A 54,770-nucleotide genomic window follows, 5' to 3' on the forward strand; every position below is an offset into this window, starting at 1 on the left:
CTCGGCCTTGGCATTGCCGCCGGCGAGATTGCCACCGGTGTCGACTTCATCGGTGCCGGCTCCGGCATGGTCACGCCGCTCATGCCGGCCGGGCTGCCGGGCAAGGAAGTCTTCTACTACGTCTTCTTCATGCTGCTCGCGCTGTTCGCCCTGTGGCTGCTGTCACGGTTGTATGCCGGCCGCTTCGGCCTCGCCCTCAACGCCATCCGCGACAATGAGGACAAGGCCGAGGCCATGGGCCTGCCCACCGTCGCCTACAAGACCACTGCCTGGGCCGTGTCCGCCGCGCTGCTCGCGCTGGCCGGCGGCGGCGTCGGCAACCTGATCGGCTTCATCGACCCCATCGACGTCGCCTTCGCCGGCGCCAGCTTCGGCGTGTGGATGATTCTCATGGCCATCCTCGGCGGCAAGGGCACGCTGTGGGGGCCGCTGATCGGCGCCTTCCTGTTCTACGCCGCCAAGGAAATCACCTGGACCTACTTCCTCGGCTGGCAGCGCGTCATGCTCGGCGCGCTCATTGTGGTCATCGTGGTGTTCTTTCCCGAAGGCATCATGGGTTGGCTGCGCGAGCGCTTCCCCGCGCGCTTCGGCGATACGTCCGAAACCACGACCTCGGAGGACCGTCCATGAGCCGTGTGCTGCTTGACGTCAGCGGTGTCAGCAAGACCTTTGGCGGCGTCGTCGCCAACGACCGCGTCAGCCTGAGCGTGCCCGAGGGTGCGATCTACGGCCTCATCGGCCCCAACGGCTCCGGTAAGACCACCCTGTTCAACGCCATTGTCGGCTACCACCCCCTCGACGCCGGCAGCGTGCGCTTCGACGGTGCCGAGCTATCGCGGCTGCGCGTCGGCGATATCGCCCGGCGCGGCTTGCTGCGCACCTTCCAGCAGACCCGCGTGTACGTCGGCATGGACTGCATGGCCAACATGCGCATCTCCGCGCCCGGCGCCCGCGCCGGCCTGCGCGGCCTGTTCCGTGGTTTCGACCCCGAGACCGACGATCAGGCCGGTGAGCTGCTCGAATTCGTCGGCCTGCAGGACAAGCGCCACGTGCGCGCCGGCGAACTCTCTTTTGGCCAGCAGAAGCTGCTCGAATTTGCCATGGCGCTGATGAACCGCCCACGCATGCTATTGCTAGACGAGCCCACCGCCGGCATCAATCCCACCCTGATCAACGGCCTCATCGACCGCCTGCGCCGTGCCAACGAAACCTTCGGCATCACCCTGCTGGTCATCGAGCACAACATGCGCGTGATCATGAACCTCGCCGACCACATCTATTGCCTCGCCCACGGCCGCATGCTCGCCGATGGCCCGCCAGAGGCCATCCGCGGCGATCAGCGCGTGATCGACGCCTACCTGGGCGCTGCCTGATGCAGCCGCGCTGGAACCCACCCAAGCCGCCCCGCGTCTCCGGCCACGGCGGGGGCGATGTCGACCTCGTCATGTCCGTCGAGTCGGTCGCGCGCGAGGCCGCCGCGCTCGCCGAGCAACGCCCGGACGACGCCGCCCTGCGGCGTCTGGCGCACGATGCCCCGCTGCTCAGCCTGCGGGGTCTCGAAGCCGGCTATGGACGCATGCAGATCCTGCACGGCCTCGACCTGCACGTTGCCACCGGCCAGTCGCTGTGCCTGATCGGGCCCAACGGCGCTGGCAAATCCACCGTGTTGCACTCGATCTACGGCTTCACCCGCATCACTGGCGGCGCCGTCGAGCTGGAGGGTCGCGCCATCGGCGGCCTCACCCCCGAGCAGAAGCTACGCGACGCCGGCATCGCCTACGTCATGCAGGACAACTCCGTGTTCCCGCGCATGACGGTCGAGGAAAATCTGCTCATGGGTGGCTACCTCATGCCGCGCCGTGAAGCCGCCCGCGCCGCTGCGGCCGATGTTCTCGCCCGTTACCCGCGTCTCGCCCAGCGCCGCCAGGCCGCCGCCGGCACACTCTCCGGCGGCGAACGCCGCCTGCTCGAAATCGCCCGCGCCCTCATCATGCAGCCCCGCGTGCTGCTCGTGGATGAGCCCTCCATCGGCTTGGAGCCGCGCTACATCGATGCCGTCTTCGAAATCCTGCGCGAATTGCAGCACGAACAAGGCAAGACCATCGTTCTCGTCGAACAAAACGCCAAAAAAGGCCTCGAATTCGCCGATCTCGGCTACGTCCTCGTCTCCGGCCAGCTCGCGATGGCCGGCTCCGGCGACGAACTCCTCGAAAACCCCGACGTCGGCCGCTTGTTCCTCGGCGGCTGAGCCATCGCCCGCCAGCAAAACCGCCTGTTGGTCGCGTCGGAACCCCGCGCCGCCACGTCGTCCGCCCCGCAATCCCCGGCTATTGTGGTAATTTCCCAGCATTCCCAAGCCCATCAGGCCGCGCGTGACGCCTCAACCCGAACAACAAGCCAGGGAAGCGATCGACGAGCTGCTCATGGCGGCGGGTTGGGCAGTTCAGGATGCCGTTGCCGCGAACACTCATGCCGCGCAAGGCGGCGTCTAACCCCAGACGCAAACCCTCGGAAATCCCATGAAACAAGAAGAACAGCAATTCCTCAGCGACCTCGACAAGCGCCTGTGGACTATGGCCAACAAGCTGTTGCCCATGCTCGACGCCGCCGTTTACAAACACGTCGTGCTCGGCCTCATTTTCCTCAAATATGTGTCGGATTCTTTCAAGGAGCGCCGCGAAGCGCTAAATGCCGCCTTCCGCGACCCGGAGAACGACTACTACCTCGGCGATGACGGCGAAGAGCTGATCGAACAGGAGCTCGAAGCCCGCGATTATTTCACCGAGAAGAACGTCTTCTGGGTGCCGGCGCTGGCGCGTTGGGATTTTCTGCAAGCTAATGCCAAGGTCGCGCTCGGTACCGTGCTGGAAGTGAAGAACGGCAAAATCTACGAATACAAATTCAACGGCATCGGCCGCCTGCTCGACGACGCGCTCGAAGCCGTCGAGAAGGAAAACCCCAAACTCAAAGGCGTGCTGGAAAAAGACTACGCCCGCAAGCAGATCGACGCCGCGCTGCCGGGCCTCATCGACCTTATCGCCGAAATCCCTTTCAAGCACGGCACGCTTCACGCCAAGGACATCCTCGGCCACGTCTACGAATACTTCCTCGGCGAGTTCGCCATGGCCGAGGGCAAGAAGGGCGGGCAGTACTACACGCCCAAGAGCATCGTTACCACCATCGTCGAAATGCTGGAGCCTTACCAGGGCCGCGTGTACGACCCCTGCTGCGGTTCCGGCGGCTTTTTCGTGCAGTCGGAAAAGTTTGTCGAAGAACACGGCGGCCGCATTGGTCAGCTCTCCGTCTACGGGCAGGAATCCAACCCCACCACCTGGCGGCTGGCGTGCATGAATCTCGCCATTCGCGGTATGGACTTCGACCTCGGCAAGGAGCCCGCCAGCACCTACACCCGCGACCAACACCCCGACCTGCGCGCCGACTTCATCATGGCCAACCCACCCTTCAATATGAAGGAATGGAACGCCGGCGTGAAAGACGACGACCCGCGCTGGCAATACGGCATTCCGCCTGCGAACAACGCCAACTTCGCCTGGATGCAGCACATGATCCACCATCTGGCGCCGCATGGCAGCATGGCCCTGCTGCTCGCCAACGGCTCCATGAGCAGCAACACCAACAACGAAGGCGAAATCCGCAAAGCGCTAATCGAAGCCGACCTCGTCGAATGCATGGTCGCGCTGCCCGGCCAGCTCTTCACCAACACCCAGATTCCCGCCTGCATCTGGTTCCTTACCAAAACCAAACAGGGTAGCCGCCATTCCGCGCCTTCTTCTCGTCATTCCCGCGAAGGCGGGAATCCAGAATTTAGAAACCGCAAGGGCGAAACCCTCTTCATCGACGCGCGCAACCTCGGCTACATGAAAGACCGCGTGCTGCGCGACTTCGCCCCCGAAGACATTCGCAAAATCGCCGACACCTTCCATGCCTGGAAGTCCGATAGCCGTCATTCCCGCGAAAACGGGAATCCAGTGGCTTATGAAGACATCCCCGGCTTCTGCAAATCGGCAACGCTCGAATACATCCAAAAGCACGAGTACGTGCTCACCCCCGGACGCTACGTCGGCGCGGCGGAGCAGGAAGCCGACAGCGAACCGTTCGAGGACAAGATGGCGCGGCTCACGGCCCAGTTGAGCGAACAGTTCGGCGAAAGCGCGCGGTTGGAAGCGGTGATACGCGAGAATCTGGCGAGGTTGGGTTATGGCGGGTGAGAGAAACAAAATGACAATTGGCGAGATTGCGGCAAAGACACGCAACGCACTTGTCGGAGGCCCATTTGGTTCAAACCTTGTATCGGCTGATTACACAGCAAATGGTGTTCCTGTCATTCGAGGCCAGAACATGGGATCTCGTTGGGTGTCAGGTGAGTTCGCATATGTGTCGCCAGAAAAGGCTCAATCACTACAGTCAAATCTCGCTAGACCTGGTGACATCGTATTTACTCAACGCGGAACATTGGGGCAGGTTGCGTTAGTTCCAGAAGGTGTTTTCGATTCATATGTTGTTTCACAAAGTCAGATGAAACTGACGGTCGATCAAACAAAGGCCAATTCGCATTTTCTTTATTATCTTTTTAGTTCGCCCGCACAACAAGAATACATCAGGCAAAATGCGATTCAGGTTGGTGTTCCCCACACCAATCTCGGGATTCTCCGCGATACGCCGGTAAGTTTGCCATCAATCGACGAACAACGCGCCATCGCTCACATCCTCGGCACCCTCGACGACAAGATCGAACTCAACCGCTGCATGAACGAAACGCTGGAGGCCATCGCGCGGGCGATCTTCAAGTCCTGGTTTGTCGACTTCGACCCCGTCCGCGCCAAAGCCAGCGGCGAAGCGCCTGAATCCATCTGCCGTCGCCTCGGCCTCACCCCCGACCTCCTCTCCCTCTTCCCCAACCGCTTCGTCGATTCCGAACTCGGCGAGATTCCGGAGAGGTGGGAGGTGCGAGCCGTGGGTGATGTTATAGAACGGTTGTCGGTCGGTAAGAAATACGAGCAAAAGACAGTAAAGACCGTGGGCAAGGTTCCAGTGTTGGATCAAGGCAAGTCCGGAATAATCGGATTCCACGATGACGAACCTGGTGTGACCGCATCGACAGACAGCCCTGTTGCAGTCTTCGCAAACCACACCTGCTATATGCGCCTAATTTATTTTCCGTTCTCAGCTATCCAAAACGTACTTCCATTTGTTGGCAAAGGTGTAGATACGATTTGGGCGTTTCAAGCGACATTTGGAAAGCAGGCTTTCATCGAATACAAAGGCCACTGGCCTGACTTTGTGATTCACAAGGTTGTCGTTCCGGATCTGGATTTGGCTACCGAGTACTCAAAAGTAGTCCATTCGATGTTAACAGGCTGTTGAAAAACTCCCCAGATTGTCGAAGATGGGGTCTCGGATAAATAAGGACGATAGCGAAGATGCGAGGAGCTGATATTCAGCAGGACGGGCTGTTCAGCACGGTGAGTCCGGAGCAACGAGTGCCGAAGGATCACCCACTTCGGCCGATCCGGCAGATGGCCGATGAGGCGCTTGCGGCATTGGATGGCGACTTCGATGCGCTTTACGCAGGACTGGGGCGCGACTCGATCCCACCGGAGAAGCTGCTGCGGGCCCAGCTGCTGATGGTGCTGTACTCGATTCGAAGCGAACGCCAGCTGATGGAGCAGCTCGACTACAACCTGCTATTTCGCTGGTTCGTGGGCTTTTCGATGGATGACAAGGTCTGGCACCACTCGACGTTCACCAAGAACCGCGATCGGTTGCTTGAGGGCGAAGTGGCGCACCGCTTTTTTGCCCAGGTGCTCAAGCAGGCCCGGGGTGCGGATCTGCTGTCCAGGGAGCATTTCAGCGTCGACGGCACCCTGATCGAGGCCCTGGCTTCGCTCAAGAGCTATCGGCCGAAGGATGAAGACGAACCGCCGACGCAGGGCGGCGGCCGCAACCCCTCGGTGGACTTCCGCGGTGAGCGCCGCACGCGCGACACCCATGCCTCGAAGACCGACCCGCAGGCCTTTCTCTTTCGCAAGAGCCAAGGCACGACCGCCAAGCTCAGCTACATGGGCCATCTGCTGATGGAGAACCGCCACGGCCTGGTGGTCGATGCGCGGGTCAGTCAGGCGACGGGCCGGGCCGAACGGGAGGTGGGTGCCGAGATGGTCGAAGCGCTCACAGGCACGCATCGGGTGACCGTGGGCGCGGACAAGAACTACGACACACGGGGCTTCGTGCGGCGGCTTCGCGAGGCGAACGCCACGCCACACGTTGCGCAGAACGACACCCGGCGTACGTCGGCGATCGATGGACGTACCACGGCACATCCTGGCTACCGCAGCAGCCAGACGATCCGCAAGCGGATCGAGGAATGCTTTGGGTGGGCGAAGACGATCGGTGGGCTGCGCAAGAGCCGGTTTGTAGGTCCCGAGAAGCTCGACTTTCAGTTCGTGCTGACGATGGCCGCCTACAACCTGGTTCGGATGCGCAATCTGGGGGTGGCGGCATGTTGAGGGCTGTCATTCGAGGGATTACTGCGTCCGAAACACCGATTTCCAGAACCATTGACCCAACAATTGGCGTAATTCATCCGTATCGGCATTTGCAGACGATCTTTCGCGCCCAAAATGCCGAGAAATCGCGGCCAATTTCAACAGCCTGTTAAAGAAAATTTGGGCACAAGAGGATGAATCCAACACTCTCTCCACCTTGCGGGACACGCTCCTCCCCAAACTCCTCTCCGGCGAACTGCGCGTGCCGGAAGCCGAAACCATTTTGGTTGAGCTGGCATGAGCGCCGGCGGCGGCGAATTGGTAATTTTTGAGGCGGCGGGGCAGCCGGTTGAGGTGCGCCTGGATGCCCAGGGGGATACGGTCTGGTTGACGCAGCGGCAGATGGGCGCGCTGTTCGACACCACGCCGGAAAACGTCTTGATGCACCTGAAGAACATATTCCGTGAGGCGGAACTGGACGAGACGGCAACGACTAAGGATTTCTTAGCAGTTCGAACCGAGGGCAAGCGTAATGTCCGGCGCAACCTGAGGCATTACAACCTCGACGCCATTATTTCGGTCGGCTACCGCGTCAGCTCAAGGCGCGCCGTGCTGTTCCGCCAATGGGCAACGGGTGTGCTGCGCGAACATCTGACCCGTGGCTACACCCTCAACCACCAGCGCTTCGAGCAGAATGCCCGCGAGCTGGATGCGGCGCTGGCGCTGGTGCGCAAGGCGGCGCAAAGCCCGGAATTACGGGGTGACGAGGGGCGCGGCCTGGTGGATGTGGTGACGCGCTATGCGCAGACCTTCCTGCTGCTGCAACGCTACGACGAGGGTCTGCTGGCCGAGCCGCAGGTGGTGGCTGGCGGCCGGTTGCCCACGCTGGCCGAGGCGCACGCGGCATTGGCCGGGTTGAAGGCTGAGCTGATCGCGCGCGGTGAGGCAACGCCGTTGTTCGCGCAGGAGCGGGGCGATGCCTTTGCCGCCTTGCTCGGCAATCTTGAGCAGACAGTGTTCGGCGAACCCGCTTACCCGAGCGTGGAGGCGAAGGCGGCGCACCTGTTGTATTTCGTCATCAAGAACCATCCATTTTCGGACGGCAACAAGCGCAGCGCCGCCTTTTTGTTCGTGGACTTTCTGAATCGAAACGCCCGCCTGTTGGACGTGGCCGGGCACCCCGTAATTAACGACATCGGCCTGGCTGCCCTGGCTTTGCTGGTGGCCGAGTCCGACCCGGCGCAGAAGGAAACGATGATCCGGTTGATCATGAACATGTTGGTGGGGGCGGTGCATGATCACTGAAGACCAGCTCGAACAGCTTGCCCTGACCTGGTTTCAGGACGCCGGCTGGGACTACCGTCACGGCCCGGATATTGCCCCGGACGGTGATGCCCCGAGCGTGCCGACTACCGGCAGGTGTTGCTGCAAGGGCGCTTGCACGAGGCGGCGATGCTGGATCAGCTGCTGCTGGGTGCGATCAAGGCTGAAGACGAGGATAGGGAATGAACGACGGATTGGGCGAGATTGTCCTGTATGAATCGCCCGATGGCGAGATTCATTTGGAGGTGCGGCTTGAACGGGATACGGTGTGGCTGTCGCAAGAGCAGATGGCGGCCTTGTTCGACGTGCAAAAAGCGGCGATTTCCAAGCATCTGAAGAATATTTTTGCGAGTAGCGAATTGGAGCGTGCGGCAACTGTTTCCAAAATGGAAACGGTTCAACAAGAGGGGGCGCGCCGTGTTTCCCGGCAGATCGAGCATTTCAACCTGGACGCGGTGATTTCGGTCGGATACCGGGTCAATTCCGCACGTGCAACCCGCTTTCGCCAGTGGGCCACCCGAGTGCTGCGCGAGCACTTGACCCAAGGATACACGCTGAACCGCCAGCGCTTCGAGCAGAATGCCCGCGAGCTGGAAGCGGCGCTGGCGCTGGTGCGCAAGGCGACGCAAAGCCCGGAATTGCGGGGTGACGAGGGGCGCGGCCTGGTGGATGTGGCCGTCCATTCCTGTGCCGTAACTCCCGGTTGGATGGCACCTCGAAAACCACTGGATTCGTCGCTCCTTGAAAAATCGGGGGTCAGTCAAGACAGGCAACTGGATTCCCGCCTGCGCGGGAATGACGCGCTTTTCGAACTGCGAGCTTTTCTTGGGGCTGTCCGATGGTCTTTGGCGAGGGGCTCGGGCGAGCGGGGCGGGTTGGTTGATGTAACCGTCCATTCCTGTGCCGTCATTCCCGCGCAGGCGGGAATCCAGATGTGAAGTGACGCCATGGGAGACAAGCAGTTTTATGTGTACATCCTTGCGAGCAAAAAAAAAAGGCACGCTATACACGGGTGTTACCTCGAATCTCCCTGGAAGGGTTTGGCAGCACAAGGAAAAGGTCGTAGCAGGTTTCACGAAGAAATACGACGTCAGCCTGCTTGTGTATTTCGAGATGCATCCGGTAGCGGAGTCCGCAATCCTGCGGGAAAAGCAAATCAAGAAATGGAATCGAGCGTGGAAAATTTCACTGATTGAAGAAAATAACCCGGCATGGCGCGATTTATATGATGAGATTGTTTGAAAACAGGGATTCCTGCTCCGCGTCTTCGCAGGGACGGGCTCCTACAATCGGGAATGACGGTTGGATGGAATCCCGAAAAACACCGGATTCGTCGCGCCCTGAAAAGTCGGGGCAGTAAAACCATGCAAATGGATACCCGCCTTCGCGGGTATGACGGGGTTTTCGCAGACGCCCGCTCCACGCGGATGACGGAGTAACGATGGCAGCAGATAAGCATGATTACTGAAGGCGAGCTCGAACAACTTGCGCTGACCTGGTTTCAGGACACGGGCTGGGACTACCGTCACGGCCCGGATATTGCCCCGGACGGTGATGCCCCGAGCGCGCCGATTACCGACAGGTGTTGTTGACGGGGCACTTGCACGATGCGTTGCGCCGGCTGAATCCCGATGTGCCCGAAACGGTGCTGGACGAGGTGATGCATCGGGTCGCCAAACTGCATGAGCCCTCACTGATCCAGAGCAACCGTGGATTTCACGAGGCGCTGCTGGACGGGCTGGCGGTAATTGTCGAGAAGAACGGAGAGAAGCGCGGCGACCGCGTGCGCCTGATCGACTTCGAGCTGCCGGAACAAAACCGCTTTCTGGTGGTGAACCAATTCACGGTGCAAGGCACCAAGCAGCCGCGCCGGCCAGATTTGGTGTGTTTCATCAACGGCATTCCCATCGCGGTGATCGAACTCAAGAACCCGGTCGCCGAGCAGGCGGATATCTGGTCGGCGTTCAATCAGATCGAAACCTACAAAGCCGAAATTTCTGATCTCTTTGTGTTCAACGAGGCGTTGGTGATTTCCGATGGCTTGCACGCGCGCGTGGGGTCGCTCACCGCCGACCGGGAGCGCTTCATGCCGTGGCGCACCCTGCGCAACGAGAACGACCGGCCATTGCTGGAGTTTGAACTGGAGAAGGTGGTGCGCGGCTTCTTCGCACCCGAGCTGCTGTTGGATTATCTGCGCTACTTCGTGTTGTTCGAGCAGGGCGACGACGGCATCATCAAGAAAATAGCCGGCTATCACCAGTTCCACGCCGTGCGCGAAGCGGTGCGCGCTACCGTGATTGCGGCCACGGTGGTTGCGCCTGACAGGGTGGCAGAGGCGCGCGCCGATTACGGCAAGCATGTCGTGCCCGGCTCGCGCAAGGGCGGCATCGTCTGGCATACCCAGGGCTCGGGTAAGAGCATTTCCATGGTCTGCTTCGTCGGCAAGTTGATGCAGCAGCCGGAAATGCGTAACCCGACGATTGTCGTGGTCACCGACCGCAACGATTTGGACGGACAACTGTTCCAGACGTTTGCGGGTGCGCGAACGCTATTGAAGGAAACACCACAGCAAGCAGAAGACCGAGAGCGGTTGCGCACCCTGCTGAACGGGCGGCCATCCGGCGGCATTATTTTCACGACGGTGCAAAAGTTCTCGCCCGACAAGGACGAGGAGCAGTTCCCGCGTTTGACGGAACGCACCAACGTCGTCGTCATCGCCGACGAGGCGCACCGCTCGCAGTATGGTTTTAAGGCGGTGCTGGACAAGAAGACGGGCCAATACAAATACGGCTTTGCCAAGCATCTGCGCGATGCCTTACCCAACGCGACCTTTGTGGGCTTTACCGGCACGCCGGTGGAGACCAACGATAAGGATACGCGCTCGGTGTTTGGCGACTATGTCAGCGTCTACGACATCCAGGATGCAGTGGACGACGGCGCCACGGTGCCGATTTACTACGAAAGCCGCTTGGCAAAGCTGGATATTAATAAGCTGGAGATCGAACAACTCAGCGATCAGGTTGAGGAAATCTTCGAGGACGAAGAAAGCCTCGCGATCCGTGAGGCGGGTAAGAGCAAGTGGGCCGCGCTGGAGAAGCTGGTTGGCGCTGAGCCGCGCATCCAGCAAGTGGCCGCCGACATCGTGCAGCACTTTGAGGCGCGCAATGCGTCAGTCGAAGGCAAGGGCATGATTGTGGGCATGAGCCGCGAAATTTGCGCCCACCTCTACAACGCCATCGTGGCGCTGCGGCCGCAATGGCACAGCACCGACCCGGCACAGGGCGCGATCAAGGTCATCATGACGGGTTCAGCGGCGGACAAAGAACTGTTGCAGCCCCATATCTACAACGCGACTACCAAGAAGCAACTGGAAAAACGCTTCAAGAACCCGAAGGACTCGCTGAAGCTGGTGATCGTGCGCGACATGTGGCTCACCGGCTTCGACGTGCCGTGTCTGCACACGATGTACGTGGACAAGCCGATGCGCGACCACAACCTGATGCAGGCCATCGCCCGCGTGAACCGCGTGTTCCGCGACAAGGAAGGCGGGCTGGTGGTGGACTACATCGGCATCGCCGCCGAGTTGCGCCGAGCGTTGAAGATTTACACGGAAAGCCGCGGCAAGGGCCAACCGACACTCGACACGGCGGAAGCGCTGGCCAAGCTCAAGGAATTGATGGGCGTGGCGCGCGGGCTGTTGCACGGCTTCGACTACGCGGCCTATCGCACCCAGGCCACCGGCTTGCTACTGCCGGCTGCCAACTTTGTATTGGGGTTGGACGACGGCAAGAAACGCTGGTTCGACGTGGTACTGGCGATCACCAAGGCCTTTTCACTCTGCGGCACGCTGGATGAAGCGATTGAACTGCGCGAGGAAATCGCCTTCTTCCAGGCGATTAAGAGCGTGATCGCCAAGGCGACGGAGACCGACAAAAAACTCTCCGAGGACAAAAAGAACGCCGTCCTCAAGCAGATTCTCGACAACGCGGTCGTGGCCGAGGGCGTGGAGGACATCTTCAAGCTGGCGGGGTTGGATCGGCCGGACATTGGCATTTTGTCCGATGGATTCCTGGAAGAGGTGCGCAACCTGCCGCAGCGCAATTTTGCTGTCGAGCTGCTGCAAAAACTGCTCAATGACGAAATCAAATCGCGCAGCCGCACCAACGTGATTCTGGAGAAGAAATTCAGCGACCGCCTGATGGCGGCGCTGAATCGATACCGCAGTCGCGCCATCGAAAGCGCGCAGGTCATCGAAGAGCTGATCCAGATGGCCAAGGATTTCCGCGAGGCCGCCAAGCGGGGCGAGAACCTGGGCCTCAACGAGTCCGAGCTGGCTTTCTATGACGCGCTGGCCGACAACGAAAGCGCCGTGCGTGAGTTGGGTGATGACATCCTGAAAACGATCGCCCACGAACTCACCAACAAGTTGCGCAACAGCACCACGGTGGACTGGCAAAAACGCGAGAGCGTGCGTGCTCGGCTGCGCAATCTGGTGCGCATTACCTTGCGGCGCTACAAATATCCGCCGGACAAGCAAGAAGAGGCGATCAGGTTGGTGCTGGAGCAGGCGGAGCGATTGTCGGACGAATGGTCGCATGGGTAAGAGGGAGCAGTTCTGCATAGTAGTCCCGCATGAGGACAGGGTTGCAACCTCCGCTTCCACCGAAAAGTTTTTTTAATTCGCGGTCAGTAGTACTGGCTGCCATGGAGGTGCTCTGTGCATAAGATTGCCCGAATAGCGTACAACTCGAATGAATGGCAAAAGCCTTCGGGAAGCGCCAGAAAGCTTGAAGCGAAGAATACTTACTATAGCCAGTACGGCTTTGGGCATGAAGAATGGCTATTCCGGTCGGAGTGGCTGATAGATGGCTGGCGTTACACTTTTGTACAGGGCGTGAATAAAAGCCGGCGCAAATTAATTGAAGAAGGGAAACCTTTCGATTTGACGCTTTTTACTATCCAACCGGATAAAAAAAGACGCTATGTCGCCAGTATTCGCGACGTTGAGTGCGTTGAAGTCCAGCAAGCGGCTGAGGTTGTCGCCAGGTTTAAAAAGCTGGGGTGGTATCAATCAATGCTTGATGAAATTGAAGCGGTGAATGGCAACTTTTCCGGGTTGGGTGATGGCGAATATGCAGATAGTATCGTTAATGTTCGATTTCGTCAGGAGAATGTTCGCCGGTTCGGACCAAAGGCCTATGCAAAATCTGGTGATCCAATACTCGAGTTAAACCGATATCAGCTTTTTGACATTGACAAAATTGAAAAAGGTGTCGAGAAGTCTGGGCAAAAAGTGGCAAGAAAAGGCTCGACTGAGCCGCCAACGACAAGGTCGTTCATTCGGCGCGCTACTTCCGCAGTGGAGTGCACGCCTGAACATGCGCTCATACAGAAGCGACTTATGAGTGAATTGAAGCTGGAATATCCCGAAGCTTTGGTCGAGAGTGAACGCGATTTTATCGATGTTAGCGTTACAACAAAGAAGGAGTTGATCCTTTTTGAAATAAAATCGGATCTCGAGCCAAGAACCGTAATTCGACAGGCATTGGGGCAGATTCTTGAATACGCCTACCATCCAAACAGAAAACATTTATTGCCACTGCGGCTCGTTATTGTGGGTCGTCGTCCCCTGACATCGCTAGATAAAACCTACCTAGATCATCTGACAACGACTTTTTCCCTTCCGCTTACCTACCGGGTCGTCCAAGTCTAAAGGGAATAACTCAATGCCCATTCAACACGCCATTTGGAAAGTCGGGGACAAACCCGAGCCACTTTCGGCAAGTAAGCTCGCCAGCGAGCAGAAATTGGAAGCTATGATTGTGCGCGAACCGCACATCCTTTCCAGCGAATGGATGCTGATCGGGCAGCAGGAGAGTACCAACTATGGGGGGCGCATTGATCTCCTAGCCATTGCCCCTGACGGTTCGCTGGTTTTGATCGAACTCAAGCGCGATAAAACGCCGCGTGAGATTGTTGCGCAGGCCCTCGACTATGCCTCGTGGGTGGAGCAGTTGACTTCCGATAAGATCGCTCAGATTTATCAGCGTTTCACCAACGGTGGCAAGCTGAACGAGGCGTTTAAGCAGCACTTCGGTACTGAGCTGGATGAGGGTACGCTGAACCAGAGCCACCAGATCATCATTGTCGCATCGGCGCTAGATGCGACTACCGAGCGAATCATCGGTTATCTCAATGCCCGCGACATCGCCATTAATGCCGTGTTTTTCCAGGTGTTCCAGCATGGTGATGAGCAACTGCTGAGTCGCGTATGGCTCATCGATCCCGGTGAGACGCAGGCGAATGTGGCGATTACGACGACAAGCAAGGGCGAAAAAGAACCCTGGAATGGGGAATATTACGTGTCTTTTGGCGATGCAAGCTCGCGGAGTTGGGAAGACGCACGCCAGTATGGCTTCATCAGCGCGGGAGGAGGCAGTTGGTATAGTCAGACGCTTAAACTCCTCTCACCAGGTGACAGGGTGTGGGTGAAGATTCCAAAGACGGGGTATGTCGGTGTCGGCCGAGTTACAGAGACGGTGCGCCCCATCAAAGAATTTACTGTTCAGACACTGACCGGTGAGCGCCCAGCATTGGAGGTATTGAAGCACGCCGATTCTTACAAGCAGTACGCCGATGATCCTGAGAAGGCGGAGTACTTTGTGCGGGTAGATTGGATTGATTCGGTGCCCGAAGAAAAAGCCATCAATGAGGTCGGTTTGTTCGGCAATCAGAATACCGTTTGCCAGCCAACCACACCCAAGTGGCGGCATACGGTGGAGCAGCTCAAGACGTACTTTCAGCACTGGGACAGAAAGCTAGACTGAATGACGCAGCAGAATGCAGTTGGGTTGGTTGGGGCAAGCTCGATTAACACCTTGGTGTTGGGTGAGACAGCCGATTCATAGACACAGTCCGGGACGAAAATAATGGCGCGACGTAAACAGAGTGGCTTTGAAGATCTGATCGAAGTGGCGTCCAGGCTGCCCTGGTGGGCCGGAGTGGTGTTGGCGGCGATTGCCTATCTTGTGCTGCATCCGGTTGCGATTCGGGAGATTGCGGTGTCAGGTAATCTCAAAACGCTTGGCCCCTCTATGGTGGCGCAATTGTTCAAGACACTCGCCACATTTGGCCAATATCTATTGCCAGTCGCATTTTTGATTGGTTCGGTGATTTCTGTTTTCAAGCGACGCAAACGCAACCAGCTGGTCGAGCAGACCCAGGCTCGGGGTAAGCAAAGCGCCTTACTTGATATGAGCTGGCGCGAGTTTGAAATGTTGGTGGGCGAGGCATTCAGGCGTCGGGGTTTCACGGTTGAGGAAACGGGGGGTAATGGCCCGGACGGTGGGATCGACCTGGTGTTGAGAAAGGGGCGTGAGATTCACCTTGTGCAATGCAAGCAGTGGAAAGCGCTCAAGGTGGGTGTGGATGTGGTGCGGCAGCTTTATGGTGTGATGGCGGCAAAGGGTGCAACCGGTGGTTTTGTCGTTACATCGGGGCAGTTTTCAGCAGATGCTAAGGTCTTTGCGGAAGGACAAAACATCGAATTGATCGAAGGTAAGCAGCTGCTTGCCATGATCCAGACGGCGAAAGCTTCGGGTGTGGCCGCGACCGCCACTATGGTTCAGCCAATGGTGAAAAAGGATATAGAGAAGGTGGATTCTGCGCCTGCCTGCCCCCGTTGCGGCGGATCAATGGTTCGCCGTGTTGCCAGACAGGGAAGTAATGCGGGCAATGCATTCTGGGGGTGTTCTACCTACCCAAAATGTCGGGGCGTCACGGCAATTGATCAATAACCAAAGGATGGGTCCAGGATGCCGAGACCATTCGAGTTCAATGCGAGGGATTGTGGGCCTAAGGCGTCAGATCTGATCGCTGGTGTTTTGGCGCTGATGAACGGGTTCTACCACAGGCAATGCGTGGACTTCTTTCTCAAAACTCCACGAATGATTCCCCCGCAGTGCCACGCGAATCCCTGCGCTGACATTCCCGCCACCGAGGTGGGCGGCAATCCGTAACGATTCGGCATCGAGCATGACGTTGACGCGTTTAAGCGCGATCTCGGAGAGGTCGCCATCTGATCCGGACGCGGCCAGAGCGGCAATGATTTTGTTTTGATCAAGGCTGTGGATTTCTCCCGAATTCACCTGAACATAGGTGCCCGTGGCGTTGATCAGTACAAGTGCGCCGGTATTGCAGTCGTCTTCGCCCCGGCTGACGGTGCCGATCGGTGTGGATTCGGCCGGAATGGTTGTTGTACAGAGCCGCCATTCTCCGTGTTGATCTGCGGTAAGGCACTCATGATTGCTGTGCGTCATTGCTCGTTCCTGGTTAGCGCGTCGGCCAAGGGTTGCCCCTGCGAAGCGCTTCGGGCGCGTTCAGGACGGGATGGGGCGTGATGCGAATCATTATACCCATAATGAATTATGGTGAATTATCTCATTCGTGAATATTGGCCCGTTGCTCTTGACCGCCCCGTTGGTGCACCCTGCCGCTGATTTATTTGGCGTGTAGGGCGCTGTTGATCCCACCGTTCTGGATTCTAGAATTTAGAATAGGGCGGGGTCGTGTGTAGGTTGGGGTAAGCTTGCGCACCCCAACATGGATGGGATTTCTGGGTTGTTGGGGTGCCTTCGTTACCCCAACCTACGGGACCGCGCGGGAGCAATTTCGCGATATCGCCTTGGATATCATATCGTTCTGAATCTTGAAACTTCGGAGGAGAATCTAGCATGAAAGCCACTGCTGAACTGCAAGTCATTCCCATCGGTAACGGTTTGCTGCTCGCTCGTATGCTGTATGCATATAGCATACGAATTTTCCTCGGCAGCTAACGCGCCTTGCTGTATGCTGTATGCATACAGCATACGGAAAGAGTCATGCCATCTGAATCAGCTGCGATGAAACGGGCGAGCGGTCGCCAGTGGGTACTCAAACCGCAGGATTTGGCGGTCGCCTTGAAGTTGGTGGTCTTGAAAGACCAGTGGCTGCCCTATGCCGCCTTGGGCGAGGCGATGTGTATGTCTCGCTTCGAGGCGCATGCAGCTGTCCAGCGTTTGACGGCGGCGCGGCTGGTAGCGGTGATCGACGGCCAGCCCAGGCCGGTGCTGGCGGCGCTGCGTGGGTTCGTGATTTATGGGGCATCGTATGCCTATCCTGCCGTGCGGGGCGAAATCACGATCGGGTTCCCAACGGCCTACGGCGTTTCACCGCTGAAAGAGATCATGGTGGCCTCGAACGAGCCGCCGCCGGTATGGCCGCACCCCAAGGGTATTGCGCGGGGCCCGGGTTTGCTACCTTTGTACGAAAACCTGCCACTGGCGGCGCAGCAAGACCCTGTGCTCTATGAGTTACTGGCCTTGTTTGACGCGTTGCGCGCCGGGCAGGCAAGGGAACGCGAATTGGCCCGGAAACACCTAGAGAAACGTCTGAAGTGAGCGAAAACGTTTTCAGGCGGGATGATCCTAACCTGCCGATTTTGATGCTGATCGCGAAATCGCTCGGAACCTTATGTGACTCGCTGGTTTTTGTGGGCGGATGTGCGACAGGTCTGCTTCTGACTACGCCACGCGCCCAGGCGATCCGGGCTACGCAGGATGTGGATGTGGTGGTGCATGCCGTTTCCACTGCCGATTATCACGCGATGGAAAAGGCGGTCGAATCGCGTGGGTTCAAGCATGATCTTTCGCCCGAGGCGCCGATCTGCCGCTGGGTGTTGCAGGGCGTGGCGCTCGACTTGATGCCGAGCCAGCCCGGTATACTGGGGTTTCATAACCGCTGGTATCCCCTGGCCATTGAAACCGCTGTGCAGATCAATCTGCCGAATGGCATGGATATCCGGCTGATTACAGCACCGGTTTTTGTGGCAACCAAGTTCGATGCTTTTCATGGCCGGGGTAACAACGACTATCTCGCCAGCCATGACCTCGAAGACATTATTACGGTGGTCGATGGACGCCCTGAGTTGCAGCAGGAGATTGATCAAGCGGATGGTGAGCTGCGGCGCTATATCGCCGCCGAGTTCAATGTCTTGCTCGAAGACCGCGACTTTCTGATGGCGCTAGCCGGACATCTTCCCGGCGATGCTGCCAGCCAGGCGCGTCTGCCTGAACTGATCCGGCGCCTGCGCGCAATCGGCAAGATGAGGCAAGAATAAGGAACCACACAGTGAACACCGCCAGCATCGTTCAAAAACTCTGGAACTACTGCAACGTCCTGCGTGACGACGGCATGAGCTACGGCGACTACGTGGAGCAGCTCACCTATCTGCTGTTCCTGAAAATGGCCGACGAGCGTAGCCGCTCGCCCTACAACCAGCCCAGCCCGGTGCTCGCCGGCTATGACTGGCCCAGCCTGGTGAAGAAGGACGGCGACGAGCTGTTCGAGCACTACCGCCACACGCTGGAGGAGCTGGGCAGGCAGAAAGGCTTACTCGGCCTGATCTTCACCAAGTCGCAGAACAAGTTTGATTCGCGCCGCTTTATGGCGGCGCTCACCCTGCGGGCGCCTATGGGCGTCCAATCTCCAGTGGAGATTGTCAGGACCCGGCTAAGCTGCGGCGGCTGATCGTGGACCTGATCGACAAGGAAACCTGGGTGTCGATGAGCGCCGACGTGAAGGGCGACGCCTACGAGGGTCTGCTGGAGAAGAACGCGCAGGACACCAAGTCCGGCGCGGGCCAGTACTTCACGCCGCGCCCGCTGATCCAGGCGATTGTTGATGCCATGGCACCCACGCCCAAGGAAACCGTCTCCGATCCGGCCTGTGGCACCGGCGGCTTTTTGCTGGCGGCGCACGACTATGTGGTGAAGCACTATCCCAACATGACGTCGGCGGAAAAGAAGAAGCTGCGTGGACAGAACTTCAAAGGCTGGGAGTTGGTGCAGGCCACCGCCCGGCTGTGCGCGATGAACATGCTGCTGCACGGTATCGGCACGCAGGAACACGAGCCGATCGAGGTGGGTGATTCGCTGGCCGCCGACCCCGGCGAGCGCTTCGATGTGGTACTGACCAATCCGCCCTTCGGCAAGAAGAGCAGCACGACCATCGTGGGCGAGGGAGGACAGGTCAGCAAGGAACGCGACAGCGTCGAGCGCGACGACTTCTGGGCCACCACTTCGAATAAGCAACTCAACTTCGTCCAGCACGTGAAGACGCTGTTGAAGCAGAGCGGCCGTGCCGCCCTGGTGCTGCCCGACAACGTACTGTTCGAAGGTGGGGCGGGCGAGACCATCCGTCGCAAACTGCTACACGACTGCGACGTCCACACCCTGCTGCGCCTGCCCACCGGCCTGTTCTATGCCCAGGGCGTGAAGGCGAACGTGTTGTTCTTCGACAAGAAGCCCGCCAGTGAGACTCCATGGACTCGCAAGCTGTGGATCTACGACCTGCGCACCAACATGCACTTCACGCTCAAGACAAACACTTTGAAACGGGAAGACCTGGACGAATTCGTGCAGTGCTACCACCCGGAAAACCGGCATGACCGCAAGGCCACCTGGACCGAAAAGCGCAGCCCGAATGGGCGTTGGCGTGCCTTTGACTACAAGGATCTGATCAACCGAGACAAGGCCAGCCTCGACATCTTCTGGCTCAAGGACGAATCTCTGTCTGACTCTGACAACCTGCCCGCACCGGAGGTGATTGCGGCGGAGATTGTGGGGGATTTGGAGGCGGCGTTGGAGCAGTTCCGCGAAATACTGGCGGACTTGGGCGAGGCTGGCAGCGTGGCGTGAAGGCGCGTTCGGCAGCAGGTGCAGCGCGTGGCTTCGCGTGGGCGGCTGTTCTCTATTCCGGAAATAAGAATAAGGCGATGAACACTATGTTGATGGTGGGTGATGAGCGATCAGTCAAAACTTGGGATTGAATGGGTGCTGATATGAGTGATCTCGTCATCTTCGAATCCAATGCGCAGCAGGTCGAAGTGCGGCTGGAAGGGGCGACTGTTTGGCTGAGACAGCGGCAGATGGGCGAGCTTTTCGGGGCCATGCCGGAAAACGTCCTGATGCACCTGAAAAACATTTTTCAGATTTTTGCTGTATTTGCGCTAGGCGGGCATGCGCCTGACGCTGGACGAGAACGGCCTGACGGCACTGGCATTGCTGATTGCCGAGCGCGATTCGAAGCGCAAGGATCTGATGGTGCGACGGGTGATGCATCTGCTGGCGCAAGGTGGGGTGGGATGATGCGCGGGGGTCGGTAAAACCCTATCTGCCAGTTTTGATGCCGTGATCATTCACTGTTCGCAAAAGCTCGCTGGGAGGCTGGGTGACGTGTCTGCCGAAGCGCTGCAGGAAACCAGCCCGCTCGGCAGTTGGCACGGTCATCTGTTCACGCTGGACCGCCGCCAGTGCGTGATGTTTTGTCACGATACGTCGCGCTATGTGCTGTTCATGGCCGGGCTACGCAAGGCGCATTTCGCCGAACTGGGCAGCCCCTGGTTCCGTCGGCTATACACCGCCACGCTGGCGATGTCCGGTTGTTCCGATGCGCAGATTCGCAGGGCGGAGCTGGCGCTTGGGCCGGCGCGTTTCGACACCGCCATCGACCGGTCCGTGCAGGGTTCGCTGCGCATCGCAAGGCAGGATTTGGAAGCCTGGGTTTATGGCGTGCCGAACGTGATGGATCTGGACCCGGTGGCCCTGTCCTGCCGGCTCAATGAGCGTCCCACAACCATACGCGGTCAGTGGCTGTGGCCACGCAAGGTCATGCTGGAGGCGGTGACGGCGCTTTAGGGAGCGGCGATCGTACGGCCTCGACGATGATGCCAACCGACTCGCCGCTCGGTGCCCCGGATCGGCATATCTCCGATCATCGAAAAAGGTTATCCGATAACGCGCTATACAATGCGTAAGAAGGCGGAGCAGGGCTATGCATCCGCCAAGGGCGATTGGGGGTAACGACGATGGCCGTATATCGGCAGGGGGGCGTTGCGCGCGACTCGGGTTGCGGGCGATGGCTAGGGTATCGGGTGCGCAGGTCGAATTCGCGGCCACGGGCGGCGTGGGGGTGGCGATGCTGATCCACTGCACCCAGAGATTGGCGACAATGCTGCCGGCGGTCAGCCACGAGCCGCAGGCGGAGACGAGTCCGCTAGGCAGCTGGCATGCCCATCTGTATCGCATCGATCGCCGCCATGTGGTGATGTTCTGTCACGACGAGACGCGTTATACGCTGTATCTGCCCGGCGTCAGAAAGCTGGAATTCTGCGACTTGGGGCATTGGTTCAAGGATACCTTCCTCTCGTCTCTGGCCTACATGGGCATGCCGGACAACCAAGTGCTGCGCGCCGAGCTGGCGCTGGGGCCGGCGACCTTTGATACCTGTACGAACCGCTCGGTGCTGGCCAGCCTGAATCGGATGCGCTACCGGCTGGACACGCACGTCCTGGAGGTTGCCGATGTGATGTTGCTCAATCCGATGTCGGTAAACCGAGGGCTGTGCCGCTATGCGACAAGCCGGGGCAAAACGCTACGGATGATGGACGAGGTGATGATGGAACGTGTCGCCGGTCTGCCGGGCAGCGTAGCGGTGCGAATGCCGTTGCGATGAGGTCGCCTGCCGGGTGCGACCGGCGGCGGTCTATTCCAGCGGCCGAGTACGCGCGATGAGGGCGTTCCAGGCGGCGACGGCCTCGGCGATAACTTCGGCCTCGTCGCGGTCGCCGAGGGGGACGGCGGGGCCGGTCTGGCCGCAGACGGGGCAGGCGACGCGGTAGATGACCTCGTCTTGCCCGTCGGCACCGCGGCGGGTTTCGCGGCGCGTGGCGGCCTGTGCGCCGCAGGTGCACAGGCGTAGCTCGGGCGTTGGCGGGATGGCGTTCATGCGCGCCAGTGTACTGCGCCCGGAGGCTGGCGTCAGGCGGGATGCGGCGACGGAGGGTGCGCGTGAGCGGTGTGTTGCATGCCGCGTATCGGGCAGGGATGATTTGCCGGGCGCGCCGTGCGTGGCGCGCATTCGATCCCAAGACGCCGGAGGTACGATGGATAGCTCAAACCCGCCCGATCCGAGCCACATTCTGCACACAGCCAATGCCTTCTGGGCATCGAAGACGCTGCTGACGGCGGTGGAGTTCGACTTGTTCTCGTGTCTGGGCGACGCGGCGATGAGCGGCGAGGCGTTGGCCGAGGTGCTGGGCCTGCACCCTCGGGGCAGGGATGATTTTCTCGATGCGCTGGTGGCGCTGGGTTTTCTGGCGCGCGACGGCGACGGTGCGGCTGGGCGCTATCGCAACACGCCGGATACGGCGGCGTTTCTCGACCGTCGGAGTCCTCGGTATCTGGGCGGGCTGCTGGGGATGTTGAACGCGCGTACCTTCGGTTTCTGGAACGATCTTGGCGCGGCGCTCAGGACCGGGCAGCCGCAGAGCGAGATCAAGTCTTCCGGGCGTTCCTACTTCGAGGATCTGCACGGTGACGCGCCGCGGCTGGCGCAATTCCTTGAGGCGATGTCGGGCGTGCAGATGGAAAATTTCCATCGGCTCGCCGAGCGCTTCGATTTCACGCCCTACGCCCGCATGAGTGACCTCGGCGGGGCGCTGGCCTTGTTGTCGAGGGTGCTCGCGGGGCGTTACCCGCACCTGAGTTGCACGAGCTTCGATCTGCCGGCGGTGGCGCCCCACGCGCGCCGCGCGGTGGAGGCGGCGGGCCTGGGCGACCGTATCCGCATCGCCTCCGGCGATTTCTTCACTGATCCGCTGCCGGTCGCCGAAGTGATCACCATGGGCAATGTCCTGCATGACTGGGATCTCGCGCGCAAACAGGCGTTGATCGGCCGGGTCTATGAGGCCCTGCCACCCGGCGGGGTGTTCATCGTCATCGAGAATCTGATCGACGACGCGCGTCGCGAAAACGTCTTCGGCCTGCTGATGTCGCTGAACATGCTGTTGGAGCTGGGCGACGCCTTCGACTATACCGGCGCGGATCTGCGCGGTTGGTGCGAGGCGGCGGGCTTCCGCGCGTTCGAAGTCGTGCCGTTGACCGAGGCTGCATCGGCGGGCATCGCCTACAAATAGGCCCCCGGGCGGCGCTATCCGCGAGGCAGTGCTGCACGCGCGGGAGGACAAGCTCTTATACTGGTCGGCCTTTCGTTCCAGAGCGCTGAACGCTATGTCTTATCTGCCCGTCGTCGCCGGTGTCGCCGTGGTCAACATGTTGGCCATCGCGAGTCCGGGGCCGGCCTTCTTCCTGGTCAGCCGGGCCGCTGCCGGCCGCTCGCGCAGTCAGGGATTGGCGACGGGGCTCGGGGTCACGCTCGCGGCCTCGCTGTGGGCGCTCGCGGCGATCTTCGGGGTAGGCATGCTGATGACGCGCTTCACGACGCTGTACGGCATCGTGCAGCTCGCCGGTGGGGCGTATCTGATCTGGCTGGGGCTTTCCGCGTGGAGTGCGTCGCATCAGGCCGACGCGCCGGCGCAGGTCGCGCCCGTGGCGGCTGCCTCGCCCTGGCGCGCGCTGCTGACCGGGGTGTCGCTGACGCTGACCAACCCGAAGGTGGTGATCTACTTCACCAGCATCTTCGTGGCGTTGTTCCCCGGCGATACACCGCTGTGGGTACGGCTTGTCGTGCTCGCGATCGTGCTGGTCGAGGAGTTTGTGTGGTGGGGGCTGGTCGCCTACGTGTTTTCGTACGCGCGCGTGCAGGCCGCCTACCAGCGCTTTCGCGGCGTGCTTGACCGCGTGCTGGGCGTGGCCTTTATCGCCTTTGGCGCCCGTATCGTCGCCCTCGCGCGGCTCTGAGCGGGCGTCAGTTCGGCAGTATTTCCAGGGTGTCGCCCACCGATAGCCAGCCGCCTTCGATCACGTCCAGGCACACGCCGCTGTCGCGCCCGAGACCCCGGCACATCCCCGATCCTTCGATCTGGTCGAGATAGCCGCAGGGCGGCCGCGGTCGGCGGCAGGCGAATATGGCGCCGCCGATGCGGATGCGCGTGCCCACCAGGTCGTTCGCGCGCACATGATCGACAACGAGGTTACGGCGATGACCACCGGCGTCGAGTTTTGTCCTTAGCGCAGGTGGGATGCGACGACGGGCGCGGCCAAGGTCGCGCGTGCCGATCAGCGTAAGCTGGCAGGCGTCGGTGGCCTGCCAGAATCCTGCCCGCGCGGCGTAGCGATCGCCATCCAGGCCCTGTCCTGCAAGTGCCTCGGCGCGCTCGACTCGGTGCATGGGTGCGCCCGCCGCGGGTGCGAGATAGATCGCACCGAGCGCGGCCGGCACATCGCGCGCACCGAAGGGCCAGGGCCACTTCATGCCCGCGCGGTCACAGCCGTTTGCCGGCCAACGTTGGGACCTTATCGCTGCGCGTCTCCAGCTTGAGATAGCTCACCAGCCGCACCGCGCCTTCGGCGTGCAGCGTGGCGTGGACAGTCTCGACCGCGTCAAGAATTTCGTGCAATTCGCCTTCGATATTCGTGCCGGAGGCATGGGTTTCGATCAGCAGCGGGTGGCGGCCGAGCAGCGCGACGACGCGCTCGATTTCGCGGCGTACGGAAACGCCTGCGCCGAGCGGGATGACCTGGAGTTCTGCGGTGGCTTGCATGGAGATCTCCTGTTGCGGGACGGGTGGGCAGTGGCGCTGATCGTCTGCGAGCCGAATGCCCTTCAATCTGATGCGCGTGTGCGTGTCAGGTGCGCGTAGGCGGGCAGGGTTTGCAGGCGCGCATCGACATGCGCACCGCCGATGGTGAAGTGATACAGACTCTGCAGCGCGGTGCCTTCGATGCCGATCAACTCGTGTACGGGATCGTCGAAGAAACAGCCGATGCCGGTGCCACGCAGACCGGCAGCCTCGGCTTCCAGATAGAGCGTTTGTCCGAGCATGCCCGCCTCCCAGAACAGCTGTCGGTAGCACCAGGGTGCCTGCGTCAGATCGCGTTCGAACTCGCTCAGCATGGCCAGGCTGAAGGCGCCGTCGGCGGCGATGTCCTGGTGGCAGGACAGCGTGCGCGCGGCGGCGCGTGCGTCGCCTTCCTGCATGCGGTAGAGAGCAAGGTGGGCGGGAGCGTCATTCACGCGTTCCCAGGCGAATTCGGCGGACAAGGATGCACGCATGAGGGCTTCCGCGCCGTCGCGGCGGAGGAGCAGATACAACCCCGGCGCGAGATTTTCCACGCGGTGCACGAACAGCAGCAGGTGCAGTCTTGGTTCCCAGGTGACCGCATCCCAGGGCGGTATGCCGGGGCGCGGCAAGGTCGCGTCCAGCAGGCGGTAGAAGGCTTCGGTGTCGATGCCACTGACGCCGTCGAAGGCTTGGGCACTGCGCCGTTGGCGAATCAGTTCGGCCGCACCGAGCGTGCAGGTGCCGGGGGTAGCTCTGGCAACGGCGGTGGTTGCCAGGGCTGATGCGCGGTTCGTGGCTTGGCGCAGGCGGCGGCCACTTGGTCGATCATCGGCCAGTCGATGCCGTGTGTCTCGGATAGGCGGTTGGCGCGGCCTTGCCAGTGGCCGGTCTGCGCGGCGGCGAGCGACGTCTCGGGGGCGACGTGCAGCGATTCCGTGAGGCTGACGCTGAGCAACAGGTCGGGGTGCTCGCGCTCGGCGGTGCCGAAATCCGCGTCGCGGTCGATACCCAGCAGTGCGGCGATGTCGGCGTCGCTCCAGCCGGCGAGCAGATGGACATGCCAACCCAGGGTCGCGGCGGCATAGCGTGCGGCGGCCAACGCGTGACCGATGTCGTGCTGGCAGTAGCGGTAGGCGCGTTCACCGTACTTCCAGGCCTCGCGCCAGTGGATTGAGCTGAGGCCGAGCAGGAACGTACCTGGTGGCAGTGGCTGAATGCCATCGGCGAAGATGCAACGCTGTTCCAACAGATGGTCGCGGCTGAGGTAGTGATGCACGCCGTCGGCCAAGCCAGGCCAGCCGCTCGTCACTACATAGGCCTCGGTCGGATGCAGGTTGCCACTGGAGGGATTGCAGCGCAGGGCCCAGCGTGTGTCGCCGTAGCGTTTCCAGGCGGAAAGGCCGAAGGCGAGTTCCAGCAGTGCGGCAAGTGCGGGTATGCCAGGGGTGCGAGCCGAGAGGGCGCCGGGGCGGTAGAGGTCGGTGTAGGTTGGCAGCGGGGCGTCGCCGAGCAAGGGCAGCTCGCGGAGCGGTGCGCCGGCAAAGCTGCGGAAGGGATCGGGCTGGGTATCCCAGTCGAGTCCCGCTGGACCGGGCGCGTAGCGCTGGAAGTGGTGTTTGGTGCGCTGGTGATAGGCCAGTACCCTGTCTGACGATGCGGTCATCTGGCTCGCCGATGGATTTTGCGGAAAGATCGGGATTGGTCGAGCGTAACATGTCTGCTGGAGCAACAGATCGGTAGCGGCCGGTTCAACCGTAGCGATATAGGAGGCACATATGGGTAAGGGGAGCGCGAGCAACCAAGCCGTGGCGGATACATGCCCTTGCGGTGTCGGCCGGACCTTTGCGGTCTGCTGTGGCCGCTATCTGGATGATGGCGCACTGCCGGAGACGGCCGAGGCACTGATGCGTTCGCGTTACACGGCCTACGTGCTCGGTCGCGAGGATTACCTGTTCGCCAGTTGGCATGTCTCGACGCGGCCTGCGTCGCTGGGGCTCGATGCGGCACGGCGCTGGCTGGGTTTGCGCGTCACGCATATCGAGGCGGGTGGCCCGATGGATGTCGAGGGATGGGTCAGTTTCGTCGCCCGTTCCAAGCGCGGTGGCCGGGCGGACCGACTGGAGGAGCGGAGTCACTTCGTGCGCGAGGACGGTCGCTGGTATTACGTCGACGGCGAGATCGGTTCGGTGCCGGATCGGTATTGATACACGGCCCGCAGAGGCCGAGGCAGGAGGCACGAACAGCATGGTTACCGATGAGGCACGGACGTACGACTACATCATTGTGGGCGCGGGTTCGGCCGGCTGCGTGCTCGCCAATCGGCTATCCGCCGATCCGGCGGTGCGCGTGCTGCTGCTGGAGGCGGGCGGGCGCGACGATTACTTCTGGATCCACATCCCGGTGGGTTATCTCTACACCATCAACAATCCGCGTACCGACTGGTGTTACAAAACAACATCGGAAGCCGGATTGAACGGCCGTGCGCTCAACTATGCGCGCGGCCGGGTGCTCGGCGGCTGTTCGTCGATCAACGCGATGATCTATATGCGCGGCCAGCGCGAGGATTACGACGGCTGGGCCGCCGCCGGTAACACGGGCTGGAACTGGGAATCGGTGCTGCCGTATTTCAAGCGCATGGAGGATTCTGCCGGCGGTGCGGACGCGTTTCACGGCACTGGCGGCGAGCTGCGCGTGGAGCCGCCGCGCGTGCATTGGGACATCCTCGATGCCTGGCGCGCGGCGGCGGCCGAGGTCGGGTTGCCGCCGATGGAGGACTTCAATCGCGGGGAAACCCTTGGCTGTGGTTATTTCCGCATGACGCAGCGCCGCGGTGTACGCTGGAGCGCGAGCACAGCCTTTCTCAAGCCAGTGCGCGCGCGGCCAAATCTGCGTGTGCTCACCGGTGCCCAGGTTTCGCGATTGCTGTTCGAGGCACAGGCCGATGGCCTGCCGCGTGCGGTCGGGGTTGAGGCGCATATCCAGGGCGAGGGCATGCAGCACCTCGCCGTGCGCCGCGAGGTGCTGCTCGCAACGGGCTCGATCGGCTCGCCACAGATACTCCAGCTTTCGGGCATCGGCCCGGAGGCACTGTTGCGCGAACACGAGATCGCACCGTGCACGGTACTGCCCGGCGTCGGCGGCAACCTGCAGGATCACCTGCAGATCCGCAGCGTGTACCGCGTACATGGTGCACGCACACTTAACCAACTCGCCAACAGTGTCTGGGGCCGGATCGGCATGGGTCTGCAGTATGCCTTTACCCGTCGCGGGCCGCTGACCATGCCGCCGAGCCAGCTCGGCGCCTTTGCGCGCAGCGATCCCGATCAGGCGACGCCGAACCTGGAATGGCACGTGCAGCCGCTGAGCCTGGACAAATTCGGCGACCCGCTGCACGACTTCCCGGCGATCACGCCCTCGGTGGCCAATCTGCGCCCGACCAGCCGGGGGCATGTACGCATCTGTAGCGCCGATTACGGGATACATCCCGAGATTCGTCTCAATTATTTGTCGACTGAGGCAGATCGTCGCGTGGCAGTGGCCGGGCTGCGATTCACGCGTCGCATCATGGCGGCACAGGCGCTTGCCCGTTACGCCCCCGTGGAATGGAAGCCGGGGTCTGATATCTCGTCAGACGAGGATTTGATCCAGGCCGCCGGCGACCTCGGCACGACTATTTTTCACCCGGTCGGTACTTGTCGTATGGGCGATGACGCCGATGCCGTGGTGGATGCTCGGCTGCGCGTGCATGGGGTGGCGGGTCTGCGGGTGATCGATGCTTCGATCATGCCGACGATCACCTCGGGGAATACCCATGCGCCGAGCATGATGATCGCAGAGAAGGGTGCTGCGATGGCCATCGAGGACTGGCGCTAGGTCGCGGCCGTTTGTAAAGGACCGGCGCCCCGCGTGGGCGAGGCGCCGGCGTGTCGACGGAGACTAGTCGATCCAGCTCTCAACCTGCTTGGGATGGGCTTTGATCCAACCCGCGATCACGGTTTTCACCGGCTTGCCGTTCTTGGCCTCAAGCATCATCTGCTGCAGCTGGGCGCTGGTCAGCGAGAAGCGGTGCAGGAACTTGAATACGGCCGGGTCCTTGCTGGCGAGGTGCGGGTTGGCGATGGTGTTGATGTGGCCGCCGACGCCGTAGACGTGCTTGGGGTCCTTGAGGTACTTGATGTCGAATTTGGCCCACAACCACATTGGCGTCCAGGCGGTGACCACGATCCACTGCTTGCGGGCGATGGCGCGCTGTAGCTGCGCGGTCATCGCGGCGGTGGAGCTGGTCTGCAGGTGGAAGCCCTTGAGGCCGTAGGTCTTGATCGCGGTCTCGGTGTTCATGTTGATACCGGCGCCGGCGCCGACACCGACGATGCGGCCCTTGAATTTATCGGCGTATTTCTCCAGTCCGGCGATGGTGTTCACCGGCACGTATTTGGGCACGGCGAGGCCGAGCTGGGTGCCGGTCACGTTCGGGCCGAGGTTAACCACGCGGGTCCACAGCTTTTCGTAGTAGGTCTTGTGGGTGGTCGGCAACCAGGCGGTGAGCATGGCGTCGGTATGGTCGCTGGCGACGGCTTCCCACATCGGGCCTGCACTGGAGGCGACGAGTTCGACCGGGGTGTGCAGACGCTCGCGGATCACGGCGGCGGCCAAGTGGGTGGTGATGTCGCTCGACGGCCAACTCTGCACATAGCCGAGCTTGATCGTCGGTTTGTCGGCGGCCTGCGCGGCCGGCAGCATGGCGATGCCGGCGGCGGAGGCCGCCAGGATGAAGATGCCTAACAGGCGTGTCAGTTGTTTCATTGCTTGCCCCTATTTTGTCCGAAGGATTGCGTGATGCGATCGAGAATGATCGCGAGGATGACGACGGCAAGGCCGCCGACGAAGCCCTTGCCGACATCAAGCTGAGTGATGCCTTGCAGGACGACGTTGCCGAGACCGCCGGCGCCGATCATCGCGGAGATGACCACCATTGACAGACCCAGCATGATGGACTGATTGACGCCCGCCATGATCGACGGCAGTGCGCTGGGTAGCTGTACCTTGATCAGCATCTGCCACCAGGTGGCGCCGAAGGAATTGGAGGCCTCCACCAGTTCGTGGGGACCTGGCGGATGCCGAGTGTGGTCAGCCGGATCAGCGGCGGGAGTGAGAAGATCACGGTCGAGAGTACGCCGGGCACCAGACCCAGCCCGAAGAAAATGACCGCAGGGACCAGATACACGAAGGCCGGCATGGTCTGCATGATGTCCAGCACCGGTCGCATGATGCGGTCGGCAAGGTCGCTGCGCCCGGCAATGATGCCGAGCGGCAGGCCGATGATTACAACCATCAGCTCGGCCGCGAGCACCAGCGCAAGGGTTTCCATCAGCGCTGCCCAGTAGCCGAGATTGAGGACCAGCAGCAGGCCGAGCACGGCGAACGCAAATAGCCCCCAGGCGGCCTTGCGGCGCCAGCCAAGCAACCACAGCGAGAGGACCGCGACGATTGCAATGGCGAGGAAGGGCGGTAGAGCGAGCAAGCCGTTCTTGAGCCCGGCGATGATGAAATGCACGCTGGCGGTGATGGCGTTGAAGGCGCCGGCATAGTGTTCGGTCAGGTAGTTCACGGCGTTGCTGACGCCCTGACCGATCGGTAAGGGGGTTCCCAGTTCAAAGCTCATGGCAATGCCTCGATGCGTTGTCTCTATGGGCGAACACGGATTTGCGAAATGGGCGGGCGCGAGACGCCAGGCCGTCAGGCGATTTCGGCGTCGTCCGTTTCGGGGTCGACGCGTGGCGGGTCGGCCGAGTTCTCATTCGTGATGTCACCCGTGGTGTTGTCGCCTTGCGCCAAGGCAGCCAGCAGGGTGCTTTTGTCGATCACGCCGATCAGGCGCTGGCGAGGATCGAGCACGACCACCGGCGAGGTCTTCTCGGTGACCAGATTGATCAGGTCGCTCAAATTCGTGTCGGGATCGGCGACCGGCAACGGATGTAGGCTGCCCGGATCCAACCGTTCCTGGTCACGCTGTCGGATGGCCTCGTCGAGACCAACGTATCCCTGTACCTGGCGGCCATTGTCGACCACGACGAGGCCGCCGAAGCCGCTACGCTCGATCTTGCGCAGCAGGGTGCGCGGCGAGTCCTTGATGTGTCCGGTGGTGGTCGGTTGGCGCATGATCTGCGAGGCCGTGAGCACCTGAGTGCGATCCGCGCCTTCGACGAAGGCGGAGACGTAGTCGTCGGCCGGGTGCGCAATGATCTCTTCCGGTGTGCCGACCTGGATCAGCAGCCCGTCGCGCATGATGGCGATGCGGTTGCCGAGTTTGAGCGCCTCGTCCAGGTCGTGGGAGACGAATACGATGGTCTTGCCAAGCCGATCCTGGATTTCCAGCAAGTCATCCTGGAGTTGGCTGCGGATCAGCGGGTCGAGTGCGCTGAAGGCTTCGTCCATGAGCAGGATTTCAGGATCGGCGGCCAGCGCCCGGGCGAGGCCTACGCGTTGTTGCATGCCGCCGGAAAGTTCGGAGGCGTAGCGCGTCTCGTAGCCCGCCAAACCGACGGTTTCGATGACTTCTTGTGCGCGTCGCTGGCGCTCTGCCTTGGGCACACCCTGAATTTCGAGTCCGAATTCTACGTTGCCCATGACGGTGCGATGGGGCAGCAGCGCGAAGCTCTGGAACACCATGCCGAACTTGCGCCGCCGTAGGGCACGCAGGGCCTTTGGCTTGAGGCGCGTGATGTCGTCGTCGTCGATGAGGATTTGACCGGCGGTGGGTTCGTGCAGGCGGTTGATGAGCCGTAGGAGCGTGGACTTGCCGCTACCGGAGAGCCCCATGATGACGAAGATTTCGCCGCTGCGAATCTCCAGTGAGACGTCGAGGGTGCCGACGACTGCGTTGTGTGCCTGTTGAACTTCGCGTTTTGTCTTGCCCTTGCGCAGTTCTGCGAGGGCCTTGCCGGCCTGTCGCCCGAAAATCTTGCTGACCCCCGTCAAGCGGATCCTTGTCCGCGTGTTTTCCGACATCAATAAACCTGTGTTGTGTGCAACGCCTTCTTACCCTAACGCATCGACCGGTGCAGGGCAAAGTCGCCCTGGGGCGGGTGTGGTTGTTTGGCGCGCGCGGTTGGCGAGCGCGTTTATTTAGTCGCCGCTGAGTGTGGCCCAGTCGCGGCTGTCGTCGCCGAAGGCGAGAAAGTGGGGATTAAGCAGGGATTCTTTGGTGTTATAGCGTAGTCGGTGTCCGTCGGTGTCGGTCAGGCGCCCGCCGGCTTGCTCGAGTACGCATTGAGCGGCGGCGGTATCCCATTCGGAGGTCAATCCCAAGCGCGGGTAGAGATCGGCCACGCCTTCGGCGACTAGGCAGGTCTTGAGCGCGCTGCCCATGCTGATCAGCTCGTGCGTGCCAATACGTTCGAGCATGTCCTGGAGACGGGCGCTGGCGTGCGAGCGTGAGCCGGCCACGGTCGGGCAGTCGGGCGTGGGTCGCACGCGGATGGGTTGGGCTGCTGCGTCACCATCCTGACGCCAGGCGCCCGCACCTTCGGCGCCGAAGTAGCAGATATCGAGCGCGGGGGCGTAGACCACGCCGAGGATGGCGTCGTGGGCGTGGACCAGGGCTATGTTGACGGTGAACTCGCCGTTGCGCTTGATGAATTCGCGAGTGCCATCCAACGGGTCGATCAGCCAATAGGTCGCCCAGCGCGCGCGTTCCTCGAAGGAGATAGATTCCGATTCCTCGGAGAGAATCGGGTGTCTTGGGGAGAGGGCGGCCAGCTGCTCGACGATCAGGTGGTGGGCGGCGTAGTCGGCGGCGGTGACCGGGGTTTGGTCGGCCTTGCGCTCGATATCGAAGTCCTTCGATTCGTAGATCGACATGATCGATTCGCCGGCTGCACGGGCGATCTTGCAGATGCTGGGCAACAGCTCGCCGAGGTATGCGTGTCCGGGGTGTGTGCTCATAGTCGCCCCTCCCGCAGGCGGTCGCGCGTCAGGTAGAGCGCGGCTAGGCTGCGCGCCTCGGTAAAGTCTTCACGGTCGACCAGTGCGTCGATATCAGCCAGCGACCAGGGCACCACTTCGATCTCCTCAGGCTCGTCGCCTTGCAGGCGCTGGGGATAGAGATCCCGCGCCAAAATTACTTGTGTGAGGTGGGTCATATAGCCTGGGGCGACGCTGAAATCGGTCAGGTGGACCAAGTGCCGGGCGCCGTGCCCGGTTTCCTCCATCAGCTCGCGGTTGGCCGCAGCCAACGGATCTTCGCCCGCCTCGATACGCCCCTTGGGCAGGGCCAGTTCGTAGGCCTCGCGGCCGGCGGCGTATTCGCGGATCAGAAGCACGGTGTCGTTGTCGACTAGCGGCACCACCAGCACGGCACCGCCATCCGCACCGACGAGGCGTTCGTAGCTGGCCAGTGCGCCATTGGCGAATTCCAGTTCGAGGGCTTCGACGCGAAAAATGCGGCTTTGTGCCACGGTTTTGCGGTCGAGAATGCGAGGCTTTTCGAGCATTCAGGAAGTATGCGGGGAACAGGCTCTCTCATCAAGTTGGGACATTCACTCACCCCAGCGCGGAAAGCGCCGGTAACAGTAGCTCAGCAAATCGTCGTAGCCATGGAAATACAGCTCGAATCCAGGCTCGGCCGGGGCATCGAATTCGCAGAAGTCGTTGCTGTATTCGCGACAGATCGCCGGGCGTTGTTCGTAGATGCCGCAACGGCCGTCGGGTTCCAAATGCGTGCAGCGGCTATCGATCAGGAGATACCAGCCGTCGCCGTCGCGGTAGACATGTACGCCACGATGGGAAACTTGCCAGAGGAGATGATCGAAGTCGTGCTTGCTGCGCGGCGCGGGGATCTTCTGGGTAATGTAGGTGCAGCACAGTGCGCCGGTGCAGAATCCGCATTTGTTTTCGGGCGTGATCGTGCGGCGTACGCGGATGGGGATGTCCGAGAAGCGTGGCGGTGCGTTCATTTGACGGGCGTTGGCAGGTTGCGGATCAGGTCGAGGCGGATGCGTACTTCGGTGCCTTGTTCGTCGCAGGCTCGTAGATAGCCCGGCCCCGCCGGGTCGTTGATGACCTCCAGCGGACGGATGCGGCCGAGATAGGCGGCGTCGCTGGCCTCGTCGGCCCAGTGTAAATTGAGAGTTTCGCCGGTGAGTACGGCGATTTCGAGGCGCTCGCGAACGTGGCCTGGCACGGGCTGGGGCGGTTTCATGGTTGATCCTCCGATGGGTTCAAGGCCGGATCGATGCGGCCGGCGGCGGCAAAGGCTGCCCGACGCTTCACACACTGCGGGCAGCCGCCGCAGGGGCGATCGCGGCCGAGCAGACAACTGTAGGTACAGGCATAATCCACGCCCAGCGTACCGCCGAGGCGAATGATTGCGGCCTTGTCGAGCGCGATCAAGGGGGCCTCGACCACAATTTCGGACAGATGTGCCGCCAGGGTACGGAAGTGCTCTACGAAGGTGGGCGAGCCGCTGGGGTAGGCCTCTGCATCTTCGCGATTGAGCGCCAGACACAGGCGTCGCACATGCCGCTCGGTGGCGAAGCTCAGGGCGAGGCTGAGCAGTATCAGGTTGCGATGCGGCAAAGGGACATGCGGTTGCCAGGTACGGCCCCGACGGAAGGCCGCGCCGACTTGAGAGAGGTCGAGCGTCTCCAGTTCGAGCCCCAGAGCGAGGCATTGGGATTTGGCGGCGGCACACTCGCGGGCACTTGCACGCTGGGCGTAATCGACGAAGAGTGCGAGGACCGGGCCATCGCGGTATTCACGATGCAGCAGGGTCGCGCTCTCGATGCCGCCGCTGAGTAGTACCAGCGTAGGAGAAGAAAATGTGGCCTGAGAATCGCCGCCCTTCACAAAAGATTCACGAACTTGCATCACCCTAGCGGCTCTTACGTGTCGGACGGTGCGTTGTGCCGCTCACGAAGTTTCGCAGTTTTGTCATAAATAATTGAGGAGGTTTGCATGTCTACGTCCCTGTCTTCGAACGGGCGTTGGTTGCGCCGGGTTGGCCTGAGTCTTGTAGTGGGTTCCACCCTGTTGGCGGTTGCCCCGTCGCAGGCGGCCGTGAATGTGCTGGAGACGGGTTCCAGCCTGCTGTATCCGCTGTTCAATCTCTGGGTGCCGGTTTACGGCAAGATGCACCCGGATGTCCATATCACCACCGCCAGCACGGGTAGCGGTACGGGTCTGGCGCAGTCGATCAATGGTTTGGCCCAGATCGGCGCTTCCGATGCTTACATGAGCGACGCGATGATGAAGCAGCATCCGACGATGCTGAACATTCCCACCGCGATTTCCAGCCAGATGGTTAACTATAACCTGCCGGGCTTGAACCACCATCACCTGAACCTGAGTGGTCCGGTGCTGGCCGACATCTATGCCGGCAAGATCACCAAGTGGGACGACAAGCGCATTGCCGAGATGAACCGTGGCGTGCACCTGCCCGACCACAACATCATCGCGGTGCACCGCAGCGACGGTTCCGGCGACACCTTCATCTTCACCCAGTACCTGAGCAAGTCCACCAAGTGGTGGATGGACAAGTACGCCTACGGCACCAGCATCAGCTGGGCGCCCGTGCAGGGTGCGATCGGTGCCGAGGGCAACCCAGGCATGGTCGACGCGCTGAAGAACAATCCTTACTCCATCGCCTACGTCGGCGTCAGCTACAAGCACCAGATCCAGGAAGCCAAGCTGGGTGAGGCGCGTCTGAAGAACCGCGACGGTCACTTCGTGCTGCCCGAGGTGCGCACGGTCAAGGCCGCTGCCGCGTCGATGGTGCCGCATACGCCGGCCGACCAGCGCATCAGCCTGATCTTCGCGCCCGGCAAGTACAGCTACCCGATCATCAACTACGAGTATGCTGTCGTGAACAGCCGTCAGCCGAACGAGACCATGGCCAAGACGCTGAAGACGTTCCTGACCTGGGCCGTTTCGCCCGAGGGTGGTAACGCGCAGCACTTCATGACGAAGGTGAACTTCGTGCCGCTGCCAGAAAGCGTGGCCAAGCTATCGATCAAGCAGATCGACAAGATCCACGGTTAATTCGGAACTGATTGTGTTTTCCCCTGTCCCATAGGGGGTCTTGCGACGGACGCCCGGCCATGCCGGGTGTCCGTCCGCTTGTTTGGGCTGGATAACTACTGACATGTCACAATTTCGCATCAGCCTTGGCGCGGTTGCCGCGCTGCTGCCCCTGTCGCTGTTGGCCATCATCAGCTTCCTGGTGGTTTATGCTTGGCCCGCCATCGAATTCAACGGCATCGGATTTCTGGTGCATAACGACTGGAATCTCGGCAGCATGTATGCCAATCCGGTCACCATTGACGGGCATCAGGTGTTGCCCGGCGCCAATTACGGCGTCCTCTTTCTGATTGCCGGCACGTTGTTGTCCTCGCTGGTGGCGATCGTGGTGGCCTTGCCACTGGGTGTTCTTTCGGCGATTTTTCTGGCCGAAGCGGTCCATGGGCATTTGCGTACCGCCACTTCCTTCGTGGTCGAGCTGCTGGCCGCCGTGCCCAGCGTGGTCTACGGCTTGTGGGGTTACGTGGTGTTGATTCCGTTCCTGGGGCACCACGTCTATCCGGTGCTGGAACATACTCTGGGTGCCTTCATCCCCTTTTTCGCCGGTCCATCCGGCAGCGGTTATGGCCTGTTGACCTCGGGCCTGGTGCTCGCCGTCATGATCGTGCCGCTGATCACGGCCACCGTGCGCGATGCCTTGGTGGCGACGCCTAGCGCCTTGCGCGAGTCTGGCATGAGCCTGGGTGCAACCCGCTTCGAGGTGGTGCGTCAGATTCAGTTGCCCGGTGTGCGCAAGGTGATAATCGGCGCATCGATCCTGGCGCTCGGGCGTGCCTTGGGCGAGACCATGGCCGTGCTCATGGTCAGCGGCAATGCGCTCAATTACATTCCGAAAAATATCTACGACCCGATCTCGACCATGGCCGCCTTCATCGCCTCGCAGCTCGACAGCGCGCTGCAAGACCCGACCGGTATGGCGGTGCGTGCACTGGCCGAGGTCGCCTTGATCCTGATGGTCATATCCGTGGTGGTGAACGCCGCCGCTCAGCTTATTCTTTGGGTTTCCGGAGGCCGGCGATGAACGCGACGACCCAGACCGACGTATTGGCCACGCCTGCGCCTCAGGGCAAGCAGATTTATCTAAGGCGCCGTGCGAGCGGTGTGATTGGCTGGACATTGACCACCACGGCCATCGGATTGCTCGCCTTCGTGCTGCTTTACCTGCTGGGCTTTGTGCTGGTGCGCGGTCTGCAGGCGCTGCACCCCGATATTTTCCTGACCGATACCCAGGGCATCGCCGGCGGCTTGCGCAATGCCATCGTCGGCTCGCTACTGATCTCTGGCGGCGGCGTACTGCTGGCCGCGCCGGTGGGGATTTGCGCCGGCATTTTTCTGGCCGAGTATGGCGACGGCTGGCTCGGGCGAACCGGTCGCTTCATGTCGGACGTGCTGGTCGGCGTGCCTTCCATCGTGCTCGGCTATTTCGGTTACATCACGATGGTGTTGTATCTGGGCTGGAAATTCTCGCTGGCAGCCGGTGCGTTGACGTTGGCAATCATGATGTTGCCTTACATCGCGCGGACCAGCGAAATGGCGCTGCGCCAGGTGCCGCTGTCCGCACGCGAGGCCGCCTACGGGCTTGGGTGTGGGGAAGGGCGGGTGATCTGGAGCATCCTGATGCCCGCAGCGAGAGGGCCGATCATCACCGGTGTACTGTTGGCGCTGGCCATCTCGCTGGGCGAGACGGCACCGCTGCTGTATACGGCCGGCTGGTCGAACTACCTGTGGAGCGGTCAGCTGACCCACGAGGGCGTCGGTTATCTGACCTACGTGATCTGGAGCTTCATCGGCGAACCCTACGCCTCCGCACACCAGCTTGCCTACGCCGCGGCCCTGCTGATCACGTTGATGGTGTTGGCGATCAATCTGATCGCGCGCGCACTGTTTTACCGCCGTCCCTGATCGCGTTCGTTTAACGCCCGTGCGGGAACTGGCGGGCGTCGGCGAGTTCTCCTCCCAGCTACTGCTCGGCGCCGATCACGCCGAGACCCGTGCGGGGGAAATCTTGCCGCCGGTCTACCCTCGGCTACCATGGCGAGGCGCGCACCGGCTTGTCCAGGGTCGCGAGCATATCCTCCAGACGCGTGTCGGCAGGCACGGCCAGCAGATCGGTGCGATGATCAAGGCGCTGCCGCGAACATCACCGGCACCCACCGTGCGCGCATCGACCGTAGCGAATCGCAGCTCGACGGCGAACAGCACGCTGACAATCGAGGTGTTGAAGGTGGCGGCGATGCCAGTGGTGGCGCCGGCCGCGACTCTGGTGGTGGGCAGTGAAGCGCTCAGTCGTAACCACTGACCGAATGTGGACGAGCAGATGGCGCCGATCTGGATGATCGGGCCTCGCGGCCAATGGGGGCGCCACGGCCCAGCAACAGCGGAGGCCAGTGGGTGCACCTGCGCGACGCGGGGCCGGATGCGCCCCTGATAAAAATCGTGTTGATCACGTCAGGGACGCCGTTGCCGCGGGCCTCCGGGGCTAGTGCTGCGTCTATGAGGCGACATCGAGCGCGCCAGTATGACCACTATGGCGCCGACCCCCTACCGAGTGCGGTATATGCCGCTGGGCAGCGTAGATGAGATCGGCGACTGTAGAACAGCACATTGTGGAAAGTGCGATCAGTGCGCGGAAGGCAATTGCACCGAAGCCGGTGGACGCCGCCGACGACAGCGGTCAGGACCATAACGCGCCAGTAGACCAGGGTGAATGCGACTGGGTGTGATGGTGGGAGCAGACGGTACCCATGCCGCGAAGCCTTGATGGGGCGGCCCACGCCATTCTGCGGAGCTTGGACCTGGCCTCAAGGCGTGCGAGAGACTTCGCGCCTGCGCTACCATGCCGGCAAGCGAATGACAGGAGCAATTATGCTGGGCGCAATCAAGGCTTTTCTCAAAGAACGTTTACATCACGCCGCAGGCCCGGCGGATCGAGCGCAGGCGTTGCAGGTGGCGACCGCGGCGATCTTGCTGGAGGTCAGTCGTGCCGATTTCGAGATTGACGAGCAGGAGTTGGAGGTCGTTGCCGCCGCGCTGGTTCGGACCTTCTCGCTGGATGAGGCCGCGGTGCGCGAGTTGATCGCCGAGGCGCTGGAGCAGGACGAGGAGGCGCTGTCGCTGTATCCCTTCCTGCAATTGGTGAACGATCACTGCTCGCCGGAGGAGAAGTTCGCGATCATTGCCGACCTCTGGCGGGTCGCCTATGCCGACGGTCGTCTGGACAAGTATGAGGAATACCAGATCCGGCGCATCTCGGACCTGCTTTACGTACAGCACAGTGAGTTCATCCGCGCCAAGTTGACGGTCCGGGCCGACGACGGTCGATGAACCTCACGCTGTCCGATGGCGCAGGCTATGGTGCGGCGGTGTTGGTGGGCCTGCTGGGCGGAGTCCACTGCGTAGGCATGTGCGGCGGTATCGTGGGTGCGCTGAGCTTTGGGATGAGTCCGGGGCGGCGCGCTGGATTCTGGTCGGCCTTGCCGATTTTATTGGCTTACAACATCGGGCGTATCACGAGCTACAGCATCGCTGGCATGCTTGCCGGTGGACTCGGTTGGTATGCCACGCAGTTGGCACATGTGCATCAAGCCCAGCTCGTGCTGGGGGTGATCGCGGCGCTGTTTATGATCGCGCTGGGGCTGTATCTCGCCGGGTGGTGGCGTGGATTGGCGGCGGTGGAGCGCCTCGGTGGCCATGTCTGGCGGCGGATCGAGCCCTTTGGCCGACGTCTGTTGCCCGTACGTGGGCCAACCCAGGCGCTTGGCTTGGGCGTCGTATGGGGCTGGTTGCCTTGCGGGCTGGTTTACAGTGTCTTGATCTGGGCATTGGCCAGCGGTGGGCCGTTGCGCGGCGCGCTGCTGATGCTTTGCTTTGGCTTGGGTACCCTGCCGAACCTATTGGCCATGGGGGTTTTCGCCGCGCGTTTGGCGAAGTTTGCGCGCCTGCCCTGGGTGCGCAGGGTCGCGGGTAGCCTGGTGGTGGCCTTCGGCGTGTTCAGCCTGCTGCGATGGCTGCCTCTGTCTCTCGGTTGAATGTGTCGCTTTCCATGTGGAAGCGTTGTCTGTGGCGGAAGTACTGCATGCTGCCATTGGGCAGGTCGACATGCACATGGAATTCCAGAAGTTCGCCATCGGCGATCGGGAAGCCGCCGAGGTAACGTGTGCCATCCGCCGTGTCCACGCGATGAATTTCCACGGCCTGATAGTGGCCGTCCGCAGTAGCCACAGACACCGATACGGTGGCGGGTAAGGCATTTCCACCCACTTCCTGATTCGATTTGCGCACGGACAGCTCCAGCAGCCCGCGGTCTGGTGCGCGTGCGATTCCTGCGTGCATGGCGATTGCGGCGCCCAGAAAGTCCGAATTCAATGTGCTGAAGTGAATGATGTATTCACCGGCGAGGACGACCTGATCGGCATCTGCGCTACCCGTGAGCGCAATCGCGAACAATGCTGCAAAGGCCCGCGCGGCGGGCGACAGCGTTTTCATGATGTTCCCCCTTTTGCGGATGCCGCCCTGCTGCCGAAAATGGTTTGGTGGTCGCGGCGATCCTTTCCGGGGAGTGTAGGTCAGATGTGCGCGATGCGCGATCCCCGGCGACTAACGGGTGGCCATGTCGCGCAGATCGCCTGGCAGGTTGGCGTGTTCCATCACATCGTCCCAAGAGATGACGCCGACGATGGCGTCGGCACCCGTTGAGGGTGGCTGGCCCTGTGCAAGTATGGCGATGTGGGTGGCATCTTTGCGTAGGTGGCTGACGAGATCGATTACCTGAGTGTGCTCGGCCATCAGCGAATATTGCGGGTTCGCATAGGGACTCAGCGGTGCGTCGTCGCTCTCGGCGAGTACGGCTCCGAGGGCATCGGAGGTGATGATCCCGACGGGTACGCCGCCCTCAACCAGGACAACGTGCGGGCGCGTACGGTGAGCCTCCAGCCTCGTCCGCAGGACGCCGATACGCGTGTCCGCATCCAGGCGCAGGAACGGGGCCTGGATGAGCTCCAGGGCGTCGCGCATCAGGTAGAGGTTGCTCTGTACGGAGGTCGGCAGATGGCGCCCGCGGCGACTGAGTTTGAGGGTGTATAGGTTGTCGGCCAGCAGCAGGTGGCGCACGCCGTAGGCCAGTGAAACTGCGATGATCAGTGGGATGATGACGTTGTAGTCGCGGGTCATCTCGAAAATCATCACCACCGCGGTGACTGCGGCACCGGTGCTCGCAGCGACCATGCAGGCCATGCCGATGACCGCACCGCCCACGGGGCTGACTTCAAGCCCCGGCAGTAGGCCATGGCCAAGGCTGACCAGTCCAGCGCCGAGGGCGGCACCCATGAACAGCGCGGGGGAGAAGATGCCGCCGGAGGCGCCAGAACCCAGCGTCAGCGACACCGCGATCAGTTTGAGGAACATCAGCGTCAGGAGTACCCAGGTGACGGTAAGGTGGCCGTCGAGGATGTCCTGAATGGTGGCATAACCGACACCTTCGATGTAGTAGTGGCCGAGGTAACGCATGAGCAGATACATCATCACGCCAACCAGCAGCATGCCGAGGGCGTGACGGGTGTAGTAGTTGCCGGGGATGCGGTCGAAGGCGTCTTCGAAGGCGTAGACCGAGCGCGTATAGATCATTGCCAGCAGGCCCATTACCAGACCCAGCAGGGCATAGGCCATAAATACCCGGAAGGAGCTGGAGGTGGCGGCGTGCAGCGTCATGGGCGGGATGATGAACGAGGCGTGATCGCCGAAGAACAGCCGCCCGACGAAGCTGGCGGCGCCGGTGGCGATCATCAGCGGGATCAGGGTGCGCGCACTGATCTCGACCAGCATGATCTCGGTGGCGAACAGGATGCCGCCGATGGGGGTGTTGAAGGTCGCGGCGATGCCGGCGCCGGCGCCACAGGCGATCAGCACGAGCCGTTGCCATTCCGGTAATCGAATCCATTGCCCCAGCACCGAGCCGAAGGTGGCGCCGATCTGAATGATCGGTCCCTCGCGGCCGATGGCACCACCGGAGCCGATGGAAATGGACGAGGCCAGCGACTTGATCAGCGCCACCTGTGGGCGGATCACGCCGCGCTTATAGTAGATCGCGTCGATCACTTCGGGCACGCCGTGGCCCTTGGCCTCTGGTGCGAAGGTTTTGACGAGGAAGGCGACCAGCAGCGCACCGATCACCGGTACCGCGATGACGCCAATGCCCCAGGGGCTTTCCACCGTGTGCCTGAGGGTGTCGTAGGCGATGCTCAGGTGGCCAAAGAAGAACAGGTTGTGAAATAGGCCGATAAGCCCGCGGAAGACGACGGCCCCCAGTCCCGCGATGATGCCAACCAGCAGTGCGAGTAGGGCGAGTCGAGGGTGAATGCCGGGTTGTCTGGGAGGGCTGGCGGGTGTTGGAACAGGAGGGGGGCTGGGTTGAGCGGTGAGCATGCGATTCTCGCTTGCGTAAGGTCGGTTATGACGGTTGGGCGGTCCGATGGTGGCTGTGCCTTGTATGGTTGACCATAAACGTGGCGATAAGTGCGGTTTTGTGGTCTGCGGCGAGGGCAGGAGGGATCAGTCCGGAGCGGGGATGTTCAGCGATGGCAGGCATCCGGGCGATTCGATGAGCAGATCCTTGTTGCGAGACTGTGCACCGCGCAGCAGGTGTACGCGGGACTTGGCGACGCCGAAGGCCTTGGCGATTAGCTCGATCAGTTGGGTATTGGCGCGACCGTCGGTGGGCGGCGCGCTCAGATAGACCCGCAGGCGTCCGTTCGCGTGCTCGCCGAGGCGTGTTCGACTGGCCCTTGGCTGCACGCGCACTGCCAGCCGCAGATCGTCTCCCTGATGCCGCCAGGGAGTATCTTGGGGCGGCGTGTCGGCCATGCTTAGCCGAGCAGGTTACGAATCAGGATCAGGGCGATGTTGAGTAACAGCAGCGCGACCAGTGGCGAGAGGTCGATCATGCCGATCAGCGGCACGATGCGGCGGATGGGCGCGAGCAACGGTGAGGTCATGCTGTCGAGCAGGCCGGCAACGGGATGGTATCCGCCGCCCATCGGGGCTACCCAGCTCATCAGCGCCTGGATGATGATGGCGCCGATGAAGATGTATACCAGTAGCACCAGTAACTCACGCAGTGCGAATAGCAGTACCAGCGGCAGCGGCGGTGTCAGCCCCTGGAGCATCGCGGTGAGGTAGATTTCGGCGATTTGCAGCACGATCAGGAGCACGATCGAGGCGCTGTCGATGCGTCCAACCGAAGGGATGATACGGCGCATCAGTCGCAACGGCGGATTGGTCAGCGAGACGACGAACTGCGAGATTGGATTGTAGAAGCTCGCGCGCACCAGCGCGAACAAAAAGCGCAGGAGTACGACAAAAATATAGAAAGAAAACAATGCGTTTACCAGGAACAGCCCGATTTGTGCGCCAGCTCCCATGTCAGTTCTCTCCCAGTTCGCGGGCACGCCGTGCGGCGGCGCCCATGGCCTCGGCAACCAGTTTACGCAGACCGCCGGTTTCGAAGACCTTCAAGGCCTGCTCGGTGGTGCCACCCGGCGAGGTGACACGCGCCCTCAGCGTGGCCGGCGAGTCGTGGCTCTCCAGGGCCAGGCGCGCTGCGCCGTATACGGTGTGCAGCGCAAGGGTGCGGGCAGTATCGGCGTCGAGGCCGAGATCAACGCCGCCGGCCTCCAGGGCCTCCATCAGTAGAAACACGTAGGCTGGGCCACTGCCGGACAGGGCAGTCACGGCGTCGAGTGCAGCCTCGTCCTCGAACCACTGTAGTTCGCCCACGGCCCGCAGGATGTGATCGGCCATTGCGTGCTGCGTTGTGTCGACCCGTGCATTGGCGTAGGCGCCGGTGGCGCCGCAGCCGATCAGCGCGGGAGTGTTCGGCATGGCGCGCACGATTGCACGGTCGCCACCGAGCCAGTGATCCAGGCGCACGCTGGTGATGCCGGCGGCGACGGAGAGGAATAGCACGTGACGTCCGGTCTCGCGCAGCACGTCCGCGGTCGTGGCCATGACCTGTGGCTTGACCGCAAGCACAATGCAGCCGGCGCTTCTGATGGCCTCGGCATTGTCCGCGGTGACCACAATGCCGGGGAAGCGCTCGGCCAGACTGGCACGCTGCGCATCACTTGGATCGGACACGCGGATGCGCGCGGCGGGATAGCCGTCGCCGATTAGACCGCCGATGAGGCTGCCTGCCATGTTGCCGCCGCCGATAAAGGCTATAGTATCGCGCTGTTCCATCGTCATCCTTGTGCCTGTATATATCCGATCGTGTGCGCACCGTAGCCGAGCGCCATGAGGACGGCAAGCGTCACGCGCGCGAACCGAAGATGGCGGTGCCGATGCGTACCAGGGTCGCGCCCTCGGCTACCGCCGCATCAAGGTCGCCACTCATGCCCATCGAGAGCGTATCGAGTGTGATCCCCGCGTCCACAAGCGCATCCTTTAGTGTCCGAACGCGCGCGAATGCCGCGCGTTGTACGGTGGGATCATTGTCGGGTGCGGGCAGGGCCATGAGGCCGCGTAGGTGCAAACGCGGCAGGGCGATGACGGCTTGAGCGAGTGCGGTGGCGGTCTCTGGCGCGACGCCGGATTTACTTGTCTCGCCGCTGATGTTGACCTGCAGACAAACCTGCAGGGGCGGCAATTCAGGCGGGCGTTGCCGATCCAGGCGCTCGGCAACGGATAGGCGATCGATTCCGTGAACCCAATGCGCGAGCGCCGCGACCTTGCGGGTTTTGTTCGATTGCAGATGGCCGATGAAGTGCCATTCGATATCGAGATCGGCCAGTTCGGCGGCCTTGCCGGCAAACTCGTCCACATAGTTTTCGCCGAAGGCGCGCTGACCGCAGGCCCATGCCGCGCGAATCGCGGCGGCCGGGAAGGTCTTGCCCACGGCTACCAAGCCCACGGTTTCTGGCTTACGCCCCGTGGCTTGGGCGGCGGTCCGGATGCGAGTCCGGACTGCCTCGATTCGGGTGCAAATTTCGCTCATCGGGCTGTGCTATAGTCGAGAGGCCTTGTGCCGTAAGGCTGATTTGAACAACGATAAAGCCTATCAGACTCGACGCCCGTACAGGCGCTCGATGATCGGGAGACAAGCCGAATGGATATCACGCAGTTGCTGGCCTTTACCGTCAAGAATGGGGCCTCCGACCTGCATCTTTCCGCGCAATTGCCGCCGATGATTCGTGTCGATGGCGATATTCGCAGGATCAATGTCGACGCACTGGATCACAGTACGGTACACGACATGATCTACGACATCATGAACGATCGTCAGCGTAAGGACTACGAAGAGCGCCTGGAGACCGATTTTTCTTTCGAGATTCAGGGCTTGGCGCGTTTCCGTGTGAATGCCTTCAACCAGGATCGTGGTGCTGCGGCGGTATTTCGTACCATTCCCTCCAAGGTGCTGACCCTGGAGCAGCTCGGTGCGCCGTCGATACTGCAGAAGATCGCCGGATACCCGCGTGGCATCGTGCTGGTGACCGGTCCGACCGGTTCCGGCAAGTCGACTACGCTTGCGGCGATGGTCGATTTCAAGAACGACAGTGAATACGGGCATATCCTGACGGTGGAGGACCCGATCGAATTTGTGCACCAAAGCAAGAAGTGTCTGGTCAACCAGCGTGAGGTGCACCGCGATACCCTCGGCTTCAACGAGGCGCTGCGTTCGGCGCTGCGCGAGGATCCCGACACCATCCTGGTGGGCGAGCTGCGCGATCTTGAAACGATTCGACTGGCCTTGACGGCCGCCGAAACTGGGCATTTAGTGTTCGGCACCTTGCATACCAGTTCCGCCGCCAAGACCATCGACCGTGTGGTCGACGTATTTCCGTCGGGTGAAAAGGACATGGTGCGCGCGATGCTTTCCGAATCCCTGCGCGCGGTCATCTCGCAGACGCTGCTCAAGAAAATTGGCGGCGGTCGCGTGGCCGCCCACGAGATCATGATCGGCACCCCCGCGATCCGCAATCTGATCCGCGAAGGCAAGATCGCGCAAATGAATTCCGCCATTCAGACGGGGCACGGCATGGGCATGCAGACCCTTGATCAGTCGCTCAAGGAGCTGCTGTCGCGCGGTCTGGCCAGCAAGGAAGATGCCCGCCGCAAGGCCGTCAGCCCGGACGCCTTGTAACGACACCCTGCGTGACGCGGGGAGAGAGTTGAGGAATGGAACGCGACAAGGCCATACGATTCATGCACGACTTGCTGAAGTCTTTGCTCAGCAAGCGTGGCTCGGATCTGTTCATCACCGTGGGTGCCCCCCCCTCGATCAAGGTCGACGGCAGGATGACGCCGTTGACCAATCAGCCCCTATCGCAGGCGCATACCCAGGCGTTGGTGCGCTCGGTGATGAATGACAAGCAGGCGGGTGACTTCGAGCGCGAGATGGAGTGCAACTTCGCCATCGGTTTGCCGGGTGTGGCGCGTTTTCGTGTCAACGCCTTCACCCAACGTGGTAGCGCAGGCATGGTGTTGCGCATCATCAACACCGAAATTCCGAGCTTTGAGGATCTGAATCTGCCGCCGATTCTGCGCGACATCGCGATGACGCGACGCGGTATGGTGATCTTCGTCGGCGGCACCGGTTCGGGTAAATCCAGCTCGCTCGCGGCCATGCTCGGCTACCGCAATCACAACAGCTACGGGCATATCGTCACCATCGAGGACCCAATCGAATACGTCCATTCCCACGGCAACTGCCTGGTGACCCAGCGCGAGGTGGGCGTCGATACCGATTCGTACGAAATCGCCCTGAAGAACACACTGCGCCAGGCGCCAGACGTGATTCTGATCGGCGAAATCCGTGAGCGCGAGACCATGGACTACGCCAATGCCTTCGCGGAAACAGGGCATCTATGCCTGTCGACCCTGCATGCGAACAACACCAACCAGGCCCTTGATCGCATCATCAACTTCTTCAGCGAGGAGCGTCGCCACCAGCTGCTCATGGACCTCTCGCTCAACCTCAAGGCGGTGATCTCGCAGCGACTGATCCCCAGGGCCGATGGCGAAGGACGAGTGCCGGCAGTGGAGGTGCTGATCAACAGTCCGTTGATGGCGGATCTGATCTTCAAGGGCAAAGTGCACGAAATGAAGGAGTTGATCGCCAAATCCAACGAGATGGGCATGCAGACCTTCGATCAATCCTTGTTTGATCTCTTCGAGCGCGGGTTGATTACCTATGAGGATGCGTTGCGCAACGCGGATTCGGTGAACGACCTGCGTCTGCGCATCAAGCTCGAGAGCAACCGCGCGCGCGGCAAGGATCTGCTCGCCGACGTGCCGCAATTCACCGTCGCCGAAAGCGATTGAGCCGCCACGGCACGCCCTGCGAGGACCGATGAAGCTAGAACCCTATTTCCGTCTGATGGCCGAACATGGCGCCTCGGATCTGTATTTCACGACCGGTGCGCCGGTCAGTGTGCGTATCGAGGGGGATATGCGTGCGGTCGGCAAGGACCCGCTGGGGCCCGGTGTCGCCAAGCGCCTCGTGTACGAGGTGCTTGGCGATGAGCAAGTTGCGACCTTTGAGGCCGAAAAGGAGTTGAATCTCGGCATCTCGCTGCCGGAGATCGGTCGTTTCCGACTCAATGTCTACTACCAGCGGGGCGAGGTCTCGATGGTGGTGCGTTACATCAAGAGCGTGATTCCATCGATCGAGCAACTTAATCTGCCGCCCGTGCTCAAGGACTTGGTGAGCTATCCCTCCGGGTTGGTACTGGTGGTCGGTTCTACCGGCTCGGGCAAATCGACCACGCTGGCCTCGATGGTCGATTATCGCAACATCACGCGCGCCGACCACATTCTCACCATCGAGGATCCGATCGAATACGTGTTCACGCATAAACGCTCGATCGTCGGTCAGCGCGAGGTCGGACTCGACACCTGGTCCTACGGCAATGCACTGCGCGAGGCCATGCGTGAGGCGCCGGATCTGATCATGATCGGCGAGATCCGTGATCGCACGACCATGGAGGCGGCGATCGCCTACGCCGATACTGGCCACCTGTGCCTATCGACGCTGCACGCCATCAATGCCAATCAGGCATTGGAGCGCGTCATCAATTTCTTTCCTGCCGAGGCCAAACAGCAGATCCTGATGGATCTTTCGCTCAACCTGCGAGGCATCGTTTCGCAACGTTTGGTGGCGACCAAGGCCAGTTCTCGGATTCCTGCGGTGGAGGTGTTGGTCAATACCTCTTATGCCGGCGAGTTGATCCAGAAGGGTGATTTCAGGGCGCTCAAGGATGTGATGGAGAAGGGTGTGACCTCGGGTATGCAGACCTTCGACCAGTCACTGTACGAGCTTTACCGTAGCGGCAAGATCACCCTCAAGGACGCGATGGATCATGCGGATTCGCGTGGTGATCTCGAGTGGCGGGTGAATTTCGGTGGCGGCATGAAGGCGCTGAAGAAGACTAAGGATACGCTGGCATTTCCGAGCGATGTCATCGACGAGCCCAGCGCCCTGGATGACCTGCAATCTCCGGGGGAGTGAGTTGCGGCCTTAGTGAGTTCCGAATTCGACCGTCTCGGCATCGAACACCGGTCCGTCCACGCATACGCGCTTCATCGCCGGTCCATCTGGCGTGTTCACGCGTACGGTGCAGCCGGCGCAGCCGCCGACCGCGCAGGCCATGTATTCCTCAAGCGACACCTGTGTCGGCAAGTTGAATTCGTGCGCTAGCGAGGCGACGGCAGCGAGCATCGGGTGCGGCCCGCAGGCGAAGCATTCCACCTCGGCCAGCGTCTCTGCCGGCAGCGCTTGTAACCAGCGCCGCGCCAGATCAGTGACGTAACCCTCATGGCAGCCCGCATAGCCTTGCAGGCTGGCCAGCCGTGAGGGAATTCCCCAGTCTTCAAGTAGCGGCATGGCGGCGATGGCGCCCTCGGGGATGCCGGGTAACATGATCTGTGAGGGCCTAGGGTGGAATGGGAAGGGTACCTCGGAGCCGAGGATTGCAAACGGCCGGTAGTCCGGCTGCCGGCGCAGGCGGTCGGCTAGAAACACCATTGGGGGAATTCCGACGCCACCGCCGATCAGCAGCGGTCGGCGACGTTGCGGGTGGGGTTCGAAGGGGCGTCCGATGGGACCCATTACGCTGAGCGTCTCGCCGGGTCGGCGGCGAGCCAGCAGGCCAGTGCCGTAGCCGACCGCCTTATAGAGGAATTCGACCCAACCGGCACGGGGATCGACGCGCATGATCGACAGCGGGCGTCGCAGCGGGAGCATGGGGTCGCAGCTCAGGTGGACGAAGCTGCCGGGCTCTGCGTGTGCCGCGCAGTGAGGCGCCTGCACGCGCAGGACGTACTGGGCGGCCTCGTGCGCCTCGTGCGTCAGCACGAGGGCGTCCTCGACGAAAATCGTATTGCGATGCGGCTTGGCGTTCATACGTGTGGATCGCTGTGTTCGGAGGATTCGTAAATCGGTTCGCCGCGGACCAAAGTGTGGCGGACGCGGCCGCGTAATGCCCAACCCTGGAACGGGGTGTTGCGACCGCGGCTGTGGAGTTGCTCGACATCCAGGCTCCACTCCGCTTCCGGGTCGAAAATACAGATGTCGGCCGGCCGGCCGGGTGCAAGGTTGCCGCCGTTGAGCCCAAGTATCTGAGCGGGTCCGCAGGTGACGCTGCGGATGGCTTCAACGAGTGTCAGGCTACCCTCGTCTACCAGGCGTAGTGCGAGCGGGAGTAGGGTCTCCAGTGCGGAGATGCCCGGCTCGGTGGCCGGGAAGGGCATCAGCTTGGCGTCGTCTTCATGCGGCTGGTGGTCTGAGCAAATGGCGATCAGGGTGCCATCGGCGACCCCGGCGCGAAGGGCCTTGAGGTCGCGCGCGTTGCGCAGCGGGGGAAGCACGTGGCACAGGGCGTTGAAATCGGCCACGTCCATCTCGGTGAGGAAGAGTTGGTGTGCGGCCACGTCACCACTGACCGGTAGGCCGTCGGCGATGGCGCGTTGCAGGTCACGCACGGCGGCGGCGCTGGACAGCCGGCCGAAGTGTACGCGCGCGCCGGTCTGCTCGACCAGTGCGAGGATCTGGCCAAGTGCGGCGGTTTCGGCGGCGACCGGGATGCCGGGCAGGCCCAGGCGCGAGGCCACGGGACCTTCATGCGCGCAGCCATCGGGCATCAGCGTGTGTTCCAGCGGCTGCACGACCACGATGAGCCCCAGGCTGGCGGCGTATTCCAGCGCGCGGCGCAGAATCAGCGGGCTGGCGAGAGGGCGCAAGGCATTGGTGACGCCAACGCAGCCGGCATCGCGCAGGGCAGCCATTTCGGTCAGGTGGTTGCCGTCCAGGCCTTGGGTGAGTGCGCCAAAGACCGCCACGCGAGCCGCATGCGCGTTGCGGGCCTTCTGACGTACCAGGCGCACGTCGGCCGGGCTGTCGATGGGGGGCACCGTATCCGGCATGGCGCAGACGGTGGTGATGCCTGCGGCGGCGGCGGCTCGACATTCGGAGGCAATGGTGGCCTTGTGCTCCTGACCCGGCTCGCGCAGGCGTACGGCCAGATCGATCAGGCCGGGGATGATGGTCAGGCCGCGTGCGTCTATGTGTGCATCGGCTTGGAAGTCGCCGGGGTCGAGGCCGACGATGCGGCCGTCGGCGATGGCCAGATCGGCGATGCGGTCGATGCCGTTGGCGGGATCGATGATCCGGCCACCGCGGATCAGGCGCCTCATGCGCGCACCTGGGGGCTGACGCCCATGACCATGCTCATCACCGCCATGCGTACCGACAGACCGTAGGTGACCTGTTGCAGGATGACCGACTGGGGACCGTCGGCGACCTCCGAGGCGATTTCCACGCCGCGATTGGCGGGGCCAGGGTGCATCACGATGGCCTCCGGGTGGGCGAGCGCGAGGCGTTTGGCATCGAGTCCGTAGCGTAGGAAGTATTCGTGCTCGCTGGGGATGAATGCGCCCTGCATGCGTTCCTTTTGCAGTCTCAACATGATGACTACGTCCACATCCTTCAGACCCTGCTCCATGCTGTGATAGACCTGTACGCCCAACTGCTCGACGGCTGCTGGCAGCAGGGTGCGCGGGCCGATGACCCTGACCTCACCGGTGGCGAGGGTATTGAGGGCGTGGATCTGCGAGCGGGCGACGCGCGAGTGCAACACATCGCCGACGATGGCGACGCGCAGCTTTGAAAGCTCGCCTTTGTGGCGGCGGATGGTGAAGACATCCAGTAGCGCCTGCGTGGGGTGGGCGTGACGACCGTCCCCGGCATTGATCACACTGATGTGAGGCGCGACGTGACGAGCGATGAAGTGTGCGGCGCCACTGTCGGCATGGCGCACAACAAACATGTCGCACTGCATTGCCTCAAGATTGCGCAGGGTGTCGAGCAAGGTCTCGCCCTTGGTGGTGGCGGATGCGTTCATGTTCAGGCTGAGCACGTCCGCGGACAGGCGCTTGGCGGCCAGCTCGAAGGTGGTGCGCGTGCGTGTACTGGCCTCGAAGAATAGATTGGCGACCGTCTTGCCGCGCAGCAGCGGGAGTTTTTTGACGCCCTGGTCGTTCATGCCTGCGAAGGACTCGGCGTTGTCGAGGATCTGCTCGATCAGCGGTCGGCCGAGGCCCTCGACGGTGAGCAGGTGACGCAATTGCCCGTTTTCGACCTGCATGCTGGTGGGCAGCGGGCCGGGGCGGTGCGGCGCAGGATGCGTGTTCATTGCGCGGACGCCTCGCGTTCAACCAGGGTGAGCATCAGTGGGTCCGGGCCGCTGAGTTTGATTCGTTGTGTGGGTAGTAGGTCATCGTAGCGAGCGCCGATCACGTCGGCTGAGATCGGTAGCTCGTGACCGCCTCGGTCGACCAGTGTGGCGAACAATACCCGCGCGGGGCGCCCGAAATCAAAGATCTCGTTGAGCGCCGCGCGCACGGTGCGTCCGGTATGCAGTACATCGTCGACCAGAATGACCAGTTGATCATCCACGCTCCAAGGAAGGCGGGAGGGACGGATATGGGGGTGTAGGCCGCCGCGAGAGAGGTCATCGCGATAGTAGGTGATATCGAGAGTGCCCATTGCCTGGTCGAGGCCGAGTCGGCGGTGCAGGCCTTCGGCGACCCAGATGCCGCCAGTGTGAATGCCGATCAGGCAAGCCGACCCGCCGTGTTCGGCCAGCGGGACGCGCAAGGCGTCGGCCATGTGGTCGAGCAGCGACTCGACATCGGGCAGGGCTGAGCTTGGGTTCATGGATTCTCGCTGTGGTTCGAGGTGTTGGCGTGTGTGGTCCGGGTTAGCCAATCGCGTACCAGTACGGCTGCGGCTTCCTGGTCGATGTCGTCTTTGCGGATGGGGCCGCGGGTGCCGTTGCCACGCTGCCGACGCAGCTCCGTCTCGGCTTCGCGGGAGCTCAGTCGCTCATCGATCAGGCTGACCGGCAGGGCATAGCGTTTGCCGAGTGTGACGGCGAAGCCTTCGGCCACCGCGGTCAGCGGTGTAACGCTGCCGTCCATGCGCGTAGGGCGGCCTACGACGACATCGGTGGGCGCCCAGTCACGCACAAGGCGATCGATGGCTGGCCAGTCTGGCTGGCCGCCGGGCATGCCGAGGGTGGTCAGCGGACGGGCGGTTCCCGTGATTCGCTGACCCACCGCAACGCCCGTGCGCCGTGTGCCGTAGTCGAAGCCCATGACTGTGCCGCCCGCCGTCATGTCTGTCGAAGTGCCCGCTCAAGCATGACCGACGTCGCCGGTGAAGAGATTGAGGTCGACGCCGAGCCGACGGGCGGCGGCCTGCCAGCGCTGTTCCGCGGTGGTTTCGAAAAGAATGGATTCCTCGGCAGGCAAGGTCAGCCAGGCATTGCCCGTCAGTTCTTCCTCGAGTTGTCCGGGACCCCAGCCGGCATAGCCGAGCATGACCAAGGCGTCGCGCGGCAACTCTCCACTGACCATCGCGGCGAGGATGTCGCGCGAAGCGGTGAGCCCCAGGGTAGGGGTCACCGCGATGGTCGTGTCCCACTCCCCGATCGGGCGATGCAGGACAAAGCCGCGCTCCGGTTCGACGGGGCCGCCATAGTAGACGGGATGATCGCGCAGGGCGTCGCTGGCGCCTTCGATTTGCATGTGTTGCAGCAATTCGCCCAGGCGCAGGTCCAGGGTACGGTTAACGATGACACCCATCGCACCCTCGGCGGAGTGCTCGCAAATGAGGGTCAATGTGCGCGTGAAATTCGGATCGGCGAGTTGAGGCATCGCGATCAGGAGCTGGTTGGATAGGGTATCGGTAAGTGCCATGTGCATAGTATCCGGTGGCCGAGGCGATGCGGCAAGCGGCCGGCGTATCGGTAAGCCTCGTCGGGGGTCAGCCGTGGCCTGTGGTGCGTAGCTGCCCGCTCTGGAAGATCCATGTGCGGGTGATCATCAACTGGTCGTATTGCTTGCGCATAGCCGCCGGAAACGGCGGAAAGGGAGAGGCCAGGCGGACGATGCGTTTTGCTGCATCGTCGAGTACCGTCGAACCGGACGAGCGGGCCACTATGATCTTGATGATATGTCCGGTGTGCGAAATGAGGACATTAAGAATCAAACGCCCTTGTAGGCGGTCGCGGATCGCGGTGTCGGGATAGTTCAGGTTACCTACGCGCTCGACCCGTTGTACCCAGTGGGCGAGATACCCTGCCTCGACCGCTGTCTTGGCGTTGACGGTATCCAGGAACAGGCGCCGGGGCCGGCGATTGTAGTCGGTGGTCTCGCGGCGAATTTCGGCGGTTAGTCTTGCCTGCTCGAGTTGCAGCTGCAGCAGGTGTTGATCCTGCGGGTCGGCCTGAGTTTGGGGGCCTCGGGTGCGCGCTTCTGGCGGTAGGCTGTAGTCGGAATGGTCGCTGGTGAGCACGTCGCGGTGTCGCTGCTCGGCGGAGGTTTGTGGGGTTGATGCCACCTGCGGTATCGGCGCCACGCCGTCGGTGGGATTCGGATTGAGCGCGAAGAACGGACGCCCGGGGTGACCGGTACGGTCGCTATTGCCGCTGGCGAGCTGGTTGGCTTGGGCGATGTAATTGGCTTCTTTGGGCGCTTTGTCGGCAGCGGTTTGCACCAGTAGGACGTTGAGTGTCGGCGATGGCCGTTCGAGATGCTCGGACAATGCCTTGAAGGTTAGGCCGAGAATCAGGATGCCGTGCACCACAACCGCCAGGAACAGGGTGAGCCCAAGGCGGTCTTTGTCGGTGATGGGCGCTGGCGGAGTCGTATTTTTCATGCAAGCCGCGTTCGTATTCCCAGCGGAGTGTACCCCGCCCTCGAATCGGCCGACTAGTCGTCGGCCGGCGTCTGGCGTCAGTTAAGGCGGCTCTCGATGGCTTGTATGAACTGGCCGGCGATATCGAGGCCTTGAGCGGCATCCAGCTCGCGGATACAGGTCGGGCTGGTGACATTGATTTCGGTGAGGTAGTCGCCGATGACATCGAGGCCAACAAACAATAATCCACGCCGACGCAGTTCGGGCGCCACTTCCGCGCAGATCCAGCGGTCGCGATCCGTCAGCGGTACCGCAACGCCGTGCCCGCCGGCTGCGAGATTTCCACGAGATTCGCCAGGCGCCGGCACGCGCAGCAGGGCGTAGGGTACGGGTTCTCCGTCGATGAGCAGGATGCGTTTGTCGCCATCGACGTATTCTGGAATCAGGCGTTGAGCCATCACCGTGCGCCGCCCGCGTTCGGTGATGGTTTCCAGGATGACGCTGGTGTTGGGATCCCCCGAACGCACACGGAAGATCGACTCGCCGCCCATACCGTTGAGGGGTTTTAGGATGATATCGCCGAACTCGGCGGCAAAGGCGCGCAATCTGGACATCTCACGGCTGACCAGCGTCGGTACAGTGCATTGCGGGAACCAGGTGGTGAAGAGTTTCTCATTGGCGTCGCGCAGGCTGGCCGGCCGATTGACCACAAGGCAGCCCTCGCGCTCGGCCAGATCCAGAAGGTAGGTGCTATACAGGTACTCGAGGTCGAAGGGCGGGTCCTTGCGCATGAGTACGGCAGACATATCGGTCAGCGGCCGTTCGACGCGCTCTCCCAGTGTGAACCAGCCGGCGGGGTCGTCCCGGACCTCGACGGGGCGGCTGGCGGCGAAAACATGGCCATCGCGCAGATAGAGGTCGCTCTGCTCAAGGTATTCCAGCGCCCAGCCGCGTCGTTGAGCGGCGAGCATCATGGCGAAGGTGCTGTCCTTCTTGATGTTGATGCGACTGATGGGGTCCATGAGGACGGCGAGGCGGCGGATGGGCATGGGGGGCGGCTCGATTGTTTTGATGGGCAGGTGCGGCTGGGGGTTCAGAGTCTAGCGCATGATCGCCC

General features: G+C 61.7%; 59 protein-coding genes and 3 pseudogenes (1 of these 62 cut by a window edge). 33 read left to right on the forward strand and 29 right to left on the reverse strand.

Annotated features, from left to right (window positions below; genetic code table 11):
* The 14 genes and pseudogenes from BI364_RS01110 to BI364_RS01175 form a co-directional block, all read left to right on the forward strand.
* A protein-coding gene (locus BI364_RS01110; protein WP_197495790.1) for a branched-chain amino acid ABC transporter permease crosses the window boundary here: on the forward strand, window positions 1-630 show its 3' portion. The gene continues 405 nt to the left of window position 1, outside the view; 630 of the gene's 1,035 nt are visible here — the last part of the coding sequence; the start codon falls outside the window, past its left edge; its stop codon occupies window positions 628-630.
* Entirely contained in the window at window positions 627-1,373 is a 747-nt protein-coding gene (locus BI364_RS01115) for an ABC transporter ATP-binding protein (protein WP_070077186.1), read from the forward strand. Before BI364_RS01110 ends, BI364_RS01115 begins: the two co-directional genes overlap by 4 nt.
* On the forward strand, window positions 1,373-2,248 hold the full coding sequence (locus BI364_RS01120) for an ABC transporter ATP-binding protein (protein ID WP_083251082.1): 876 nt from the start codon (window positions 1,373-1,375) through the stop codon (window positions 2,246-2,248). The genes BI364_RS01115 and BI364_RS01120 overlap by 1 nt, the downstream gene beginning before the upstream one ends.
* 124 nt (window positions 2,249-2,372) lie before the next feature.
* On the forward strand, window positions 2,373-2,492 hold the full coding sequence (locus tag BI364_RS01125) for a type I restriction endonuclease subunit R (RefSeq protein ID WP_070077187.1): 120 nt from the start codon (window positions 2,373-2,375) through the stop codon (window positions 2,490-2,492).
* A gap of 27 nt (window positions 2,493-2,519) precedes the next feature.
* Entirely contained in the window at window positions 2,520-4,229 is a 1,710-nt protein-coding gene (locus BI364_RS01130; protein ID WP_070077188.1) for a class I SAM-dependent DNA methyltransferase, read from the forward strand.
* Window positions 4,219-5,385 (forward strand): restriction endonuclease subunit S, encoded by a 1,167-nt coding sequence (locus BI364_RS01135; protein ID WP_083251083.1) that lies wholly within the window; start codon window positions 4,219-4,221, stop codon window positions 5,383-5,385. The genes BI364_RS01130 and BI364_RS01135 overlap by 11 nt, the downstream gene beginning before the upstream one ends.
* 56 nt (window positions 5,386-5,441) lie before the next feature.
* The gene (locus BI364_RS01140; RefSeq protein WP_070077189.1) at window positions 5,442-6,527 is read left to right on the forward strand and encodes an IS5 family transposase; all 1,086 of its coding nucleotides are present in this window, start codon (window positions 5,442-5,444) and stop codon (window positions 6,525-6,527) included.
* A gap of 276 nt (window positions 6,528-6,803) precedes the next feature.
* Window positions 6,804-7,811: a virulence protein RhuM/Fic/DOC family protein gene (gene rhuM, locus BI364_RS01145; protein WP_070077190.1), complete on the forward strand. Its 1,008-nt coding sequence runs from the start codon at window positions 6,804-6,806 to the stop codon at window positions 7,809-7,811.
* A gap of 200 nt (window positions 7,812-8,011) precedes the next feature.
* Window positions 8,012-8,510, forward strand: a pseudogene (locus BI364_RS01150) (virulence RhuM family protein); the annotation flags it as partial.
* Between the two features lie 285 nt (window positions 8,511-8,795).
* A complete protein-coding gene (locus BI364_RS01155) occupies window positions 8,796-9,071 on the forward strand; it encodes a GIY-YIG nuclease family protein (RefSeq protein WP_070077191.1) in 276 nt (91 codons plus the stop codon).
* A gap of 215 nt (window positions 9,072-9,286) precedes the next feature.
* Window positions 9,287-12,432 (forward strand): annotated as a pseudogene (locus BI364_RS01160) (type I restriction endonuclease subunit R).
* Between the two features lie 114 nt (window positions 12,433-12,546).
* Window positions 12,547-13,542, forward strand: coding sequence for a hypothetical protein (locus BI364_RS01165; RefSeq protein ID WP_070077192.1), 996 nt, complete (start codon window positions 12,547-12,549; stop codon window positions 13,540-13,542).
* 13 nt (window positions 13,543-13,555) lie between these two features.
* Window positions 13,556-14,656 (forward strand): endonuclease NucS domain-containing protein, encoded by a 1,101-nt coding sequence (locus BI364_RS01170; RefSeq protein WP_070077193.1) that lies wholly within the window; start codon window positions 13,556-13,558, stop codon window positions 14,654-14,656.
* Window positions 14,657-14,758: 102 nt separating this feature from the next.
* Window positions 14,759-15,625 carry a restriction endonuclease gene (locus tag BI364_RS01175; protein WP_070077194.1) on the forward strand — a complete coding sequence of 289 codons (867 nt, stop codon included), beginning with the start codon at window positions 14,759-14,761 and terminating at the stop codon, window positions 15,623-15,625.
* 66 nt (window positions 15,626-15,691) lie between these two features.
* On the opposite strand, the gene BI364_RS01180 is transcribed toward BI364_RS01175, so the two are convergent.
* A complete protein-coding gene (locus BI364_RS01180; protein WP_070077195.1) occupies window positions 15,692-16,147 on the reverse strand; it encodes a hypothetical protein in 456 nt (151 codons plus the stop codon).
* A 561-nt stretch (window positions 16,148-16,708) separates the two neighbouring features.
* Here BI364_RS01180 and BI364_RS01185 point away from each other — a divergent pair.
* The 7 genes from BI364_RS01185 (at window position 16,709) to BI364_RS01205 (ending at window position 21,380) form a co-directional block, all read left to right on the forward strand.
* Window positions 16,709-17,266, forward strand: coding sequence for a hypothetical protein (locus BI364_RS01185; protein ID WP_156782582.1), 558 nt, complete (start codon window positions 16,709-16,711; stop codon window positions 17,264-17,266).
* The gene (locus tag BI364_RS01190; protein WP_197495791.1) at window positions 17,263-17,985 is read left to right on the forward strand and encodes a hypothetical protein; all 723 of its coding nucleotides are present in this window, start codon (window positions 17,263-17,265) and stop codon (window positions 17,983-17,985) included. Before BI364_RS01185 ends, BI364_RS01190 begins: the two co-directional genes overlap by 4 nt.
* Before the next feature lie 11 nt (window positions 17,986-17,996).
* Window positions 17,997-18,395: a type I restriction-modification system subunit M N-terminal domain-containing protein gene (locus tag BI364_RS18970; protein ID WP_322111769.1), complete on the forward strand. Its 399-nt coding sequence runs from the start codon at window positions 17,997-17,999 to the stop codon at window positions 18,393-18,395.
* A gap of 2 nt (window positions 18,396-18,397) precedes the next feature.
* The gene (locus tag BI364_RS01195) at window positions 18,398-19,564 is read left to right on the forward strand and encodes an HsdM family class I SAM-dependent methyltransferase (RefSeq protein WP_322111770.1); all 1,167 of its coding nucleotides are present in this window, start codon (window positions 18,398-18,400) and stop codon (window positions 19,562-19,564) included.
* 321 nt (window positions 19,565-19,885) lie between these two features.
* The gene (locus BI364_RS18850; protein ID WP_267887964.1) at window positions 19,886-20,014 is read left to right on the forward strand and encodes a hypothetical protein; all 129 of its coding nucleotides are present in this window, start codon (window positions 19,886-19,888) and stop codon (window positions 20,012-20,014) included.
* Between the two features lie 42 nt (window positions 20,015-20,056).
* Window positions 20,057-20,563, forward strand: a complete 507-nt coding sequence (locus tag BI364_RS01200) for a DUF6933 domain-containing protein (RefSeq protein ID WP_407639328.1) — start codon at window positions 20,057-20,059, stop codon at window positions 20,561-20,563.
* A gap of 220 nt (window positions 20,564-20,783) precedes the next feature.
* Window positions 20,784-21,380 (forward strand): DUF6933 domain-containing protein, encoded by a 597-nt coding sequence (locus BI364_RS01205; protein ID WP_070077198.1) that lies wholly within the window; start codon window positions 20,784-20,786, stop codon window positions 21,378-21,380.
* A 30-nt stretch (window positions 21,381-21,410) separates the two neighbouring features.
* On the opposite strand, the gene BI364_RS01210 is transcribed toward BI364_RS01205, so the two are convergent.
* Window positions 21,411-21,785: a hypothetical protein gene (locus BI364_RS01210; RefSeq protein ID WP_070077199.1), complete on the reverse strand. Its 375-nt coding sequence runs from the start codon at window positions 21,783-21,785 to the stop codon at window positions 21,411-21,413.
* Between the two features lie 25 nt (window positions 21,786-21,810).
* Between BI364_RS01210 and BI364_RS01215 the strand changes: the two genes are divergently transcribed.
* Both BI364_RS01215 and BI364_RS01220 read left to right on the forward strand, forming a co-directional pair.
* Window positions 21,811-22,842, forward strand: a complete 1,032-nt coding sequence (locus BI364_RS01215; protein WP_070077200.1) for a methyltransferase — start codon at window positions 21,811-21,813, stop codon at window positions 22,840-22,842.
* A 94-nt stretch (window positions 22,843-22,936) separates the two neighbouring features.
* Window positions 22,937-23,566: a LysE family transporter gene (locus BI364_RS01220; protein WP_070077201.1), complete on the forward strand. Its 630-nt coding sequence runs from the start codon at window positions 22,937-22,939 to the stop codon at window positions 23,564-23,566.
* A gap of 7 nt (window positions 23,567-23,573) precedes the next feature.
* On the opposite strand, the gene BI364_RS01225 is transcribed toward BI364_RS01220, so the two are convergent.
* From BI364_RS01225 to BI364_RS18535, 4 genes are all read right to left on the reverse strand, one after another.
* Window positions 23,574-24,080, reverse strand: a complete 507-nt coding sequence (locus tag BI364_RS01225) for an MOSC domain-containing protein (RefSeq protein ID WP_070077202.1) — start codon at window positions 24,078-24,080, stop codon at window positions 23,574-23,576.
* 10 nt (window positions 24,081-24,090) lie between these two features.
* Window positions 24,091-24,369 carry an MTH1187 family thiamine-binding protein gene (locus BI364_RS01230; RefSeq protein ID WP_070079807.1) on the reverse strand — a complete coding sequence of 93 codons (279 nt, stop codon included), beginning with the start codon at window positions 24,367-24,369 and terminating at the stop codon, window positions 24,091-24,093.
* A gap of 62 nt (window positions 24,370-24,431) precedes the next feature.
* Complete coding sequence (locus tag BI364_RS18530; protein ID WP_233279650.1) at window positions 24,432-25,196, reverse strand: nitroreductase family protein; 765 nt, start codon at window positions 25,194-25,196, stop codon at window positions 24,432-24,434.
* Window positions 25,103-26,053: a SagB/ThcOx family dehydrogenase gene (locus BI364_RS18535; RefSeq protein ID WP_233279559.1), complete on the reverse strand. Its 951-nt coding sequence runs from the start codon at window positions 26,051-26,053 to the stop codon at window positions 25,103-25,105. The genes BI364_RS18530 and BI364_RS18535 overlap by 94 nt, the downstream gene beginning before the upstream one ends.
* Before the next feature lie 112 nt (window positions 26,054-26,165).
* Between BI364_RS18535 and BI364_RS01240 the strand changes: the two genes are divergently transcribed.
* Window positions 26,166-26,594 carry a YchJ family protein gene (locus tag BI364_RS01240; protein ID WP_070077203.1) on the forward strand — a complete coding sequence of 143 codons (429 nt, stop codon included), beginning with the start codon at window positions 26,166-26,168 and terminating at the stop codon, window positions 26,592-26,594.
* A gap of 40 nt (window positions 26,595-26,634) precedes the next feature.
* Window positions 26,635-28,263 (forward strand): GMC family oxidoreductase, encoded by a 1,629-nt coding sequence (locus BI364_RS01245; RefSeq protein ID WP_070077204.1) that lies wholly within the window; start codon window positions 26,635-26,637, stop codon window positions 28,261-28,263.
* A 63-nt stretch (window positions 28,264-28,326) separates the two neighbouring features.
* Here the strand turns inward: BI364_RS01245 and BI364_RS01250 are convergent, their stop codons facing one another.
* From BI364_RS01250 to BI364_RS01285, 8 genes and pseudogenes are all read right to left on the reverse strand, one after another.
* A complete protein-coding gene (locus BI364_RS01250) occupies window positions 28,327-29,193 on the reverse strand; it encodes a glycine betaine ABC transporter substrate-binding protein (RefSeq protein ID WP_070077205.1) in 867 nt (288 codons plus the stop codon).
* Window positions 29,190-30,052: pseudogene (locus BI364_RS01255) on the reverse strand (ABC transporter permease). The gene BI364_RS01250 and the pseudogene BI364_RS01255 overlap by 4 nt, the downstream one beginning before the upstream one ends.
* Before the next feature lie 74 nt (window positions 30,053-30,126).
* Window positions 30,127-31,398 (reverse strand): quaternary amine ABC transporter ATP-binding protein, encoded by a 1,272-nt coding sequence (locus tag BI364_RS01260; RefSeq protein ID WP_083251085.1) that lies wholly within the window; start codon window positions 31,396-31,398, stop codon window positions 30,127-30,129.
* Window positions 31,399-31,515: 117 nt separating this feature from the next.
* A complete protein-coding gene (gene cysQ, locus BI364_RS01265; RefSeq protein WP_070077207.1) occupies window positions 31,516-32,334 on the reverse strand; it encodes a 3'(2'),5'-bisphosphate nucleotidase CysQ in 819 nt (272 codons plus the stop codon).
* Window positions 32,331-32,882: an ADP compounds hydrolase NudE gene (nudE, locus tag BI364_RS01270; RefSeq protein WP_070077208.1), complete on the reverse strand. Its 552-nt coding sequence runs from the start codon at window positions 32,880-32,882 to the stop codon at window positions 32,331-32,333. The genes cysQ and nudE overlap by 4 nt, the downstream gene beginning before the upstream one ends.
* Window positions 32,883-32,927: 45 nt before the next feature.
* Window positions 32,928-33,344, reverse strand: coding sequence for a YkgJ family cysteine cluster protein (locus BI364_RS01275; protein ID WP_070077209.1), 417 nt, complete (start codon window positions 33,342-33,344; stop codon window positions 32,928-32,930).
* The gene (locus BI364_RS01280) at window positions 33,341-33,589 is read right to left on the reverse strand and encodes a hypothetical protein (protein WP_070077210.1); all 249 of its coding nucleotides are present in this window, start codon (window positions 33,587-33,589) and stop codon (window positions 33,341-33,343) included. The genes BI364_RS01275 and BI364_RS01280 overlap by 4 nt, the downstream gene beginning before the upstream one ends.
* Window positions 33,586-34,257 carry a 7-cyano-7-deazaguanine synthase gene (locus BI364_RS01285; RefSeq protein ID WP_070077211.1) on the reverse strand — a complete coding sequence of 224 codons (672 nt, stop codon included), beginning with the start codon at window positions 34,255-34,257 and terminating at the stop codon, window positions 33,586-33,588. The genes BI364_RS01280 and BI364_RS01285 overlap by 4 nt, the downstream gene beginning before the upstream one ends.
* 147 nt (window positions 34,258-34,404) lie before the next feature.
* Here BI364_RS01285 and pstS point away from each other — a divergent pair, with 147 nt between their 5' ends.
* The 3 genes from pstS to pstA all read left to right on the forward strand — a co-directional run bounded on the left by pstS (window position 34,405) and on the right by pstA (window position 37,368).
* Window positions 34,405-35,427: a phosphate ABC transporter substrate-binding protein PstS gene (pstS, locus tag BI364_RS01290; RefSeq protein WP_197495792.1), complete on the forward strand. Its 1,023-nt coding sequence runs from the start codon at window positions 34,405-34,407 to the stop codon at window positions 35,425-35,427.
* Between the two features lie 103 nt (window positions 35,428-35,530).
* On the forward strand, window positions 35,531-36,487 hold the full coding sequence (gene pstC, locus BI364_RS01295) for a phosphate ABC transporter permease subunit PstC (protein WP_070077213.1): 957 nt from the start codon (window positions 35,531-35,533) through the stop codon (window positions 36,485-36,487).
* Window positions 36,484-37,368, forward strand: a complete 885-nt coding sequence (gene pstA, locus BI364_RS01300; RefSeq protein ID WP_070077214.1) for a phosphate ABC transporter permease PstA — start codon at window positions 36,484-36,486, stop codon at window positions 37,366-37,368. The genes pstC and pstA overlap by 4 nt, the downstream gene beginning before the upstream one ends.
* 114 nt (window positions 37,369-37,482) lie before the next feature.
* Here the strand turns inward: pstA and BI364_RS19035 are convergent, their stop codons facing one another.
* On the reverse strand, window positions 37,483-37,863 hold the full coding sequence (locus tag BI364_RS19035; protein WP_197495793.1) for a chloride channel protein: 381 nt from the start codon (window positions 37,861-37,863) through the stop codon (window positions 37,483-37,485).
* 468 nt (window positions 37,864-38,331) lie between these two features.
* Between BI364_RS19035 and BI364_RS01310 the strand changes: the two genes are divergently transcribed.
* Together BI364_RS01310 and BI364_RS01315 are read left to right on the forward strand one after the other, a co-directional pair.
* On the forward strand, window positions 38,332-38,790 hold the full coding sequence (locus BI364_RS01310; RefSeq protein ID WP_070077216.1) for a tellurite resistance TerB family protein: 459 nt from the start codon (window positions 38,332-38,334) through the stop codon (window positions 38,788-38,790).
* On the forward strand, window positions 38,787-39,494 hold the full coding sequence (locus BI364_RS01315) for a sulfite exporter TauE/SafE family protein (RefSeq protein ID WP_070077217.1): 708 nt from the start codon (window positions 38,787-38,789) through the stop codon (window positions 39,492-39,494). The genes BI364_RS01310 and BI364_RS01315 overlap by 4 nt, the downstream gene beginning before the upstream one ends.
* On the opposite strand, the gene BI364_RS01320 is transcribed toward BI364_RS01315, so the two are convergent.
* From BI364_RS01320 to BI364_RS01345, 6 genes are all read right to left on the reverse strand, one after another.
* The gene (locus BI364_RS01320; RefSeq protein ID WP_070077218.1) at window positions 39,457-39,951 is read right to left on the reverse strand and encodes a DUF4426 domain-containing protein; all 495 of its coding nucleotides are present in this window, start codon (window positions 39,949-39,951) and stop codon (window positions 39,457-39,459) included. The two genes, BI364_RS01315 and BI364_RS01320, sit on opposite strands and share 38 nt — an antisense overlap.
* A 111-nt stretch (window positions 39,952-40,062) precedes the next feature.
* A complete protein-coding gene (locus tag BI364_RS01325; protein WP_083251087.1) occupies window positions 40,063-41,886 on the reverse strand; it encodes a chloride channel protein in 1,824 nt (607 codons plus the stop codon).
* A gap of 126 nt (window positions 41,887-42,012) precedes the next feature.
* A complete protein-coding gene (locus BI364_RS01330; protein WP_070077219.1) occupies window positions 42,013-42,324 on the reverse strand; it encodes a DUF167 domain-containing protein in 312 nt (103 codons plus the stop codon).
* Between the two features lie 2 nt (window positions 42,325-42,326).
* Window positions 42,327-42,881, reverse strand: coding sequence for a YggT family protein (locus tag BI364_RS01335; protein WP_070077220.1), 555 nt, complete (start codon window positions 42,879-42,881; stop codon window positions 42,327-42,329).
* A 1-nt stretch (window position 42,882) separates the two neighbouring features.
* Window positions 42,883-43,698 carry a pyrroline-5-carboxylate reductase gene (gene proC / locus BI364_RS01340; RefSeq protein WP_070079809.1) on the reverse strand — a complete coding sequence of 272 codons (816 nt, stop codon included), beginning with the start codon at window positions 43,696-43,698 and terminating at the stop codon, window positions 42,883-42,885.
* Between the two features lie 70 nt (window positions 43,699-43,768).
* Window positions 43,769-44,452, reverse strand: a complete 684-nt coding sequence (locus BI364_RS01345) for a YggS family pyridoxal phosphate-dependent enzyme (protein WP_070077221.1) — start codon at window positions 44,450-44,452, stop codon at window positions 43,769-43,771.
* 111 nt (window positions 44,453-44,563) lie between these two features.
* Here BI364_RS01345 and BI364_RS01350 point away from each other — a divergent pair, with 111 nt between their 5' ends.
* From BI364_RS01350 to BI364_RS01360, 3 genes are read left to right on the forward strand one after another with little or no spacing between them, the layout of a single operon-like run.
* The gene (locus BI364_RS01350) at window positions 44,564-45,598 is read left to right on the forward strand and encodes a type IV pilus twitching motility protein PilT (protein WP_070077222.1); all 1,035 of its coding nucleotides are present in this window, start codon (window positions 44,564-44,566) and stop codon (window positions 45,596-45,598) included.
* A 35-nt stretch (window positions 45,599-45,633) separates the two neighbouring features.
* The gene (locus BI364_RS01355; RefSeq protein WP_070077223.1) at window positions 45,634-46,779 is read left to right on the forward strand and encodes a PilT/PilU family type 4a pilus ATPase; all 1,146 of its coding nucleotides are present in this window, start codon (window positions 45,634-45,636) and stop codon (window positions 46,777-46,779) included.
* Window positions 46,780-46,807: 28 nt separating this feature from the next.
* Window positions 46,808-47,965, forward strand: a complete 1,158-nt coding sequence (locus tag BI364_RS01360; RefSeq protein WP_070077224.1) for a PilT/PilU family type 4a pilus ATPase — start codon at window positions 46,808-46,810, stop codon at window positions 47,963-47,965.
* A gap of 9 nt (window positions 47,966-47,974) precedes the next feature.
* Here BI364_RS01360 and BI364_RS01365 read toward each other — a convergent pair whose 3' ends face one another.
* From BI364_RS01365 to gshB, 8 genes are all read right to left on the reverse strand, one after another.
* Window positions 47,975-48,859 carry a dihydroorotate dehydrogenase electron transfer subunit gene (locus BI364_RS01365; RefSeq protein WP_070077225.1) on the reverse strand — a complete coding sequence of 295 codons (885 nt, stop codon included), beginning with the start codon at window positions 48,857-48,859 and terminating at the stop codon, window positions 47,975-47,977.
* The gene (locus BI364_RS01370) at window positions 48,856-50,148 is read right to left on the reverse strand and encodes a dihydroorotase (RefSeq protein WP_070077226.1); all 1,293 of its coding nucleotides are present in this window, start codon (window positions 50,146-50,148) and stop codon (window positions 48,856-48,858) included. Before BI364_RS01370 ends, BI364_RS01365 begins: the two co-directional genes overlap by 4 nt.
* Window positions 50,145-51,146: an aspartate carbamoyltransferase catalytic subunit gene (locus BI364_RS01375; RefSeq protein WP_070077227.1), complete on the reverse strand. Its 1,002-nt coding sequence runs from the start codon at window positions 51,144-51,146 to the stop codon at window positions 50,145-50,147. The genes BI364_RS01370 and BI364_RS01375 overlap by 4 nt, the downstream gene beginning before the upstream one ends.
* Window positions 51,143-51,670, reverse strand: a complete 528-nt coding sequence (pyrR, locus tag BI364_RS01380) for a bifunctional pyr operon transcriptional regulator/uracil phosphoribosyltransferase PyrR (RefSeq protein ID WP_070077228.1) — start codon at window positions 51,668-51,670, stop codon at window positions 51,143-51,145. Before pyrR ends, BI364_RS01375 begins: the two co-directional genes overlap by 4 nt.
* Window positions 51,667-52,110, reverse strand: coding sequence for a Holliday junction resolvase RuvX (gene ruvX, locus BI364_RS01385; protein WP_197495794.1), 444 nt, complete (start codon window positions 52,108-52,110; stop codon window positions 51,667-51,669). Before ruvX ends, pyrR begins: the two co-directional genes overlap by 4 nt.
* A 39-nt stretch (window positions 52,111-52,149) precedes the next feature.
* Window positions 52,150-52,713, reverse strand: a complete 564-nt coding sequence (locus BI364_RS01390) for a YqgE/AlgH family protein (protein ID WP_070079810.1) — start codon at window positions 52,711-52,713, stop codon at window positions 52,150-52,152.
* Between the two features lie 67 nt (window positions 52,714-52,780).
* Entirely contained in the window at window positions 52,781-53,674 is an 894-nt protein-coding gene (locus BI364_RS01395; protein ID WP_070077230.1) for an energy transducer TonB, read from the reverse strand.
* A gap of 77 nt (window positions 53,675-53,751) precedes the next feature.
* A complete protein-coding gene (gshB, locus tag BI364_RS01400; protein ID WP_070077231.1) occupies window positions 53,752-54,702 on the reverse strand; it encodes a glutathione synthase in 951 nt (316 codons plus the stop codon).
* Window positions 54,703-54,770: the final 68 nt, after the last annotated feature.

This window comes from Acidihalobacter yilgarnensis (genome assembly GCF_001753245.1).
Classification (GTDB): Bacteria; Pseudomonadota; Gammaproteobacteria; order DSM-5130; family Acidihalobacteraceae; genus Acidihalobacter; species Acidihalobacter yilgarnensis.

What these genes read in the sequence shown, in the direction of transcription:
- BI364_RS01115 (WP_070077186.1), top strand. Translation starts at nt 627, where the DNA reads ATGAGCCGTGTGCTGCTTGACGTCAGCGGTGTCAGCAAGACCTTTGGC.
- BI364_RS01120 (WP_083251082.1), top strand. Translation starts at nt 1,373, where the DNA reads ATGCAGCCGCGCTGGAACCCACCCAAGCCGCCCCGCGTCTCCGGCCAC.
- BI364_RS01130 (WP_070077188.1), top strand. Translation starts at nt 2,520, where the DNA reads ATGAAACAAGAAGAACAGCAATTCCTCAGCGACCTCGACAAGCGCCTG.
- BI364_RS01135 (WP_083251083.1), top strand. Translation starts at nt 4,219, where the DNA reads ATGGCGGGTGAGAGAAACAAAATGACAATTGGCGAGATTGCGGCAAAG.
- BI364_RS01140 (WP_070077189.1), top strand. Translation starts at nt 5,442, where the DNA reads ATGCGAGGAGCTGATATTCAGCAGGACGGGCTGTTCAGCACGGTGAGT.
- rhuM (WP_070077190.1), top strand. Translation starts at nt 6,804, where the DNA reads ATGAGCGCCGGCGGCGGCGAATTGGTAATTTTTGAGGCGGCGGGGCAG.
- BI364_RS01155 (WP_070077191.1), top strand. Translation starts at nt 8,796, where the DNA reads ATGTGTACATCCTTGCGAGCAAAAAAAAAAGGCACGCTATACACGGGT.
- BI364_RS01170 (WP_070077193.1), top strand. Translation starts at nt 13,556, where the DNA reads ATGCCCATTCAACACGCCATTTGGAAAGTCGGGGACAAACCCGAGCCA.
- BI364_RS01175 (WP_070077194.1), top strand. Translation starts at nt 14,759, where the DNA reads ATGGCGCGACGTAAACAGAGTGGCTTTGAAGATCTGATCGAAGTGGCG.
- BI364_RS01180 (WP_070077195.1), bottom strand. Translation starts at nt 16,147, where the DNA reads ATGACGCACAGCAATCATGAGTGCCTTACCGCAGATCAACACGGAGAA.
- BI364_RS01185 (WP_156782582.1), top strand. Translation starts at nt 16,709, where the DNA reads ATGCCATCTGAATCAGCTGCGATGAAACGGGCGAGCGGTCGCCAGTGG.
- BI364_RS18850 (WP_267887964.1), top strand. Translation starts at nt 19,886, where the DNA reads ATGCGCCTGACGCTGGACGAGAACGGCCTGACGGCACTGGCATTGCTG.
- BI364_RS01205 (WP_070077198.1), top strand. Translation starts at nt 20,784, where the DNA reads ATGGCTAGGGTATCGGGTGCGCAGGTCGAATTCGCGGCCACGGGCGGC.
- BI364_RS01210 (WP_070077199.1), bottom strand. Translation starts at nt 21,785, where the DNA reads ATGCGCGCCACGCACGGCGCGCCCGGCAAATCATCCCTGCCCGATACG.
- BI364_RS01215 (WP_070077200.1), top strand. Translation starts at nt 21,811, where the DNA reads ATGGATAGCTCAAACCCGCCCGATCCGAGCCACATTCTGCACACAGCC.
- BI364_RS01220 (WP_070077201.1), top strand. Translation starts at nt 22,937, where the DNA reads ATGTCTTATCTGCCCGTCGTCGCCGGTGTCGCCGTGGTCAACATGTTG.
- BI364_RS01225 (WP_070077202.1), bottom strand. Translation starts at nt 24,080, where the DNA reads ATGAAGTGGCCCTGGCCCTTCGGTGCGCGCGATGTGCCGGCCGCGCTC.
- BI364_RS01230 (WP_070079807.1), bottom strand. Translation starts at nt 24,369, where the DNA reads ATGCAAGCCACCGCAGAACTCCAGGTCATCCCGCTCGGCGCAGGCGTT.
- BI364_RS18535 (WP_233279559.1), bottom strand. Translation starts at nt 26,053, where the DNA reads ATGACCGCATCGTCAGACAGGGTACTGGCCTATCACCAGCGCACCAAA.
- BI364_RS01240 (WP_070077203.1), top strand. Translation starts at nt 26,166, where the DNA reads ATGGGTAAGGGGAGCGCGAGCAACCAAGCCGTGGCGGATACATGCCCT.
- BI364_RS01245 (WP_070077204.1), top strand. Translation starts at nt 26,635, where the DNA reads ATGGTTACCGATGAGGCACGGACGTACGACTACATCATTGTGGGCGCG.
- BI364_RS01250 (WP_070077205.1), bottom strand. Translation starts at nt 29,193, where the DNA reads ATGAAACAACTGACACGCCTGTTAGGCATCTTCATCCTGGCGGCCTCC.
- BI364_RS01260 (WP_083251085.1), bottom strand. Translation starts at nt 31,398, where the DNA reads ATGTCGGAAAACACGCGGACAAGGATCCGCTTGACGGGGGTCAGCAAG.
- cysQ (WP_070077207.1), bottom strand. Translation starts at nt 32,334, where the DNA reads ATGAGCACACACCCCGGACACGCATACCTCGGCGAGCTGTTGCCCAGC.
- nudE (WP_070077208.1), bottom strand. Translation starts at nt 32,882, where the DNA reads ATGCTCGAAAAGCCTCGCATTCTCGACCGCAAAACCGTGGCACAAAGC.
- BI364_RS01275 (WP_070077209.1), bottom strand. Translation starts at nt 33,344, where the DNA reads ATGAACGCACCGCCACGCTTCTCGGACATCCCCATCCGCGTACGCCGC.
- BI364_RS01280 (WP_070077210.1), bottom strand. Translation starts at nt 33,589, where the DNA reads ATGAAACCGCCCCAGCCCGTGCCAGGCCACGTTCGCGAGCGCCTCGAA.
- BI364_RS01285 (WP_070077211.1), bottom strand. Translation starts at nt 34,257, where the DNA reads ATGCAAGTTCGTGAATCTTTTGTGAAGGGCGGCGATTCTCAGGCCACA.
- pstC (WP_070077213.1), top strand. Translation starts at nt 35,531, where the DNA reads ATGTCACAATTTCGCATCAGCCTTGGCGCGGTTGCCGCGCTGCTGCCC.
- pstA (WP_070077214.1), top strand. Translation starts at nt 36,484, where the DNA reads ATGAACGCGACGACCCAGACCGACGTATTGGCCACGCCTGCGCCTCAG.
- BI364_RS01310 (WP_070077216.1), top strand. Translation starts at nt 38,332, where the DNA reads ATGCTGGGCGCAATCAAGGCTTTTCTCAAAGAACGTTTACATCACGCC.
- BI364_RS01315 (WP_070077217.1), top strand. Translation starts at nt 38,787, where the DNA reads ATGAACCTCACGCTGTCCGATGGCGCAGGCTATGGTGCGGCGGTGTTG.
- BI364_RS01320 (WP_070077218.1), bottom strand. Translation starts at nt 39,951, where the DNA reads ATGAAAACGCTGTCGCCCGCCGCGCGGGCCTTTGCAGCATTGTTCGCG.
- BI364_RS01325 (WP_083251087.1), bottom strand. Translation starts at nt 41,886, where the DNA reads ATGCTCACCGCTCAACCCAGCCCCCCTCCTGTTCCAACACCCGCCAGC.
- BI364_RS01330 (WP_070077219.1), bottom strand. Translation starts at nt 42,324, where the DNA reads ATGGCCGACACGCCGCCCCAAGATACTCCCTGGCGGCATCAGGGAGAC.
- BI364_RS01335 (WP_070077220.1), bottom strand. Translation starts at nt 42,881, where the DNA reads ATGGGAGCTGGCGCACAAATCGGGCTGTTCCTGGTAAACGCATTGTTT.
- proC (WP_070079809.1), bottom strand. Translation starts at nt 43,698, where the DNA reads ATGGAACAGCGCGATACTATAGCCTTTATCGGCGGCGGCAACATGGCA.
- BI364_RS01345 (WP_070077221.1), bottom strand. Translation starts at nt 44,452, where the DNA reads ATGAGCGAAATTTGCACCCGAATCGAGGCAGTCCGGACTCGCATCCGG.
- BI364_RS01350 (WP_070077222.1), top strand. Translation starts at nt 44,564, where the DNA reads ATGGATATCACGCAGTTGCTGGCCTTTACCGTCAAGAATGGGGCCTCC.
- BI364_RS01355 (WP_070077223.1), top strand. Translation starts at nt 45,634, where the DNA reads ATGGAACGCGACAAGGCCATACGATTCATGCACGACTTGCTGAAGTCT.
- BI364_RS01360 (WP_070077224.1), top strand. Translation starts at nt 46,808, where the DNA reads ATGAAGCTAGAACCCTATTTCCGTCTGATGGCCGAACATGGCGCCTCG.
- BI364_RS01365 (WP_070077225.1), bottom strand. Translation starts at nt 48,859, where the DNA reads ATGAACGCCAAGCCGCATCGCAATACGATTTTCGTCGAGGACGCCCTC.
- BI364_RS01370 (WP_070077226.1), bottom strand. Translation starts at nt 50,148, where the DNA reads ATGAGGCGCCTGATCCGCGGTGGCCGGATCATCGATCCCGCCAACGGC.
- BI364_RS01375 (WP_070077227.1), bottom strand. Translation starts at nt 51,146, where the DNA reads ATGAACACGCATCCTGCGCCGCACCGCCCCGGCCCGCTGCCCACCAGC.
- pyrR (WP_070077228.1), bottom strand. Translation starts at nt 51,670, where the DNA reads ATGAACCCAAGCTCAGCCCTGCCCGATGTCGAGTCGCTGCTCGACCAC.
- ruvX (WP_197495794.1), bottom strand. Translation starts at nt 52,110, where the DNA reads ATGGGCTTCGACTACGGCACACGGCGCACGGGCGTTGCGGTGGGTCAG.
- BI364_RS01390 (WP_070079810.1), bottom strand. Translation starts at nt 52,713, where the DNA reads ATGGCACTTACCGATACCCTATCCAACCAGCTCCTGATCGCGATGCCT.
- BI364_RS01395 (WP_070077230.1), bottom strand. Translation starts at nt 53,674, where the DNA reads ATGAAAAATACGACTCCGCCAGCGCCCATCACCGACAAAGACCGCCTT.
- gshB (WP_070077231.1), bottom strand. Translation starts at nt 54,702, where the DNA reads ATGCCCATCCGCCGCCTCGCCGTCCTCATGGACCCCATCAGTCGCATC.